This is a genomic window from Paraprevotella xylaniphila YIT 11841, from assembly GCF_900683745.1.
Taxonomy (GTDB): domain Bacteria; phylum Bacteroidota; class Bacteroidia; order Bacteroidales; family Bacteroidaceae; genus Paraprevotella; species Paraprevotella xylaniphila.
The window spans coordinates 1,209,141-1,262,660 of sequence record NZ_LR215980.1 but is presented as its reverse complement, the minus strand read 5'-3'; the positions used below and the strand labels follow the sequence as shown (position 1 = coordinate 1,262,660).

The 53,520-nt window shown below is 42.1% G+C and carries 78 protein-coding genes and 3 tRNA genes (2 of these 81 running past the window's edge); all 81 read left to right on the top strand.

Annotated features, from left to right (window positions below; all coding sequences use genetic code 11):
- On the top strand, positions 1-525 hold the 3' portion of the coding sequence (locus tag E0E47_RS05395; RefSeq protein WP_130893129.1) for a helix-turn-helix domain-containing protein. The gene continues 30 nt to the left of window position 1, outside the view; 525 of the gene's 555 nt are visible here — the last part of the coding sequence; the start codon falls outside the window, past its left edge; the stop codon is at positions 523-525.
- Between the two features lie 5 nt (positions 526-530).
- Positions 531-740 carry a hypothetical protein gene (locus E0E47_RS05390; protein WP_130894327.1) on the top strand — a complete coding sequence of 70 codons (210 nt, stop codon included), beginning with the start codon at positions 531-533 and terminating at the stop codon, positions 738-740.
- An 11-nt stretch (positions 741-751) separates the two neighbouring features.
- Positions 752-1,111, top strand: coding sequence for a hypothetical protein (locus tag E0E47_RS05385; protein ID WP_130893128.1), 360 nt, complete (start codon positions 752-754; stop codon positions 1,109-1,111).
- 336 nt (positions 1,112-1,447) lie between these two features.
- Positions 1,448-1,666 carry a hypothetical protein gene (locus E0E47_RS05380; protein ID WP_130893127.1) on the top strand — a complete coding sequence of 73 codons (219 nt, stop codon included), beginning with the start codon at positions 1,448-1,450 and terminating at the stop codon, positions 1,664-1,666.
- A gap of 17 nt (positions 1,667-1,683) precedes the next feature.
- Positions 1,684-1,926, top strand: coding sequence for a hypothetical protein (locus E0E47_RS05375; protein WP_130893126.1), 243 nt, complete (start codon positions 1,684-1,686; stop codon positions 1,924-1,926).
- 6 nt (positions 1,927-1,932) lie between these two features.
- Positions 1,933-2,232, top strand: coding sequence for a hypothetical protein (locus E0E47_RS05370; protein WP_130893125.1), 300 nt, complete (start codon positions 1,933-1,935; stop codon positions 2,230-2,232).
- 79 nt (positions 2,233-2,311) lie between these two features.
- Positions 2,312-2,869, top strand: a complete 558-nt coding sequence (locus E0E47_RS05365) for an ERF family protein (RefSeq protein ID WP_130893124.1) — start codon at positions 2,312-2,314, stop codon at positions 2,867-2,869.
- On the top strand, positions 2,856-3,764 hold the full coding sequence (locus E0E47_RS05360) for a hypothetical protein (RefSeq protein ID WP_130893123.1): 909 nt from the start codon (positions 2,856-2,858) through the stop codon (positions 3,762-3,764). Before E0E47_RS05365 ends, E0E47_RS05360 begins: the two co-directional genes overlap by 14 nt.
- Before the next feature lie 21 nt (positions 3,765-3,785).
- The gene (locus tag E0E47_RS05355) at positions 3,786-4,097 is read left to right on the top strand and encodes a hypothetical protein (protein WP_040602507.1); all 312 of its coding nucleotides are present in this window, start codon (positions 3,786-3,788) and stop codon (positions 4,095-4,097) included.
- Positions 4,098-4,103: 6 nt separating this feature from the next.
- Entirely contained in the window at positions 4,104-4,541 is a 438-nt protein-coding gene (locus E0E47_RS05350) for a hypothetical protein (protein WP_130893122.1), read from the top strand.
- Positions 4,542-4,543: 2 nt separating this feature from the next.
- Entirely contained in the window at positions 4,544-4,975 is a 432-nt protein-coding gene (locus E0E47_RS05345; protein ID WP_130893121.1) for a hypothetical protein, read from the top strand.
- Positions 4,972-5,709, top strand: a complete 738-nt coding sequence (locus E0E47_RS05340; protein ID WP_130893120.1) for a hypothetical protein — start codon at positions 4,972-4,974, stop codon at positions 5,707-5,709. Before E0E47_RS05345 ends, E0E47_RS05340 begins: the two co-directional genes overlap by 4 nt.
- Before the next feature lie 25 nt (positions 5,710-5,734).
- Positions 5,735-5,808, top strand: a tRNA-OTHER gene (locus E0E47_RS05335).
- Positions 5,809-5,846: 38 nt separating this feature from the next.
- Positions 5,847-5,913: transfer RNA gene (locus E0E47_RS17250), tRNA-OTHER, on the top strand.
- Between the two features lie 19 nt (positions 5,914-5,932).
- Positions 5,933-6,361, top strand: a complete 429-nt coding sequence (locus E0E47_RS05330) for a zinc-finger-containing protein (RefSeq protein WP_008624932.1) — start codon at positions 5,933-5,935, stop codon at positions 6,359-6,361.
- A gap of 31 nt (positions 6,362-6,392) precedes the next feature.
- On the top strand, positions 6,393-6,872 hold the full coding sequence (locus E0E47_RS05325; protein WP_130893119.1) for a recombination protein NinG: 480 nt from the start codon (positions 6,393-6,395) through the stop codon (positions 6,870-6,872).
- Between the two features lie 116 nt (positions 6,873-6,988).
- A complete protein-coding gene (locus E0E47_RS05320; RefSeq protein ID WP_130893118.1) occupies positions 6,989-7,615 on the top strand; it encodes a hypothetical protein in 627 nt (208 codons plus the stop codon).
- Positions 7,616-8,416: 801 nt separating this feature from the next.
- Positions 8,417-8,719, top strand: coding sequence for a hypothetical protein (locus E0E47_RS05315; protein WP_130893117.1), 303 nt, complete (start codon positions 8,417-8,419; stop codon positions 8,717-8,719).
- A 2-nt stretch (positions 8,720-8,721) separates the two neighbouring features.
- Entirely contained in the window at positions 8,722-9,894 is a 1,173-nt protein-coding gene (locus E0E47_RS05310; RefSeq protein ID WP_130893116.1) for a DEAD/DEAH box helicase, read from the top strand.
- 17 nt (positions 9,895-9,911) lie between these two features.
- Positions 9,912-10,784, top strand: a complete 873-nt coding sequence (locus E0E47_RS17515) for a DUF4373 domain-containing protein (RefSeq protein WP_232038340.1) — start codon at positions 9,912-9,914, stop codon at positions 10,782-10,784.
- On the top strand, positions 10,762-11,268 hold the full coding sequence (locus E0E47_RS05300; RefSeq protein ID WP_130894326.1) for a DUF6633 family protein: 507 nt from the start codon (positions 10,762-10,764) through the stop codon (positions 11,266-11,268). The genes E0E47_RS17515 and E0E47_RS05300 overlap by 23 nt, the downstream gene beginning before the upstream one ends.
- On the top strand, positions 11,265-11,456 hold the full coding sequence (locus tag E0E47_RS05295; protein ID WP_130893115.1) for a hypothetical protein: 192 nt from the start codon (positions 11,265-11,267) through the stop codon (positions 11,454-11,456). The genes E0E47_RS05300 and E0E47_RS05295 overlap by 4 nt, the downstream gene beginning before the upstream one ends.
- Position 11,457: 1 nt before the next feature.
- The gene (locus E0E47_RS05290; protein ID WP_130893114.1) at positions 11,458-11,904 is read left to right on the top strand and encodes a hypothetical protein; all 447 of its coding nucleotides are present in this window, start codon (positions 11,458-11,460) and stop codon (positions 11,902-11,904) included.
- A 19-nt stretch (positions 11,905-11,923) separates the two neighbouring features.
- Positions 11,924-12,676, top strand: coding sequence for a DNA-methyltransferase (locus E0E47_RS05285; RefSeq protein WP_130893113.1), 753 nt, complete (start codon positions 11,924-11,926; stop codon positions 12,674-12,676).
- Between the two features lies 1 nt (position 12,677).
- On the top strand, positions 12,678-13,064 hold the full coding sequence (locus E0E47_RS05280; RefSeq protein ID WP_130893112.1) for a hypothetical protein: 387 nt from the start codon (positions 12,678-12,680) through the stop codon (positions 13,062-13,064).
- An 8-nt stretch (positions 13,065-13,072) separates the two neighbouring features.
- Positions 13,073-13,753 carry a polymer-forming cytoskeletal protein gene (locus E0E47_RS05275; protein WP_130893111.1) on the top strand — a complete coding sequence of 227 codons (681 nt, stop codon included), beginning with the start codon at positions 13,073-13,075 and terminating at the stop codon, positions 13,751-13,753.
- Positions 13,746-14,864, top strand: coding sequence for a DNA cytosine methyltransferase (locus E0E47_RS05270; protein WP_130893110.1), 1,119 nt, complete (start codon positions 13,746-13,748; stop codon positions 14,862-14,864). Before E0E47_RS05275 ends, E0E47_RS05270 begins: the two co-directional genes overlap by 8 nt.
- 19 nt (positions 14,865-14,883) lie before the next feature.
- Entirely contained in the window at positions 14,884-15,603 is a 720-nt protein-coding gene (locus E0E47_RS05265) for a DNA methyltransferase (RefSeq protein ID WP_232038339.1), read from the top strand.
- Entirely contained in the window at positions 15,600-16,457 is an 858-nt protein-coding gene (locus E0E47_RS05260) for a phosphoadenosine phosphosulfate reductase family protein (protein WP_130893109.1), read from the top strand. The genes E0E47_RS05265 and E0E47_RS05260 overlap by 4 nt, the downstream gene beginning before the upstream one ends.
- Positions 16,458-16,494: 37 nt before the next feature.
- Entirely contained in the window at positions 16,495-16,662 is a 168-nt protein-coding gene (locus E0E47_RS17245) for a hypothetical protein (RefSeq protein WP_172604657.1), read from the top strand.
- Between the two features lie 85 nt (positions 16,663-16,747).
- Complete coding sequence (locus E0E47_RS05255) at positions 16,748-17,311, top strand: hypothetical protein (protein WP_130893108.1); 564 nt, start codon at positions 16,748-16,750, stop codon at positions 17,309-17,311.
- A 317-nt stretch (positions 17,312-17,628) separates the two neighbouring features.
- Positions 17,629-17,943 carry a hypothetical protein gene (locus tag E0E47_RS05250; RefSeq protein ID WP_130893107.1) on the top strand — a complete coding sequence of 105 codons (315 nt, stop codon included), beginning with the start codon at positions 17,629-17,631 and terminating at the stop codon, positions 17,941-17,943.
- Between the two features lie 140 nt (positions 17,944-18,083).
- Positions 18,084-18,650: a nucleoside triphosphate pyrophosphohydrolase family protein gene (locus E0E47_RS05245; RefSeq protein ID WP_130893106.1), complete on the top strand. Its 567-nt coding sequence runs from the start codon at positions 18,084-18,086 to the stop codon at positions 18,648-18,650.
- Between the two features lie 445 nt (positions 18,651-19,095).
- The gene (locus tag E0E47_RS05240) at positions 19,096-19,278 is read left to right on the top strand and encodes a type II toxin-antitoxin system HicA family toxin (RefSeq protein ID WP_130893105.1); all 183 of its coding nucleotides are present in this window, start codon (positions 19,096-19,098) and stop codon (positions 19,276-19,278) included.
- Between the two features lie 35 nt (positions 19,279-19,313).
- The gene (locus E0E47_RS05235; RefSeq protein ID WP_130893104.1) at positions 19,314-19,718 is read left to right on the top strand and encodes a helix-turn-helix domain-containing protein; all 405 of its coding nucleotides are present in this window, start codon (positions 19,314-19,316) and stop codon (positions 19,716-19,718) included.
- A gap of 122 nt (positions 19,719-19,840) precedes the next feature.
- Positions 19,841-20,257: a hypothetical protein gene (locus E0E47_RS05230; protein WP_130893103.1), complete on the top strand. Its 417-nt coding sequence runs from the start codon at positions 19,841-19,843 to the stop codon at positions 20,255-20,257.
- A 32-nt stretch (positions 20,258-20,289) separates the two neighbouring features.
- Positions 20,290-20,433, top strand: a complete 144-nt coding sequence (locus tag E0E47_RS17240; protein ID WP_172604656.1) for a hypothetical protein — start codon at positions 20,290-20,292, stop codon at positions 20,431-20,433.
- A 247-nt stretch (positions 20,434-20,680) separates the two neighbouring features.
- On the top strand, positions 20,681-20,992 hold the full coding sequence (locus E0E47_RS05225) for a DUF2958 domain-containing protein (RefSeq protein ID WP_130893102.1): 312 nt from the start codon (positions 20,681-20,683) through the stop codon (positions 20,990-20,992).
- 7 nt (positions 20,993-20,999) lie between these two features.
- Entirely contained in the window at positions 21,000-21,650 is a 651-nt protein-coding gene (locus E0E47_RS05220; protein ID WP_130893101.1) for a DUF3560 domain-containing protein, read from the top strand.
- A complete protein-coding gene (locus tag E0E47_RS05215; protein ID WP_130893100.1) occupies positions 21,647-21,832 on the top strand; it encodes a hypothetical protein in 186 nt (61 codons plus the stop codon). The genes E0E47_RS05220 and E0E47_RS05215 overlap by 4 nt, the downstream gene beginning before the upstream one ends.
- Positions 21,819-22,091, top strand: a complete 273-nt coding sequence (locus tag E0E47_RS05210; protein ID WP_130893099.1) for a hypothetical protein — start codon at positions 21,819-21,821, stop codon at positions 22,089-22,091. Before E0E47_RS05215 ends, E0E47_RS05210 begins: the two co-directional genes overlap by 14 nt.
- Positions 22,088-22,525, top strand: coding sequence for a hypothetical protein (locus E0E47_RS05205; RefSeq protein ID WP_130893098.1), 438 nt, complete (start codon positions 22,088-22,090; stop codon positions 22,523-22,525). Before E0E47_RS05210 ends, E0E47_RS05205 begins: the two co-directional genes overlap by 4 nt.
- Positions 22,526-22,537: 12 nt before the next feature.
- Positions 22,538-22,717 (top strand): DpnD/PcfM family protein, encoded by a 180-nt coding sequence (locus E0E47_RS05200; protein ID WP_130893097.1) that lies wholly within the window; start codon positions 22,538-22,540, stop codon positions 22,715-22,717.
- Between the two features lie 209 nt (positions 22,718-22,926).
- Positions 22,927-23,133: a hypothetical protein gene (locus E0E47_RS05190; protein WP_130893095.1), complete on the top strand. Its 207-nt coding sequence runs from the start codon at positions 22,927-22,929 to the stop codon at positions 23,131-23,133.
- 101 nt (positions 23,134-23,234) lie between these two features.
- Entirely contained in the window at positions 23,235-23,444 is a 210-nt protein-coding gene (locus E0E47_RS05185; protein ID WP_130893094.1) for a hypothetical protein, read from the top strand.
- 12 nt (positions 23,445-23,456) lie between these two features.
- Positions 23,457-23,891: a hypothetical protein gene (locus E0E47_RS05180; protein WP_130893093.1), complete on the top strand. Its 435-nt coding sequence runs from the start codon at positions 23,457-23,459 to the stop codon at positions 23,889-23,891.
- 11 nt (positions 23,892-23,902) lie between these two features.
- Positions 23,903-24,187, top strand: a complete 285-nt coding sequence (locus E0E47_RS05175) for a hypothetical protein (RefSeq protein ID WP_130893092.1) — start codon at positions 23,903-23,905, stop codon at positions 24,185-24,187.
- Between the two features lie 161 nt (positions 24,188-24,348).
- Positions 24,349-24,573 (top strand): hypothetical protein, encoded by a 225-nt coding sequence (locus E0E47_RS05170; RefSeq protein ID WP_232038338.1) that lies wholly within the window; start codon positions 24,349-24,351, stop codon positions 24,571-24,573.
- A gap of 106 nt (positions 24,574-24,679) precedes the next feature.
- Positions 24,680-25,081, top strand: a complete 402-nt coding sequence (locus E0E47_RS05165; protein WP_130893091.1) for a DUF488 family protein, N3 subclade — start codon at positions 24,680-24,682, stop codon at positions 25,079-25,081.
- 2 nt (positions 25,082-25,083) lie between these two features.
- Complete coding sequence (locus tag E0E47_RS05160) at positions 25,084-25,542, top strand: YopX family protein (RefSeq protein WP_130893090.1); 459 nt, start codon at positions 25,084-25,086, stop codon at positions 25,540-25,542.
- Between the two features lie 60 nt (positions 25,543-25,602).
- Positions 25,603-25,672 (top strand) — tRNA-OTHER (locus E0E47_RS05155).
- A 37-nt stretch (positions 25,673-25,709) separates the two neighbouring features.
- Positions 25,710-26,609, top strand: coding sequence for a GNAT family N-acetyltransferase (locus E0E47_RS05150; RefSeq protein ID WP_130893089.1), 900 nt, complete (start codon positions 25,710-25,712; stop codon positions 26,607-26,609).
- Positions 26,606-27,475, top strand: a complete 870-nt coding sequence (locus E0E47_RS05145) for a type III PLP-dependent enzyme domain-containing protein (protein ID WP_130893088.1) — start codon at positions 26,606-26,608, stop codon at positions 27,473-27,475. Before E0E47_RS05150 ends, E0E47_RS05145 begins: the two co-directional genes overlap by 4 nt.
- A complete protein-coding gene (locus E0E47_RS05140; RefSeq protein ID WP_130893087.1) occupies positions 27,462-29,540 on the top strand; it encodes a GNAT-like putative antirestriction protein in 2,079 nt (692 codons plus the stop codon). Before E0E47_RS05145 ends, E0E47_RS05140 begins: the two co-directional genes overlap by 14 nt.
- A 3-nt stretch (positions 29,541-29,543) precedes the next feature.
- The gene (locus E0E47_RS05135) at positions 29,544-30,248 is read left to right on the top strand and encodes a ParB/RepB/Spo0J family partition protein (protein WP_130893086.1); all 705 of its coding nucleotides are present in this window, start codon (positions 29,544-29,546) and stop codon (positions 30,246-30,248) included.
- A complete protein-coding gene (locus E0E47_RS05130; RefSeq protein WP_130893085.1) occupies positions 30,232-30,597 on the top strand; it encodes a hypothetical protein in 366 nt (121 codons plus the stop codon). Before E0E47_RS05135 ends, E0E47_RS05130 begins: the two co-directional genes overlap by 17 nt.
- Complete coding sequence (locus E0E47_RS05125) at positions 30,594-32,105, top strand: hypothetical protein (protein WP_130893084.1); 1,512 nt, start codon at positions 30,594-30,596, stop codon at positions 32,103-32,105. Before E0E47_RS05130 ends, E0E47_RS05125 begins: the two co-directional genes overlap by 4 nt.
- A gap of 433 nt (positions 32,106-32,538) precedes the next feature.
- Positions 32,539-32,838, top strand: coding sequence for a hypothetical protein (locus E0E47_RS05120; RefSeq protein ID WP_130893083.1), 300 nt, complete (start codon positions 32,539-32,541; stop codon positions 32,836-32,838).
- 91 nt (positions 32,839-32,929) lie between these two features.
- Positions 32,930-33,277, top strand: coding sequence for a type II toxin-antitoxin system RelE/ParE family toxin (locus E0E47_RS05115; RefSeq protein ID WP_130893082.1), 348 nt, complete (start codon positions 32,930-32,932; stop codon positions 33,275-33,277).
- A gap of 6 nt (positions 33,278-33,283) precedes the next feature.
- The gene (locus E0E47_RS05110) at positions 33,284-33,613 is read left to right on the top strand and encodes a helix-turn-helix domain-containing protein (protein ID WP_130893081.1); all 330 of its coding nucleotides are present in this window, start codon (positions 33,284-33,286) and stop codon (positions 33,611-33,613) included.
- Between the two features lie 151 nt (positions 33,614-33,764).
- The gene (locus tag E0E47_RS05105) at positions 33,765-35,174 is read left to right on the top strand and encodes a phage portal protein (RefSeq protein ID WP_130893080.1); all 1,410 of its coding nucleotides are present in this window, start codon (positions 33,765-33,767) and stop codon (positions 35,172-35,174) included.
- Between the two features lie 23 nt (positions 35,175-35,197).
- Positions 35,198-35,797 carry a collagen-like triple helix repeat-containing protein gene (locus tag E0E47_RS05100; protein WP_130893079.1) on the top strand — a complete coding sequence of 200 codons (600 nt, stop codon included), beginning with the start codon at positions 35,198-35,200 and terminating at the stop codon, positions 35,795-35,797.
- A gap of 16 nt (positions 35,798-35,813) precedes the next feature.
- Complete coding sequence (locus E0E47_RS05095; RefSeq protein ID WP_130893078.1) at positions 35,814-36,518, top strand: DUF2829 domain-containing protein; 705 nt, start codon at positions 35,814-35,816, stop codon at positions 36,516-36,518.
- Between the two features lie 78 nt (positions 36,519-36,596).
- The gene (locus tag E0E47_RS05090; protein WP_130893077.1) at positions 36,597-36,959 is read left to right on the top strand and encodes a hypothetical protein; all 363 of its coding nucleotides are present in this window, start codon (positions 36,597-36,599) and stop codon (positions 36,957-36,959) included.
- 6 nt (positions 36,960-36,965) lie between these two features.
- Positions 36,966-38,570 (top strand): hypothetical protein, encoded by a 1,605-nt coding sequence (locus tag E0E47_RS05085; protein WP_130893076.1) that lies wholly within the window; start codon positions 36,966-36,968, stop codon positions 38,568-38,570.
- A gap of 24 nt (positions 38,571-38,594) precedes the next feature.
- Positions 38,595-38,822 carry a hypothetical protein gene (locus E0E47_RS05080; RefSeq protein ID WP_130893075.1) on the top strand — a complete coding sequence of 76 codons (228 nt, stop codon included), beginning with the start codon at positions 38,595-38,597 and terminating at the stop codon, positions 38,820-38,822.
- Positions 38,809-39,240 carry an HD domain-containing protein gene (locus tag E0E47_RS05075; RefSeq protein WP_130893074.1) on the top strand — a complete coding sequence of 144 codons (432 nt, stop codon included), beginning with the start codon at positions 38,809-38,811 and terminating at the stop codon, positions 39,238-39,240. The genes E0E47_RS05080 and E0E47_RS05075 overlap by 14 nt, the downstream gene beginning before the upstream one ends.
- Before the next feature lie 202 nt (positions 39,241-39,442).
- Positions 39,443-39,727, top strand: coding sequence for a hypothetical protein (locus E0E47_RS05070; RefSeq protein ID WP_130893073.1), 285 nt, complete (start codon positions 39,443-39,445; stop codon positions 39,725-39,727).
- Between the two features lie 42 nt (positions 39,728-39,769).
- Positions 39,770-40,210, top strand: a complete 441-nt coding sequence (locus E0E47_RS05065) for a JAB domain-containing protein (protein WP_130893072.1) — start codon at positions 39,770-39,772, stop codon at positions 40,208-40,210.
- Positions 40,211-40,593: 383 nt separating this feature from the next.
- A complete protein-coding gene (locus E0E47_RS05060) occupies positions 40,594-41,274 on the top strand; it encodes a hypothetical protein (protein WP_232038337.1) in 681 nt (226 codons plus the stop codon).
- Between the two features lie 19 nt (positions 41,275-41,293).
- Positions 41,294-41,689, top strand: coding sequence for a hypothetical protein (locus tag E0E47_RS05055; RefSeq protein WP_130893070.1), 396 nt, complete (start codon positions 41,294-41,296; stop codon positions 41,687-41,689).
- A gap of 15 nt (positions 41,690-41,704) precedes the next feature.
- Positions 41,705-43,072, top strand: a complete 1,368-nt coding sequence (locus E0E47_RS05050) for a major capsid protein (RefSeq protein ID WP_130893069.1) — start codon at positions 41,705-41,707, stop codon at positions 43,070-43,072.
- Between the two features lie 3 nt (positions 43,073-43,075).
- Positions 43,076-43,405 (top strand): hypothetical protein, encoded by a 330-nt coding sequence (locus E0E47_RS05045; RefSeq protein WP_130893068.1) that lies wholly within the window; start codon positions 43,076-43,078, stop codon positions 43,403-43,405.
- Positions 43,406-43,409: 4 nt separating this feature from the next.
- On the top strand, positions 43,410-43,736 hold the full coding sequence (locus E0E47_RS05040) for a hypothetical protein (protein ID WP_130893067.1): 327 nt from the start codon (positions 43,410-43,412) through the stop codon (positions 43,734-43,736).
- Positions 43,727-44,188 (top strand): hypothetical protein, encoded by a 462-nt coding sequence (locus E0E47_RS05035; protein ID WP_130893066.1) that lies wholly within the window; start codon positions 43,727-43,729, stop codon positions 44,186-44,188. The genes E0E47_RS05040 and E0E47_RS05035 overlap by 10 nt, the downstream gene beginning before the upstream one ends.
- Positions 44,185-44,613: a hypothetical protein gene (locus E0E47_RS05030; protein ID WP_130893065.1), complete on the top strand. Its 429-nt coding sequence runs from the start codon at positions 44,185-44,187 to the stop codon at positions 44,611-44,613. The genes E0E47_RS05035 and E0E47_RS05030 overlap by 4 nt, the downstream gene beginning before the upstream one ends.
- Positions 44,614-44,635: 22 nt before the next feature.
- The gene (locus E0E47_RS05025) at positions 44,636-45,124 is read left to right on the top strand and encodes a hypothetical protein (protein ID WP_197730272.1); all 489 of its coding nucleotides are present in this window, start codon (positions 44,636-44,638) and stop codon (positions 45,122-45,124) included.
- Between the two features lie 140 nt (positions 45,125-45,264).
- Complete coding sequence (locus tag E0E47_RS05020; RefSeq protein ID WP_130893064.1) at positions 45,265-45,978, top strand: hypothetical protein; 714 nt, start codon at positions 45,265-45,267, stop codon at positions 45,976-45,978.
- A 61-nt stretch (positions 45,979-46,039) separates the two neighbouring features.
- The gene (locus E0E47_RS05015) at positions 46,040-50,128 is read left to right on the top strand and encodes a tape measure protein (RefSeq protein WP_130893063.1); all 4,089 of its coding nucleotides are present in this window, start codon (positions 46,040-46,042) and stop codon (positions 50,126-50,128) included.
- A gap of 2 nt (positions 50,129-50,130) precedes the next feature.
- A complete protein-coding gene (locus E0E47_RS05010; RefSeq protein ID WP_130893062.1) occupies positions 50,131-50,559 on the top strand; it encodes a hypothetical protein in 429 nt (142 codons plus the stop codon).
- 78 nt (positions 50,560-50,637) lie between these two features.
- Positions 50,638-53,520, top strand: the 5' portion of a protein-coding gene (locus E0E47_RS05005; RefSeq protein WP_130892502.1) for a hypothetical protein. It continues 1,278 nt past the right edge of the window; only the first 2,883 of its 4,161 coding nucleotides appear in the window; its start codon is at positions 50,638-50,640; its stop codon lies off the right edge, out of view.

Genomic DNA, 53,520 nt, shown 5'->3' with positions numbered 1-53,520 from the left:
AATGAGCTTTGGTGTTTGTTTCCTGATGGTCGCAATGAACAGGTTACAGAGAATAACACAGAGTTGGTACATGATATTCTTGTCCGAATCAGGGAATTTTACCCAGAGGCATACAGGGATTTGTCCACATGGTTTCAAAAAAGTTCATTAAATGTACCTTACTTCCAATTCCTGATTGTTGAACAATTCGCCAAATGCAACTTTGGGGAATTAGATACAACAAAGAAAGATATTGACGGAAAGGGAGTATTCAATTTTGAGCATGTGAAATGTCCTCTTCGAGGGCACTGTGTTCATGAAGGGAAAGTGTGCAATCCGCGTTTTAATAGTCACTTGTCGGATGCTGAGTTACGAGTAATGAAACTCATATATGAAGGGTATAATAATGAAGAAATTGCTGATACATTGTACTTGTCTCCACATACAGTGAAAAATCATATTAAATCTGTGTATACCAAACTTAGAATACATGAGAAGTCTGAATTTATAAGATATGCGAATAGTAAAAACCTTTTTAAGGAGTGAATAAAATGTTGAATGAAACAATATTAAGTGTTGTTCTAAATGATAAGACATTTGGGCAACGTGAAGCCGCTGACATTGTGGGAGGAAGAGGACGGTTGTTTAGATTAGTCAAAATCGGAGCTATAAGAGCTAAAAAGATACCAGAAGACCGCCAAAATGGAAGATGGTATTGTAATGCTTTTGACGTAATAAAACATGCTGCATTGAAATGGTAAGTATAAGCTTTATGAGAAAAAACATCAAAAGTCAATTAAGAAGCCTTGCGGCAACGATAGAGGACAAGCTGATAAACAGGTTCAACCACCGTAAGCGCTCATCCTTCATTTATATGAGTGGCAAAACATGCGACCTTGAAGTGTCATACGATGCTTTAACGGGTAAAGTAGAAGCCATGATATACGGTGATGATGCCCGTAAGGCATACCCCAACATCCAAAAGCTGATAGAGGATTCGGTAAGCACCGAAAAGATAGACAACGAAGTATATCTCGAAGAGATGCGGGACGATGAAGAATATGAGGCCGCAATGGACAACCGTATGGCCTTAGACCGCGCCCAAGGTTACGGATACGGGATATATTGGTGATGGGATGAAGCCGGGGTTCGATTCCCCGGCCACCAACAAGACACTGGCGGAAACAGTATAAAGACGGCTTGACCCAAGCATAAATGGTAGCCCGTCCGCGTGGGCTTGAAAGTAACGCGGCGCAATAAGCGGTATGGCAGTGAGATAGAATCGAAACATACACATAGCAGATGCGGGTTACAGTAGCGTAAAAGCAATCGAATGGCGGTGAGGCACGGCGTGAAACCGTGAAGAGCATGAGACAGCAGCGTGATGAAATTAAAATATCCCCTCCCGTAAGATTCGGGGTAACAACCGGTTTAAGCCGTTGAGGGGTAGCAAACTAAAACAAACAATATGAAAACATTAAGAAACATTGGAATCGCCACATTGTTTATAGTGGCATTAGGGTTAGCCGGACACGCAGACCGGACAAACGAGATTGTGAACAACCTGAATCCGCATGTTTATGAACTTATCAAAGTATTGGGGCATGACACGGACAGTGAGATAGCCGAAGAATACATGGCTAACAAAGAGTATTATGACACATTGTCGGATAAAAATTTATGGTAACGGAAAGGAGGTAAAATATGATAAAGGAAATAATGATAGATGAAAATTATACTCATGTTGGCTTATTTTACAGCATGAAAAAAGGGGATGTGTACAAAGTCCCGTTCGAGAAAAAAAGATATAATGGAATCAGGGCAGAAGCAAGCCGAAGAAATAGCACGGGACGGCTTTTGGGTGAACTGAAAACAGCAATGGATGTGAAGTTTAGGGTTTCTGCAACAGAATATCCCGGTTATATATCTATTATATGTATAAAGTAAATTATCATGGACATTCAAGAACTAAATTCTGTCATAGCCGACTTTGTTCAAGTGGGCTATATGCAGGCCGTCAAAGCATACGAGCCACCGCAAGATTTAGTCCGGGCATCTGAAATAAAACTTTGGTTAAAAATGATGCGGATAGACATCAAGCGTTTTAACCGTTTGGTTTCGGAAGGTGTCATTCGGGCGACAAGGAAAGGCGTTGGTCGTAATTCTCCGCTTTACTACTCCAAGGCAGAAGTCAAACAAGCCTTATCCATGGCGAATATAGCCGGGATTGTAGCGAGGGGGACAATGAAATAATTATCACAGGTTCGGATGGCCGTCCGTTTTATTACGGTCGTGACCTGAAGCAATTCCTCAAATCAGAATTGGAAGTAAAATGAAAGAACTAATAGAAATCCAACACAGCCTGAAAGCTCCCAAAGGGCAATGGAACAACTTCGGGAAGTACAAGTACCGGAGTTGCGAAGACATACTGGAGGCATTGAAGCCCTTATTGTATGAACATAAGTGCGAACTTACGATCGCCGACGAAATGGTTCTTGTTGGTACGCGCATATATGTAAAGGCCACCGTCACATTAAAGAATGAGAACGGCGAAACCGTATCGACTACCGCTTATGCTCGTGAAGAAGAAAGCAAGAAAGGCATGGATGGCTCACAGGTGACGGGAGCGGCTTCTTCCTATGCCCGGAAGTACGCCCTGAACGGAATGTTTTGTATCGACGACACGAAAGACTGCGACGACACGAACACCGGCGGTAAGGACGACGGGCTTTCCGACAACCGGGACATGGCTTTCCAAGAGATAGATGCTGCCAAGGACACGGCCGAACTATCCAAAATATTCAACAAATATACCATGCTTCATGATGACAAGGCTTTCATGAAGCGTCTGGGTGAAAGGAAAAAGGAGGTGCCTTATGTACAAGCTTAAAAAATCGGATGTCGTGTTTTATCCGGCCACTCACACCTACATAACGCCGGCCGGCAGGATGCTTGACGGGATAACCGGCATGCTTTCACGGCAACTCTTTCCCGGAAAGTATGACGGGATTGATGAAGAAACGATGCGCAACGCCGCAGAACGCGGCTCATTCATCCATTCGGTTTGTGAGTTGGTGGACAGTCTAGGTGTGGAACATGAAAGTCCAGAGGCAATAGGCTACAAGGAACTGAAAGAGACATACGCCCTGAAGCATGAGGAAAGCGAATACCTTGTATCAGACAACGAACACTTTGCAAGCTGCATCGACAAGGTTTACAGGGATGGCGAATCAACATTTACATTGGCTGACATAAAGACTACTTATAAGCTTGACAAGGAATATGTCAGGTGGCAGCTTTCCGTCTACGCCTACCTTTTTGAACGTCAGAATCCCGGCGCAAAAGTCCTCCACCTTTATGCCATCTGGCTACGCGGAGAACGCCATGAACTCGTGGAAGTTGAACGCATCCCGGATGGTGTGGTGGTGTCATTGATGGAGCACGAGGTGAACGGTGAGCAATTCGCCAACCCCTATGCCCTTTCCTTCACGGATACGAGCCTTCCGGAAAAATATGCCGCCATGGAAGATGCCATAGCCGAAATCGACCGGCAATATAAATATTGGTCAGAAAAGAAAAAGGAACTGGCCGATGGCGTAAAATTCGAGATGCAGAATGCCGGTGTAAGCAAGTGGGTCGGGGACAGAGTGTCTTTTACACGCAAGGAAGACAGCGAAAGGGAAGACTTCGACAAGAAGCGTTTCGCCTCCGACCATCCCGACCTTTACAAGGCTTATCTCATCAAAACCAAGGTTTCCGGAAGCGTGATTTTAAAAGTGAAATAGTAACATAAAAAACATTAGAAAATGAGCAGTTTATATGGAAGTATCTGCCTGAGCGACATACCACGCTCACAGATGAAGAAAATCATGTGCAAGGACGGAAAGGAACGTATATTCCTGAACATCTTTGTGGGGGAAAGGAAAGAACCTGCAACCTTTGGCGACAGGACATATACCCACTTCGTTTCTTGTTCCCCCAAGAAAGAAGAACGGAAGGAGGGGGAAAACTACTTCATCGGTGACTTGCAGACCTACCAGTCGCAACCGAACGCACCAACCCCCGAACAAGTGGCCGCAGCCCCAAGCGTGTCACCTCTTGACGACTTGCCTTTCTGATAATTTATGAGGTACGACGGTTCCAACGAACTCCACGCCGGGCAGGCAAGGGCAAAATTGGAAAAGCTCATCAAGGACAAAAAGATATTTGATTTGATCGAGAAGAAACCACAGAGGAGCATTCAGGCCAACAAATACCTTCATGTCTGCCTTTCATATTTCGGGTGCCAAATCGGTGAAACCATGGAATATGTGAAGCGTAACTATTACAAGATTCTTTGCAACCCTGGTACTTTTATTCGGGAAAGGGAAGACAAATATCTTGGGCATGTGAAGTACCTTAGAAGCTCTTCCGAATTGGACAGTTCTGAATTTGCCCTTACGGTAGACCGTTTCAGAAACTGGTGTGCGTCAAATGCCGGTATCTATATCCCAAGCCCCGATGAGGAAAGGTTGATACAATTAATGGAAATAGAAGTAGAACGTAATAAAGAATTTATTTGATTATGGACAAATTTTTGGGTCAGGACATCCCTGAGAAAGAGCGTTGGCAATTCTTAAAGGACAATGCCGATGCAGTAGAGAGAATTGGTTACACCCACAGGTTTAATCCTGACGAGTTGGCACAAAAGAAAGAATCATTGGCCGAGGTTTCAATCACCATCAACGACATTGAGATTGAGAAGAAAGAGGCAATGGAAGAGTTCAAAGAGCGGTTGAAACCTTTGAACGAGGAGAAACAAGAACTCTTGGAGCATATAAAGAAAGGTTCGGAGTTCGTGGACAATGAAGAATGTGCCAAAATCCTCTACCATGAGGAAAAGATGGCCGGATTCTATAACCGGTTTGGCGAATTGGTTTACAGTCGTCCAATCATGCCACAAGAGATGCAAAAGACAGTATTCAGTATTAACCGTAAAACAGGAACAGAATCATGAGCGAGAACAAAATCAACTTGGTTGTGCCGAAAGATTACAACGGCAGACCTATTGAAGTAGTATTAAGAGAAGGTGAAGCACCCGCAGCACTCGACCCCAAAGAGCCAGAAAGAGTTGTCTTTGAAGGTACTATCGATGCACCTCTACGGTGGTTGGAAAAACGTGTGGAACTTATCAATCAGAAGTCCTCAAATATTACTGTAAGCCGTAATAACATGAGTTTGCTTCTCACGATAGACGAGACCAATTATTACCGTACACAAATCAATGGCGTATTGTGTTTTTCAAAAGAAATGTTGGAGTTCGGAGTAAACACAGGAAAAGAATGGGAGCCTATCAAGCTGTCCCAGTTCTTCAAGATGCACCGGGCTTTCTTCAAGGACAAGGCTGAGAACATGACACTGGTTTCTACTTTGAAAAATTTCAAGGCTAAAGTAAATCAGGACATCGAGCGCAGCAAAGAGGAAAATGGAAGCAAGGTTGACAACTATTCGCAAGTGGTAGATTCCAATCTTCCGAAGTCCTTCAAGCTGAACATTCCTCTTTTCAAAAGCTTTGCCTGTGAAGAAATAGAGGTTGAGATTTATGCAGATGTGGATGGCCGTGATGTTTCATTATCCCTTGTTTCTGCCGGTGCAAATGAGGCCATTGAAGAATACAAGAACAATGTGATTGACGGACAGATAGAAGCAATCAAAGGTGTTGCGCCTGACATCGTAATCATCGAAGTGTAACTGACAGCCCGGAAAGACGGGCATTGGTATCGTGGCGGAATTGGTTAACGCGCCTGTTGGTTAACGGGTAGATTGCAGGTTCGAATCCTGCCGATACCACTATCTGCGCAGATAAGACAAGTTGGAAAGACAACTGGAGGACATTAGTTTAAGTAGGTAAAACAGATGGACGCATCTATGCGAGTTCGACTCTCGTATGTCCTGCGACTTAAATAAATAATCAATGAATGAAATACTGATTGGTAAGATTTGCCCCTATTGTGGCAAGCCCATCGAATATGTAGACAGTTCCGTTATCTACGGACGCTCATACGGCATGATTTATCTCTGCCGAGATTGTAGAGCTTATGTAGGTGTACATAAAGGTACAGACCAAGCATTAGGGCGTTTGGCTAATGCGGAACTAAGGGAAGCCAAGAAAGAAGCCCATTTCTATTTCGACCAAATAGCCAAGACCAATCTTATAAACAAGATTTGGAAGAAGCATATCCCCAACACATCGAACAGAAACAAGGCTTACCTATGGCTATCCAACCAGTTAGGCATACCACGTGAATTATGCCATATAGGAATGTTCGATGTGGAAGATTGCAAACGGGTTGTTGAATTGTGTAAACCATTAGTGGAAGTGAAATTGGCAATGAGTATATAATGTTATAAAACAATGTAAACCAATAATAAAAATGCCATACTACATTAGGAAACTTAAGAAGAAGAAAGAAAAGCCATTGCCGTTATTCGACAAGGCAGGTATCAAAATCAAGAAGAAGCCGGATTACAAAAAGAAGCTTGATACAGTTTTTTCCCAATACATCCGTCTCAAATACGCGCTTCCTGGCGGTATGTGCCAGTGCATCAGCTGTGGGGCGTTCAAACCTTGGAAAAAGATACAGAACGGCCACTACATGTCACGCCGGTATATGTCCACGCGCTTTGATGAGGACAACTGCCGCCCCCAATGTGTGGCGTGCAACATTTACAACCAAGGCAATGCCCAAATGTTCCGGCGCGGCCTTGTCGCCCAAATTGGAGAAAAGAGGGTTGACATGGTGGAATACAAGGCGAAGAACGAAAGCCGTAAATACTCAGAGTTTGAGTACAAGGAACTTATTGAGGAATATTCCCAAAAAGTCCGCGAACTGAAAAAGGAAAAGGGTGTTTGAAAACTGTTTTATCATACTTTTGTTTTTTAAATAAAACTAAATTATAACGCGCAGCACGTGCATCCTGCATGCAAATCGCTTATATTTGTAGACAGAGAGTAAACATAAAAAAAGACATGGAAACCATATTGGAATATCTTCTTGCAAATTGGCCTACTTTTGCCATTGTCATCATAGTAGGTGTGACATGCTTTGTAGCTTCACGTAAGCTTACAAAATGGGAGGACAAACACGACCAAAAACACGATAAGCTAGAAAGCCGGTGCGGAAATCACGAGGCTGAACTTACGGTGCTCAAATCTAATTTAGAAAGCATGAGAGACGATATTCTTACCATAAAGAATATTTTAGTGCTTAAAGACGAGAGCATTTCCAATATTTTTTCACTAAAGAAAAGCCCACGACGTTTGAACGATAACGGGGTGAGGGTGTTTGGCGACATAAATGGGAAAACATTTTTGGAAGCTAACAAAGATTTCTTTTTCTCGAAGATAGACGAACGAAATCCCAAAGCGGCTTTGGATGTGGAAGACGCGGCCTATTGGGTGCTTTTGTCCAATACAGACAATGATATATTCAAGCCTTTAAAGGATTTTGTCTATAAATCACCTACTTATACGCTGAAAGGCCAATCCGGAGAAGACAAGCCTTATAACCTTTCCCTACAGGATGTTTGTTTCATCCTCAGCTTGCCTTTAAGGGATATGTATTTGGAACAGCATAGGGAGTTGAACGTAGAGTAATAAGACAATCCGCCTGAAACTCATTTGATTCACAATTCAGGCATTTGTTTACGCAAGTCCTCCCCACTCGGGGGGGGCATATACGGAGCGGTGGAATTAATTTTTCACCGCTTTTTTTATTGTATGCTCGGCATGAGCTTATTCTAATGGGTGCAAGTCCCTAACGAGCCCTAATAGCGGGAATCGTATAGCCAATAGCAAGGGTGTCTATCGCGAGGTGGAATCTGAAAGAAGCTGGCGGCAAACATCTGACCTAACGCACAGAAACTTCATACAAGGCATTTGACCATGGATGAGATTGCAAGACAAATCAAAGTCCCATAGCTATTCGGAATGGTTGGTGTAAATGAAGTGGGTATAAGATGGAAAGAATAAGCCCTTATCCGAGGAGGTCTCACGGACGCATGGGTGAAGATGAATCATTCGATGTACAATGACGGAGTAAAGCTTGCCGTGAGAAGTCAGCAGAGGTCATAGTACCCAAGGCACGTGTGCCTATAGGGAAGGACTGAATCGTGCAGTGCAATAGTAAATGAATGTTACCCTGTGAGACACCTCGTCAGATGTCCGAAAGGAACTCTCTATCCAAGACGATAGGACGGAATCCGACAATAGGATAGAAGTGACGCTACTCATAGGGATAGCTGAAAACAACTTGCCACACATCGCAAGATGAGAAAGCACGAAACCGCCGTATGCGGAACCGCACGTACGGTGGTGTGGGAGGTCGGTAAATGTGAAAATAGGAGGCAAATGCCTTTTATGATTAGCATTTACCTCCTACCCGATCGGATAAAAAGTATGAAAAAATTTAAAGCAAAAGGCGAGATGAAAAGAGAATATGTGTCATTCCTGGATATTGAAAAAGATTACACCGATGAATCCGACAAATTGTCTAAAGATTGGGAAGTAAAACAAGATGGAAGTTTGCGCCACTTAGGACATCCAATGTATTCTATAGACGAGTCCAGACTGACTGAAAAAGACTGGATAATACACATGGCTAAAAAAGGTTGGGTAGATATGAACACGTTTATTCCTGCCTATTTTCATGCCCTTTACATGAATGGAGTAAAAGAATTAACCATAACAACCCACTATTGACCATGTACAAACTAAGAGATTACCAACAGAAAGCATCTGATGCCGCCGTTTCTTTCTTCAATAACAAGGCGAAGAAAACAAATGCTATCATGGTACTGCCAACAGGGGCGGGTAAATCAATAGTAATTGCGGATATAGCACATAGACTAAATGACTATGTGCTTATTTTTTGTCCATCACGTGAAATTGTCGAACAGAACTACCTGAAGCTCTGCTCGTATGGGGTACTGGATTGTTCCATTTATTCCGCATCGTTCGGACGAAAGGAGGTTTCACGTATCACCTTCGCTACCATAGGAAGCGTGATTAACCATCCTGAATTATTCCAGCACTTCAAAAACATAATCATTGACGAGTGTCATTTGGTCAATCCCAAGGAAGGGATGTACAAATCATTCCTTTCTATGTTGAAGTGCAAAGTGCTTGGCCTGACAGCAACTCCATATAGATTGAGTTCAAGCCGTGATTTCGGAAGTATGCTAAAGTTTATCACGCGCACACGTCCGTGCGTGTTCTCCGAGGTGATTTATCAGGTACAGATTTCCACCCTCTTGGACATGGGGTATTTGGCCAAGCTGAATTATTACCCGATGAATCCTGTCGGTTGGAACGAACGCAACTTGAAAGTGAACACCACCGGGGCCGACTACACGTACAGGTCTGTTGTCATGGAATACGAACGCATCGACTTCTACGGCTACCTCGTGCACATCGTGCAAAGGTTGGTGAACAACACCGTTACAGGCAGCAAGCGTAAAGGCATATTAGTGTTCACACGGTTCTTGAAAGAAGCCGAACGGCTTACGTGGAGCATTCCCGGTACTGCAATCGTTTCAGGTGACACCCCGAAAAAGGAACGTGAGCGTATCCTTGAAGCGTTCAAGGCCGGAGAAATACCCGTGGTGGCCAATGTCGGCGTACTTACGACCGGATTTGACTATCCAGAGCTTGACACAATAGTTATGGCTCGTCCTACGATGTCTTTAGCCTTATGGTATCAGATAGTCGGTCGTGCCATTCGTCCGCATCCGAATAAGGAAGCAGGTTGGATTGTTGACCTCTGTGGAAACATCAAGCGTTTCGGAGAAGTCAAGGATTTACGTCTAGTTGACGGTGGTAACGGCAAATGGGTGGTATATTCAGGTTACAGGCAATTAACCAATGTGAGATTTTAAATCAAAATATTAATGAAATGGCAGGAAGACCGACAAAACAAGGGATAGATTACTTTCCTTTAGATGTGGGTTTCTTCTCAGATGTGAAAGTGAGAAAAATCGCAAGGGCTTGCGGGCCACAATCCACTTCCATACTTATTTGCCTGCTGTGTAATATATACAAAGATAACGGGTATTACATTTTGTGGGACGAAGATTTGCCTTTTGTTATCGCTGACATTGTTGGGGTTTCCGAGGGCGCAGTAAAGGAAGTATTAACCAAGGCAATACAAGTTGGGTTCTTTGACGCGGAAATATTTTCTGTGCATGGAGTGCTGACATCTGCCGGAATACAGAAGCGGTTTTTGCTTGCCACATATCAAAGGAAAGAGACCGAAATCATTCCTGAATATATGATAAATGGAATTAATCATGCAAATAATTCTATTAATTGCACAAAAAATTCAATTAATCATGTGGATAATGGACAAAGTAAAGTAAAAGTAAATAGAAAGAAAAATAAAGAAAACTCTACTAACGTAGAGCAAAAGAAAGCCGAACAGGAAAAAAAACTTGCCGCGGCTAAAGCCGCTACGCTCTCACGTAAGGATTCATTCTATGATTCACTTATCCCCTATGTGGAGAGATACGGTCGTGAAATGGTACGTGACTTCTTCGACTATTGGTCGGAGATGAACAAATCAGAAACCAAGATGAGATTTGAACAACAAACCACATGGGAAGTCGCCAAACGGCTTGCTACGTGGTCAAAACGGGAGAAAATCAATGGAAAACAAAGTTATTCAGTACAGTCCCCAGGAACTTATATCCCCGGAAGGACTTCCAAAGACAACGCAGCAAGCCGTCAGTCTCTTGAAGACCTCGCCGATGCTATATTGGGACAGCATTAACCCAAAGAATGTGCTTGATGTCTTTAATGCCCCACAACTGACCGTATCGGGAATATCCCGTGAGATTGGTACGATGAAGTTGCAAGCACTCATGGTCAAGTGGATGAACAGCTTCCTGCGCTTTTATTCGGTAAACGGGTCTATGGATGCAATACAAGTTGCTGATACAATAAATCTTGTACTTGAGATATACCCGTATTACACGCAATACGATTTCAAGCTTTTTTTCAAAATGGCAAAAATGGGGAAGTTCGGTGAGATATACGGGCGCATGGATGGGGAGGTTATTATTAATTGGCTGAAAAAATACGATGCACATCGTACGATAGTGGCACAGTCAGAAAGCATGAAATATGCTGATAAGTTCAAGGAACGCTATCCGGCGGAAGAAACGGAAGGAGTAACTTATCCAGAATACCTTGCAATCAAACACCGTGCCTCCATGGGCGACAAGGAAGCCATAAAGCAACTCACCACGCCATGAGACTGACGATTTACTGGTCCACGAAAGACGAATCCATACGCGCCCGTATCAGGAAGCGTTTCTGCATCCCTTGTGGCATGACCGTCAACAAGGAGACGAAAGCCGACATAAGGGATGAGGATATGGAATTGCTCCGGGAAACCGAAAGACGGGGATTCATACAAATCAGGTTCAAAAAACCATCTTGACATGAACTATTCAGACAACCAATGGACACCGGCAGAACTGGAGTTCCTTCAGGCGCATTACGGCACCATGCCGACACGCGAGCTTTCCGCATGGCTATACAGGCACACGGTTCAAGGGATATACCAGAAGGCAAGCTCCATCGGGCTTAAACGCCGCGTCCCTCAACCGAAGAAGAAAAAGCCCGTCAGGCCGAAAGCGTCACCAAAGGCCATCGGGGAAGAAGGGCATCCCGGACCGCAAGAAAAGTGGAAGCCCGCCGATTATGGCCCCTACGACCCGTCATGCCATTGCTGCGAATGCACCCATTATTGCGCAGGTGAGTACAAGTGCCGCTGTTGGCATGTGAAAGGCCGCCACGGGGATTACAAGTACGTGCGCCCCAAAGATCCCTCATGCCGTTATTTCATCCCGCTCACCGCGTCCACGTCAAGCGGTGAAAGCTACTGACCACAAACAATTCAAACGAATGAAAGACATCGAACTATTCAACGACAACTTCCAAAACTGGAAGCGTTACCAAATTCCGAAGGCACAGCTAATCATCGCCGACGTGCCGTATAACCTCGCCGCGAACGCCTATGCAAGCAATCCTGCATGGTACGTGGACGGTGACAACAAGAAAGGGGAAAGCGACAAGGCCGGGAAATCGTTCTTCGACACCGACAAGGACTTTCGCCCGGCAGAGTTCATGCACTTCTGTTCACAGTTCCTTGTGAAAGAACCGAAAGAAAAGGGAAAATCCCCCTGCATGATTATCTTTTGCGAGTTTGAAGACCAATTCCGCTACATTGAATTGGGACGGAGGTACGGCCTTTGTAAATACATCAACCTTGTATTCAGGAAAGATTTTTCGGCACAGGTGTTGAAATCCAACATGAAAATAGTGGGCAACTGCGAATACGGGCTTCTCCTGTACCGCAACAAGCTTCCCAAATTCAACAATGACGGGCGCATGATATTCAACTGTTTTGACTGGGTGAGGGACAAAGACACCCCGAAATGCCATCCCACGCAAAAGCCCGTGCCCCTGTTGCGCCGCCTCATAGAGATATTCACCGACCGTGGCGACGTGGTGATAGACCCTTGTGCCGGAAGTGGCAGCACGCTTCTTGCCGCAGCCGAATGCGGGCGCAAGGCTTACGGTTTTGAAATCAAAAAGGATTTTTACAACAAGGCCAACAAATACGTACTATCAAGAATCCAAAAAACATTATTTTGACATGCAACAAGGAACAGACAACTTAAATACACTGACCAACATCGTTTACATACTGACCGATGTGTTGGAAACCAACCTCATGGACATGCAGGAAGCATTCAAGAAGCAAGGTTGCGCCTTGCGCCATGACGTGAAGAGGAACTATAATACGGCCATCCATGCCATCAAGTGCATTAAGCGTGACATAGCCCATTTGAATGGCTCCACGCAGGAAAACTTCGGGCGTGACGCGGACATTACGAATGCACTCCTTCTTACACTGATAGACAGGTGCGGAGATGATGACGAGCTTGCATTCAGGTTCTACAACTACATAAAGTCATTTCCCTCCAAACTTGGGCTTAGGCTTGATGTGGACAATGCCTTTGATTTTTTAGACGAAAAATAGAAATAAAAATGGAAAAGAAATTTGAACTTACAGACAAATTCGTGATAAATGCCTTTGGAATCGGACTGTTCCAAATCAAGTGTACCAAATCCTTCAAATATGCCAATGAGGGTGATTTAGGTGGGTATGTGGAAAAAGAAGATAACCTTTCTCAGTACGGCGACGCTTGGGTGTCCGGCGATGCTCAGGTGTACGGCGATGCTCAGGTGTCCGGCGATGCTTGGGTGTCCGGCGATGCTCAGGTGTACGGCGATGCTCGGGTGTCCGGCGATGCTTGGGTGTCCGGCGATGCTCAGGTGTACGGCGATGCTCGGGTGTACGGCAAAGCTTGGGTGTCCGGCGATGCTCAGGTGTACGGCAAAGCTTGGGTGTCCGGCGATGCTCAGGTGTACGGCGATGCTCAGGTGTCCGGCGATGCTTGGGTGTCCGGCGATGCTCAGGTGTCCGGCGATGCTCGGGTTGAGAACAATCACATGCACTGTGGCTTTGATTGTTTCGGTTCATGCAACCGACATACGCATGCTTATAAGACAAAGGGAAATAAAGTCGAAATAACCTGCGGCTGTTTCCGTGGAAGCCTGGAGGAGTTCGAGAAGAAAGTAGAGGAGACGCATAAAGGCACAATCTACGAGAAGCAATATAAAGCCATCATCAACCTGATTAAGATTAAGTTCGGAATCGATGGATAGAAAGTTGACACACGGCAGCTTGTTCAGCGGGATTGGAGGTTTTGACCTTGCCGCCGGATGGATGGGATGGACAAACGTTTTCCATTGCGAGATAAACGAATTTTGCACACGAATCTTAAACCACCATTTTCCAAATGCAGAGCACTATGCAGACATCACAAAAACCGATTTCACCCCATGGAGGGGGAGAATCGACGTTCTTTCAGGAGGGTTCCCTTGCCAACCTTTCAGCCTTGCCGGACAACGAAAGGGAGTGGGCGATGACCGTTACCTCTGGCCTCAAATGCTACGGTCTATACGGGAGATACAGCCCTCTTGGGTCGTTGGCGAGAACGTTGCTGGCATCCTCACGATGGTACAGCCCGGCGAGGAGGTTGAAGTGGGAAGCCAAACCTCTCTTTTCGGAGAGGCTGACCGAAAAAGAGTATTGCTGCGTCAAGAGTACGTCGTCGAGACCATCTGCCGAGACCTTGGAAGTGAAGGATATTCCGTCCAACCGTTTCTTATTCCGGCTTGTGCCGTCGGAGCACCGCACAGGAGGGACAGGATCTGGTTTGTTGCAAGGCTTGCTGCCAACCCCGATGGCGACCGATGTACGCCATGCGCAGCGAGTGGAAGAATTGAGGAAAGCCGGAGGGAACACCTTCCACAGCAGGAAGAACGGGGAAACGAGGCCGAACGGCTTGACGGACTGGATGGACTTCCATGGACTTCTTCCGACACCCAATGCAACAGAGGGGGAGAAGTGTACAACCAAGTACAACCCCGGCAGCCAAATGGGGAAAGGGCTTACAGCTATGGCGGTAAACGGGATGCTTCCAACGCCCACTGCGAGCGACATTTTTTCCGGGACGCCGAAAGACCGCAAGGACGGAAAGAGCCGGATGGGAGAGTTGAAAAACTTCGTGGCCCGTCAGCATGGACAGGTTTCCCAACTCAATCCCCTGTTCGTAGCGGAGATGATGGGATTTCCGGTAGACTGGACGGTATCACCTTTCCTAAATGGCGGCAGGAATCCATCAAAGCCTACGGAAACGCAGTAGTACCGCAAGTGGTTTACGAAATATTCAAAGCAATACAAGAGACCTATGAATACACACCCGATAAGTGAAGTATATAACATGGACTGCATGGAATACATGAAGTCCGTTCCCGACAAGTCCTTTGAACTGGCCATCGTTGATCCTCCTTATGGGATTAATGCTCCGAATATGAATATGGGTACCAACATGAACCGTAAACATGGAGGTTATAATGGTGAAAGCGTTGCTCAGAGATTGAAGAAGGGACGTTTGAACAGGGGTGCCGGAAAGTTAAAAGGCCGGGCATTAAACATGATGTCATGTGATTGGGACTTTTCGCCACCTCCCAAAGAGTATTTTGACGAATTGTTCAGGGTTAGCCGGAATCAGATAATATGGGGAGGCAATTATTTCCCTTTGCCACCGACACGCGGTATCTTATGTTGGGACAAGATACAGCCTTGGGAAAATTTTTCGCAGATTGAACTGGCATGGACTTCATTTGATTGTCCTTCAGCTATCATACACCTGTCGAATACCGGAGGTGCGAACAAAGAAGCAAAGATACATCCTACACAGAAACCTGTTGCTTTATATCATTGGATATTGAAGAAGTTTGCGAATCCCGGTGATAAGGTACTCGATACCCATTTAGGTAGCGGGAGCAGCCGGATAGCCGCCTACAAGATGGGCTTCGATTTCTACGGGACGGAAATAGACAAAGAGTATTTCGATGCGCAGGAGAAACGATTTCGGGAAGAGTGTTTGGGAGAAATTAGACTGAGAAACGGCAATGTATATGTACAAAAAGAACTGTTTGAATTATGAAATTGGATAAAAATATAGACTACTCCATCAACCTTTTGCGCAAGGCCGAACCCATGGCTTTGCGTTTAGACCCCGAAAATGGGTTTTATCTGGCTTTCTCCGGTGGCAAGGATAGTCAAGCCCTTTACCACATCGCGCAAATGGCCGGTGTGAAGTTCAAGGCGCACATGAACCTTACAAGCGTTGACCCACCGGAAGTTATCCGCTTCGTTAAGAAACAATATCCCGATGTGGAACTGATAAAGCCGAAGATGTCAATTTACGACATGGCATTGAAAAATCATTTAATTCCAACAAGAACGATAAGATGGTGTTGTGCCGAGTTCAAGGAAACATCCGGTGCAGGAAAGGTTACGCTGACAGGCATCCGCAAGCAGGAAAGCACAAGACGCGCTAAACGTAATGAATTTGAGACCGGCAAAAATGGCAAAGCATCGTTCAGCGGAACGTTCGACCAGTGGGAAGAACACGAAGAAACAATGGCAATTTGTGTAGGGGGGAAGGACAAGATATTAATTTCACCAATCATCTACTGGACTGAGCGTGATGTCTGGGAGTTCCTTAACGAGGTGGTGAAGGTTCCGCATTGTTCATTGTACGATGAAGGTTACAGACGGATTGGCTGCATTTTATGCCCGATGTCGAATTACAAACAAAAGATTAAAGATTGCCAACGTTTTCCCCATGCCAAACATAAGTGGATTCAGACCATCCAAAAGTTAATTGATGGTGGATATATCAACCACAACTTCCAAGATGCGGAGTTCGGCTTCAACTGGTGGATAAGCGGAAAGAGCTTCGACAAGTTCTATGCAGATGAAGTATTGCAACAGAAAATTGATTTTGAATTATGAATGATAGTTTAATTGAAGCACTTAAATTGATTTGAAGATGAAAGGAAGACCTAAAGGAATTCATGTATGGAGTGAGGGAAAATACGTTGGAAATATTATATACACCTACAGAGTTCCTCTTATGTCAGAGGAAGAATTGGAAGACACTCTATTGAAAACATTTCCCCAACTTAAAGGAAAAAGGTGGAATATAAGATTTATCTAACAGATGAGTAAAACAAAACTATATTACCTGTTCCTGGCAGTCATGTGGTGGTTGCAGGGATAGGTGGAAAGGAAATAAAATAATTATGAAAGTAATAACAGATGAAGCTTTTCCAGTGAATGAGCATAATCCGCAGTCGCATTCTGACGCAGATGCTGAAATAGTTCATCCGGTGACTCCCATTGTCGCATGTCCCCAAAATGGAGGATTATCTTCCAAAGATGGGGGTTCTCCACAAACAGAGGAAACATACGCGCGGCAATGGCTCTATAATGTAACCTATGGTATTTCGGCTCTTGTAAAAGAGTTCCCCATCTATGTAGAATACCCGGATGGTTTGTTTCCGAAACAAGCTCCATCTCCACGTCCATCAGTCCACCGAGATAGTTGTGGACTGAAGGGGCATAACGCAGAAGATGTTCTTGGCTGCTCGTGGCAAAGTACAGAGCCAGATTTCGGAGATGGTACATGGATGACAGTTCACATACGCATTCCTCAAACCATATTAGGCCGGAAATGTCGCCTGTCAATTCCCCGTCAATCAGATGGTGGCAATATTCATGGGCAAACTGAAACATCCACTGACACCAAAAATTACTCTCACAACGAAGATAGATATGGTGACAGTCTCCCTCACGGCAGCACATAGGCATGTCTAAAAAATGGTTGTACGATATTATACACGGTTTGGACGAATATGGATTTTTTTCCAAAGCTTTCGAGAAGTTCTCATCGACAAGACGGAACAAGCCAAATATAATCCCATTGTCAAAGTTCCCAAATGCAGGATTCGGCTCAAAGACCATGTTCGGGCTAACAGGAATAAATGCTTCCATGAATGAAAAAATTTAAAATTGGACAAACAAAAGTAGCAAATTAAATGGGCATATCCAACTCCATGATAGTTTAAAATTGGACACTTTACGCTATTCAACAGGATATGCCCATTTCTTAAAATTATATGATATGAAACGAGAAGATATTGAAAAAGCAGCAAAAGTATGGGCGAAAGATGAAATCACCAAGTCAAGGATTGAACGTGGAAAAAGGGCATTTAAGGCCGGAGCCAACTGGCGCATCAACAGCGTGTGGCATGATGCAAAAGATGTACCACAGCCATTTAGGGCATTTGTGATTTTACATGATACAGAAAACGATTTTATGATGTTAACCCAACATAGTTTTACTTGCGATAGTGATTATAATGTTATATATCAAGAAAATGATAATATGATAGCTTGGGCATACATCGAGGATTTGATACCTAATACGGAGGAATGAGTATGTTAGAAATCTTAGAATTTATATTTCAGGACTTTTTCCATTGGCTCGGTACGGTAATACTCATTATCTGTATTCCCTTTCCATTTAGCCATAATAGTTTCATTAGTATCAAAAATGAAAATAAGGAGGATTGAAACATGAACTTGAACGAACTGAGAGACCGTGCCTATAAGACAGCCTGCGAACACGGTTGGCACGAAGAAGAATATAGTAACGAACATTACCTCTGCCTCGTCATATCCGAACTGATGGAAGCCTTGGAAGCCGACCGGAAAAGGATGCACGCGTTCAGGAATCCGTTTGAAGATTTCATATCACGTTTCACAAAAGACCCGGAACATGCCTACAAGGTCGCTTTCGACGAATACATCAAAGACACGGTCGAGGACGAACTTGCCGATGCCGTGATACGCCTGCTCGACCTTGCCGGACTGAAAAGAATCGATTTGGAAAACTTCGATTACGAAGAAAGCGATACGTTCGATTATGAAGGGATTCCGTTCACGGAAGCCATGTTCTCCATCACAAGGGAAATCACGGGCGGATGTACGGACGACGATGTGTTGGAAGACAAGGTACATTCCGTCCTGAACGAAATCTTCTCTTTCTGCGCCGCACAGGAAATAGACATCGAGTGGCACGTGGGGCAGAAGATGCGCTACAACGAACTTAGGAGTTTTAAACACGGAAATAAAAAGTATTGAAACAATGAAGAATAGAATCTACATAAGCCTTCCCATCAGCGGACGGGACATTGAAGATGTGGATCGGCCATAAAGTCAGCTGCCGCACAGATAGAAAAACATGGCTTCAAGGCGGTGTCGCCTTTGGAAGTGTCTCCCGACCCCGAATCAAGTTATGCCGTACACATCGGGTGCGGCATCACCGCATTGCTTGAATGAGATGCGGTCCTTGTCCTGTCCGGATGGGTGGAATCCAAAGGATGCGCACTCGAAATGGAAGCCGCACGTATTTATGACAAGAAGATACTTACGAACTATGGAATGTTGGACTATTACGCAAAGGATGTGGAAGATGAACGGCATCCCAAAAGTTAAAAATAGGATAATCATGAAAATAAAGTGTTTTTTCTTTGCGTATATAACGTAAACGATATACATTTGCAATGTAAATCAAAGCATAGGGGCTATGAATTGGAATGAGATGAAGAAGAAGGCGGTTGAAAACGGATTTGAGTTCCTTAAACATGGAAGTCGGCACGACATCTATGTGAATAGGGATACAGGAAAAATCATCCAGATTGAACGCCATTGGTCGCAAGAAGTGCGTCCCGGCTTGATGAACAAGCTGAAAAGAGAAATCGGGTTTTAATGCCCGGTTCCTCTTTCAGGTAAAAATATACGATTATGAGATTGAATGTAACGATTGAAAAGCAAAAGGACGGAACTTACATCGCCTATAACACGAATGACGATGAAGTCGTACTTGTCGGAAATGGGAGTACCGTAAACGGTGCGAAAGATGATTTCTTTAATTCCATGCACGAAACTGTTGATGCTTGCAAGGAAAACGGGATACCAATCCCATGTTCCCTCAATGAAGAACCCGTATTCAAGTTCGACATAGCATCGCTATTTGAATATTACAATATGATTAATGTCAGCGCATTAGCCCGTTATCTCGGAATTAACGAGACACTTATGCGCCAATATAAGAAAGGAGATACTTATATATCAGAAAACCAGCTCAAACGAATAGAGGACGGCATACACGTCCTCGGAGAAGAATTATCCCGTCTGAAACTCGTATAGCCCCTGCTTTGGATTTCAGACACATGAGAGCACCGGATTCCCGTTTCCGGTGCTCTTTTTTATACCCGACACCTACCGTGCCGGGCTTCTTGTTATATATAAACCCGAAAAAAATATTTAATATGAACAAACCCGATGATAATTTAAGATTGCTTTTCGTTTATTACGATTCCTGCAACGACTTGTTGGAAGCCTTCTGTGAGAAGCACGGCTTCGACTATGAGGATGCCCGCAAAAGTTGGGTCGCCGGGTGCGTGGGAGAAACCGTATGTTGCGGAGACTATTTCTTCGACATGGACGTGATAGTCACCGACCTGAAAGAAAACGCCCCCGAAGGGGAACTGCTGCGTTGGTATGGCTACACCCTGGAATGCCATTCCCTCGGCACGAACGGATGCAATTATTCCTCATGGCTCAAAGGATGCCCGCGACTGTCAGAAGATGAAATGGCAGAAATCAGGGCATGTCAAAAGATTGTGGAGGAAGCAAGGGAACAGCTAAATGAATGTGTAACCAAGTATAAGGAAAGGGGATTTTGATGATGGTTAAAAATATGAAAGGAGAATAGACAATGGCGACAGGAAAAAATGAATACCTATGGCACAAGGCATGCCTCGCAGCCATGGCCAACAACCAACTCACCCAAGAATGGGAAGTCAGGCTCTATGCAACCTCGCTCTACAATGCAATGCTGTGGGGAAGAGGGACAAATTGAAAATAAAAAGGGGGCCGACCCGCACGACCAAGCCAACTCTTGCTATTATAATACTCTATCATCCGTTAGAGATGTTTTTTACAAGTGATTATTCAAATAGATATGAATGGAAGTAATAGGATAATAGTTAAGTTGCTGATTATGAGTAAATTAATTGTGTAAATGTTTGGCTGATTCACTAAAAATGAGTATCTTTACATATCAAATAAAAGAAACATATAATACTCGCAATTAAAAGATAAGAGCAATGAAACTGATAACAAAACAAATAGAAAAACAATTAGTGAAATATCCGATTTACAGCCAACAAAATAAAGGTGAGGAAGTAGTGGCAATCTGCAAATTTTTTCAACCAAACGGTTCTTACACATGGTATGTTACCGAGGGCGATAAACAGGAAGGTGGCGATTGGCGATTTTTTGGATTGGTGGAAAACAGCTATGGCAGAGAGTTTGGTTACTTCACATTGAAAGAGCTTGAAAGCATAAGACTCCCGTTTGGTCTTACGATTGAACGGGATATTTATTTTAAACCAACGAAATTGAACGACTTAAATTAAAAGAGCAATGAACACGTATTACAAGTTTGCGCCAAACGTATTTTTGGCAAAGTGTGAAGAAGAACATGAGAAAGGAGAAATAATCCCCGTTACCACAAAGTACGGTAAGGAGAACGAAAGCGTAGTCTTTAACCTGGTCTTTGAACGTGACGGATTCTATTACTATTCAATAGTCCGTGCCGATGGCTTCAATGTTCAGGAATGGGCGAAGCAAAGAGCTGAACGCAGACGTGAATGGGCTGCATCGGCAGAACGCAAGAGTACTGAATTTTATAACAAGTCAAATAAAGATGCTGATTTCCTTTCTCTCGGTGAGCCTATCAAAGTCGGACATCATAGCGAGAAACGGCATCGCAAAATGATTGATGATGCCTGGAATAATATGGGCAAAAGTGTTGAGTTTAGCGACAAAGCTGCCGAACATGAAAGAGTAGCCAAGTATTGGGAAAAACGCGCTAAAACTATCAATCTTTCTATGCCGGAAAGTATAGATTTCTATGAACATGAGTTGGAAGTCGCTAAGGAATACCATGAAGGGCTGAAATCCGGCAAATATCCACGGGAACACTCCTATTCTCTGACCTACGCCAAGAAAGAGGCGAATGAACTGCAAAAGAAATACGAATTGGCTAAAAAGCTATGGGGAGAACAAGTATGAATACATCACTATTAAGCCTAACCGAAAAACAAGAGTATGCGGTAAGGAATATTCTGCAATCGATGGAGAATGCAAAAACGTACTGTTCCTATCTGGATAAAGAGGATTTGCGTTGGGAGCTTGAAGAAATGATAGAGGAGTTTATTCATAATGTGGAGGATAAAATCAATGACAACTACTGATAATGACGAAAAAACAATTCGCAATGGTGTTGGTTGGTGCGTGAGGATATTGGCAGGCATGCGTCTTGGCTATCATGTACAAGGTCTTGCAGAAAAGATTGCATACTCATACTTATATGAGGGTTTTAAGATGTCCTGCAATGACATTGGTTACATAGAATGGCAATCCAACTGGATGAATAGTCAGATTGTCGAAGACAACAGGACAGACGAGGCAAATAAAGTGGCAATACAAATAATGGAAGAGTTAAGGTTATGAGAACAAAGATTACAAAGGACGGTTTTATATGGCTTGTAGTACAAAAGAATACAGCCATTGCATTATTCAAAAATGAGGATGCAGAAGTATATAGACTTTACGCTGATGACAGTGAGGGGCTGATTGAGAACCTCGCAGATTTTTCAGAACACGATGGCGAATTTGGGGTAAAACTCGGATTTGTAAAAGATTTGTGCCAATATCGAACGGATAAGAAAAATAACAGGTTTGGATATGGACTTGCCGCCATTGTTGAAGACGGACAAGAAGAGAACCTTGGACTGGAAGAATGCATTACTATACATGACATTTGCCATAAGGCTTGCTCTGTCCTTACTGATGATGAACTGAAATACTTGTTCAACGTCAAGCCAGGTTTGGTAATTGAAGCTATTAAAGGATACGATAAGATTGATGAAATAATGAATGATTAACACAGGTGAAATATGATGAAGTATAAGTTCAAGATAATCGAAGCCCTCTCAAAAGTCATAGAGGTCGAAGCTGAAGATTATGATGTCGCTTTAGAGAAAGTAGAGGAAATGATAGACTGTGAGGAAGTCGTGCTTACGGCTGATGATTTTGAAGGCAGAGAAATTTATCCTTATGAAGACGAAAACCAATAAAGCAGTGTCGTTGCTTCGGTGCGGTGACTTTAAATCTGCACTGGCGATTTTCTCCAAATTTCGCATAGGTTTCACCAAAGAAGAACGCAGGACGTTGAAGATAGCGCATGAGTGTCTTTCGGGGAATGCTGGATTTTACCAACAGATAGGCATTGATACCAATAGTGAGATTGAGAAAAGCAAGGCATTGCTGTTTGGAAAATATGGGTATGGGAGGTTATCATAAATCTAAAACGGCGTCGCAAATATTTCGTGATGTCATCCAGCCATACGGCAATCTGTACGAGTTCTACAAGTCCTGCAAGGATGCGGACGTGTATATCCGCTGCAAGGATGACAAGGGTCGTGAGACGGTGTTCGCGACCGGTGTCTTTGCCCGGATGCTTGACCGTAAGTTGCTGAGATTCAAAAGTTAAACAAAGTTTAAGCTCTCGGTATTTTAGATGTAAACTATTGATATTCAATATATTATTTGTATCTTTACATATCCAAAATAACAACTTAAATAATAAGAGTAATGAAAACGAACAAAGAAAGTCAGAGAAAAGTATTCATAGAAAACATAGTAAAAGCAGCTGTCGATTTCGGGTTAAACAGCATTCAATGCCAGATTGCTATGAGTATTCCTCAAAGAACCTATTGTTTCAATGAGCTTAATGGTTTCATTGGAGAAATGACAATCGCTCTCCGAAATGCAGGTGTTAAATTGCCGGGTGATAATCTTTGATATACATAAGCAATGAAGATTACAAAAGAAACAATAAGCAAATTGAACGAACTTGGTTACAATATTTGGGCACATGATGATAATTGTAATGAAGTTCCTTTTGAAAAAGGTAATTACATCTATATAGATTATAGGTCGATTAAGGCTCCTAAGCAAAAAGAAGTAACTGTTGAATGGTTGCTTGACAAAATCAGCGAAAAATCATCTTATCGAAACTTATCCAATTATCTACGCAAGTTGTTCAGTTCTACTATGTCTGTTTATCCTGCATCATACGGCATTGGAATAAACTCTTTGTTTGGGTTTAAAAACAATGTAGAAATGGTAGAGAATAAACTAAGAGAACTTGGATTAAAATATAGATGTGAGTTTTCTGATTGTAGATTTGTTTATCGTTTCATAATTAGTACCGATACAGCTAACATGAATATTTTGAAATCACTTTAAAATATAGGATAATGAATAGAATACAGCAAATGACATCCGAACTTAATCAGATACTGCGCTCTGATACCTACCAGTTTGAGATTGATACCGAAGATTACGTTTTCGGTTTCAAGAAGACAATCAAGAAACGCACCAAGAGTTTGGTTAAAGCAATTAAGTTGCAAGCAAAACTGACTAATGATTGCGGTCGGTTCTTATCAGATACGGTTCGTGTTGTGGCAGTACGATTCTACAAGAATGGCGAACTTACCAAAGAATTGAAAGCAGAAGAAATAGCAGCAACGTATAACGGATAAATAGAACAATGAGAACAGCAACATTAAAAGAGTCATATAAAGGCTATCGGAACATCATCCTAATCGAATATTGGCCGAACATATATAAATGGGAAGTCGAGATTTGTGGAAGTGGCAAACATATATTTGTATATGAAGATGAATTTGAGGAGGATTGAGCCATGAAGACATACGAAGACCTGAAAGAAAAAGACAAAGATAGGATGAAGAACCTTAACCGAAAGAACGGGTATGGACTATCAGGCAAAGAACTGGAAGCACTTGCCAAGAAACATCAAAGACACCGTAAAATTGGTGATGAATACACTTGTTTACTCATAGAATATCGGTTAGATGATATAAATTTCCACTCCGAAGCAAGTTTACTGCACGTAGGAGATTATTAAAAAGTCATAGAAATGGCAAAAACGTGGTAGTTTAGCCTATTTTAGCGTAAAAAAATGATTGTTTTTCAAACAAAAATAGTATCTTTACAACGTAAATAAGAAGAAAATGAAGATTTACACATCATATTTCGGGAATGCCCGGAAACTGAATGAAGCAGGAGTAATGATAATCTGTGTCGCTATTGGCAGACCAAGATTTATTCAAGCTCCTCAAATGTTGAATGTTTGTCCTACGAGATATATGATAAGTGGAGCTTGCTCGCATGAAGAATATCTTAAAATGTATGATGACATTCTTGCCAAACAGGATGCGGGAAAGGTTTTAGAACAAATCCAAGCATTAGGCAATGGTAAAGATGTCGCTCTTTGCTGCTACGAAAAGCCGGGAGATTTCTGCCATCGTCATATTTTGGCAAAATGGCTGACTGAAAAGACTGGAATTGAAATCGCAGAATTTGGAGTTGTTGAGAAGAAAGGACCTAAGTATGAACAAGCAAGTTTGTTTTGAATATGAAAAGAATAAGATTCAGAGGAAAAAGCCTTGATAGCGGAAAATGGATGTACGGAGACCTTATAGAAAATCAAGGCGAATATTACATATACCACGCTTGTACCGAAACGACATTATCTGATGAAGGAAACACTATCACGATAGTTGCAACAAAAGTACAAAATGAAACCGTTGGACAATACACAGGGCTACAAGATAGGAACGGTAAAGAGATTTATGAGGGCGATATTGTTGAACAAATTGTCACAAATGGATACGACTACGGTTTAATAAGTGAAGTATGCTTTGATAATGGAGTTTTTGGTATAAAACATAAGTCTTATAAAGACTATGTTGTATCGCGTTTTGTATATTCCTCATATTGGAATGATGGGCATGCACATGGAACAATTTCATATGAATATGAACTAAAAGGAAATATTTACGATAATCCAGATTTATTAGCCAACCATCAATAGAGTTTGATGGGATGCTGTCAGATTTGCCAAGCAAGCGGTGGTTTGGCAGTATTGGCAAATGCGGAAATAGCTCATCGGTAGAGCGTTGGCATTCCAGCCAAAGAGTGGGGTTCGATTCCCTGTTTCCGCTCAAATAAAGTATATGAAGTTATATACAACCCAAGAATATGGACGGAAAAGGACTAATAAGAGCATGTGAAAAATCTGACTGCGGCTGGAAGTGTTGTTCGTTCGGTTCGGACGGGCATATCGTTATTTTGCCCTATGAATTTAACGGGCACGAGCAGGAAATATCTCATTTACGAATTATAGACAATGATTACTTTGGCGGTAAAAAGGTAAAATGTATCGCTAAAGACTGTAAGTCATGTGACAATGGTTACAAACCTATCATGTGTAGAACTTATCCTTTGTGGGTAAAGTCGGTAAAGAAAGGTTTTGTTTTCCGTAGTGGCAAGTGTCCTTTGAAGAATGAGCAACTAACCAAACATAAAGAATTTGTATTAGGCATTTTTGACAATTACAGAAAAGCATTGTTGTCTCAAACAGATGTTGATGCATTCCTCTCCAAAGCATGGATAGACCGATACGAGCCTCTATTTCCTACCCATAGAGGAAGTATTGAATGTAAAATGGAAGTCAAGTCTCTGTCTATGTTTGATATGACCGAGATTGAAACAATGGAACAAGCCTTACTATCTAATCCTGAAATATGCTTTGCATCAGAACCTCAGGATATAGCGAAATGTTTGCAATCCGGTTGCAGTTATGGCTTATGGCTGGACGGCTCTTTTGTAGCTTATTCACTTGCTTATTTTACAGAATACGGTACAGCATACGTTGATAAATGTTTTGTCAGTTCAGATTACAGAGGTAATGGGTTTCAGTATATTCTTCTTAATGCAAATATTGCAAGGTTGGTCTCCAATGGAGTACAAGAAATATTTGCCATGACTTCACCCAAGAATGACGCAAGTATTAAAAGTTTCACCAATGCTGGTTTCTCGCCTAAACGTGCTACAAAATACAAAGGAGTTGAACGTGTCATTTTGAAGTGGGAGTTATGAAAGTAATTATATATACAGACAACATTGTTAAGAACATCAAGAAAGCGGAAACACTTGTAAATGTTCCTGTTTCGCTCATGTTCAAAGATTTTTATGAGGATATTTGGAAGCATCTCCATCATAGAGTTGATAATGATATTTTTTCGCTTCACTTTGAAGATAGTGTGTGTTACTCTATTGGAAAGGCTAGGCGTAATCAAAAAGGCGCAGTGGTTACTACCACGTATGATGTAATGGATTGCGTTGTAGACAGATGCATCAAGAATATCTATATTCCTATCAATGCGTTTGATAATAGAGAAGGGGTAAGTTTGTTTGAAGCAAGACAGATTGCAAAGATGGTTCGTTCTTGCGATGATAACGCCCATGCTTACGGGATGATAACCTCTGGTTGTTTGAATGGAAGCAGACCGGATATGCAACGACTGTGTAAAATATGGGCAACATTGAATGGCGATATTGAATCAATCAGTTTAGGTGGTAGCTTTTGGTTAGGACAGAATGAAAACCTGCCTAAATTCATAAGCGATGTACGCATTGGAGAATATATGCTATTTGGCACAATTCCATACAATGGCAATGAAAACAAATTAGGTGTAAACGGTATTGAATTGTGGACTAAGGTCGTAGGCGTTTATCCGGAACGCAGCCAGATACTTCTTGATTGTGGGTATTCTATGGCTGACATGAATGAGTGTTGCTGCTTTGACAACGGTTTACAATATTCAGATAGCTCAAGCGAATACACTGTAATGGACGTAATCAATGGTCGTTGCTCAGATTATTGCATTGGAGACTTTGTTGTATTTACACCCAGTTATAAATCATTAGTCAAGTTGAGATATGCAGAACATGAATATAGATAAGCCCTGGATTGACTATATCGCCAATCGTACATTTGGCATGGAATTGGAATTTGCTGATGGTGACAAACAACGCATACCACTTCCATCTGGTTACAAGTGGACGGATAACAAGCTAACCATGATGAATAACTCGGACGGTTCGGCAGTCACGCATCATGGTCAGTTTGGTGGTGAGATAAACACCCGGCCATATCATTACTGCGTTGAAGATTTACAGGAACTAAAAGATTTCATCCAAACGATGAGAGATGCCGGGAGTTATCTCATGTGGAATGAGGGGTTTGATGCGCATCTGTATATCAAGGATATGGATTTGGATGTTATTAAACGGATGTTCGCGCTTTCTTACTATACCGCATATCCAATCAAACGGATTTTTGACATTGCCGAATGGTGGGAAACGAAGTATCTTGTACCAAGTCCTCCTTGGGATGTAGTACAAAGAGTTTTGAATGTTGACACAGTTGACAATCTGTTAAAAGTGTTCAGCAACGGTTCGGACAGAGGGCATATAAGGTATTGGCTCAATCTGTGTTCAATCTCTAAAATTGGCACATGTGAGTTCCGCATCTTCAATAGCTCATGGGATTTTGACAAAGTGCTGGAAACAATCAAATTTATGTATTCATTCGTGGAATATGCTTACTTACATGAGGATATGGAAGAATACAAGCAACTTACCACGATTGAAAAATGCCTTGAAGCATTCCATATTGATTATTCTAAAGTTCCGCAAAGGCACAAACCTCTTTTGTGGGCAGCAGAGCATTCGGATAATGTAACAATCGTTGGTCAGATGTTCAAGAAGACCAACCGTATGCTTTCTTACATAAAAAAAGAGGCTTCAAAGTTCGACATCGCCCACATAGTAAACTCCTACTATATGGATATAGAGCAAGTGCTTACCAACCGTGAGATAAAAGTGTACACGAAAGAGTATTTTATCTACCTCATGTACAAAGCAATCAAAGGAGAAGTGAGAGAGTTGTGTTTTAATGAGGAATATAGTTTCATGGACATCCGGTCGGACAATCCAGCAGAGATTGTTGCTTCTATTCATTTGTTCAATGCTATCAAGAAACATAAGAACTCACAAGACATTTACCATAAATCACTATACGATGATTTTATAGCCCGGTTGGATTACTACAAGAAGAAATACACGGAGAGGTATCAAAAACTTGTCGATAATCTTAAACCGAAGAACATTGAAGTTTTGTATTGTGCAGATATATCGGATGCAATACTCAACTGCAATGAAAACGATATCATGATTTACCAGAACGAGTTTCATTCCGGCATGAAAGCTACAAGCAACGCCTTGCAGCGTTTTCTTTTGGATGATTTCGGTTGGCAGGAACGTACCCATACCAAGTATTCGGAGATAGACGAAGGGTTGGTGAATTATATGCTATTATCACAACACGGCTTTATGGGACGCAGGGAGGTTTTCAAAGACCAGCGTACTTATGTTTACTCCAATGTTGGAGATACGGGCGAGAACAGTTTCAATAAGCGTACCATCATCCCGTTGAAATACAAACGGCTGCCGGATGATTACATACTTACCGAGAAAAGTAAGTTACGTTTCATCCGTGCTTCTATGGCGGAAATAGACTACTTGCGGATGATATATCTAAAGAAGGGCATTATACTTGGATCCGCACCGTTCTGTTACCTGTGGTTCTTGGATGATTATGTATTTGGAGCTTGTATGTTTGACTTTCTGAAAGTAAGCAAATATGGCATGGATGCTGTTTGGATGAAATCAGATTTTGTGATAGACCATCCGATACAGAAGTTAAGCAGATTGCTCATTACAGGGGTGCTTTCAACGGAATTTAAAGCAGAGTTGGATATTCGGTACAAACACGAATGTGGGATTATTGCCACGTCTGTGTTTACTGATAAACCCGTAAGTATGAAGTATCGGGGAGTTTTCAAATTACATGAAAGATGCGTGGGAAAACTTCACTATATCCAAGACGCAGGCATTCGTGGAAAATTAGATGAGATTTTAAAGGCATTTGTACAGAAATACGGAAACGAACCGAGAAAGGAGTAAACAATGGAGAAATTCAAAATAGCAGAAGTTCAGCTTTCTGACATTAAACTTATCAAGAAGAATGCTCATTTTATGAGTAATGATACGTTTAACGCACTTGTGAATAATATTCGTAGAGATGGGCAATTATCCTCTGTTCCGTTCTGCGTAAAGCATGAGGATGGAACATATACGGTTGTCAGTGGCAACCATAGGACACAGGCTGCGAAGATGGCAGGACTGACATCTATCCATGTAATGTATATTGACGAGTCTGATACGTCTAATGATTGGTTGTTGGCAACACAGTTGAGCCACAACAGTATTGTCGGACAGGACGATGCAGAGGTCTTAAAGCAACTTCTTGATGAAATAACAGATGTGGCATTAAAGGAATACGCCCATATCAGCAATGAAGTATTAGAAAGCGTGAGGGACATTAACTATACGGTTGAAATGCCTAATAATGAAGTTGTTCCGGTTACTTTAATGTTTGTCGATACCCAGAAAGTGTCGTTTGATAAACTCATGGAGACGCTAGAGTGCTATTCCGAAAAGGAACTTGGAAATCTTACTTTGTTAGACATAGAAACAATGCGCAGATTAAACGAAGTAAGTGCTAAAGTACAAGCCAAGTATAAAATCAAGGCACAGGCATTGAGTGTTTGCAAGATGCTGGAAATTGTTAATAACGTATTGGAGGGAAATAAAGATGGCACAGAAATTTAGGATTCCTGTAAAGAAAAAGAAAGAGATTTTTCTTAATGCGCTTGATGCAAGACTGTTGAATGTAACAAAAGCGTGTGAAGCTGCCGGAATATCTCGTACTCTTGCATATAAGTGGAGAGAAAAGGATGAAGAATTTCGCAAGCAATGGGAGGAAGTGGAAGAATCTTTCAAAGACAAACTCGAAACAGTCATGTTTACGAAGGCCATTACAGAACAGGATAACACTATGCTTATTTGGCTTAGTAAGACCAAGATGAGAGACCGTGGATATACAGAGAAAATAGAGCAAGATATTACGATTAATCCATTTGAAAAACTAATGCAGGAATTGCCGGATGATGAAAAATGAGCAAGGTAGACAAGGCCATACGATACATGAAGGCATGGCGGGAGGACTGGTGCAAGTTCGCACATGACGTTCTCCATGCAAGGCTGGATAAGGAACAACAGGCTATCCTTCACTCTGTCCAGCATAATCCTATGACAGCTGTAGCCAGTGGTACATCAAGGGGAAAGGACTATATCGCAGCTTGTGCAGCCATGTGTTTCATGTACCTTACTCCTCGTTGGAAAGATGGTAAGTTGGTAAAAAATACCAAGATTGCAATGACTGCACCTTCAGGTCGTCAGGTCAAGGATATTATGATACCGGAAGTTTCCCGTTTATTTCGTAATGCAGGTATTTTGCCCGGTCGTTTGTTGTCTTCAGGAATCCGAACTAATTATTATGAATGGTTTTTGACGGGTTTTAAGAGTGGTGACGACAACATGGAGGCGTGGTCTGGATTCCATGCCGTGAACACCATGTTTGTAGTTACTGAAGCGTCCGGTATATCCGAAACCATCTATAATGCGATTGAAGGCAATTTGCAGGGAAACTCCCGGCTACTTATTGTGTTCAATCCCAACATCACTACCGGCTATGCGGCACGTGCGATGAAGTCTGACCGCTTTGCCAAGTTCAGACTTAACTCGTTGAATGCGGAAAACGTAGTCAGCAAGCAGTTGATAATTCCCGGGCAAGTCAACTATGAATGGGTAAAAGATAAGGTAATAAACTGGTGCTCTCCCATTCAACAAGCAGATTTCAATGCGGGGGAAGGAGATTTCAAGTGGGAAGGCTGTTTGTATCGTCCGAACGACCTTTTCCGTGTCAAAGTGCTTGGCATGTTCCCGAAAGTGTCGGAAGACGTACTTATCCCATACGAGTGGATAGAGATAGCCAACGAAAATTGGCATCGTCTCCAGGAAGAAGACTTTACTCCTACAAAATCATGTAGGCTTGGCTCTGACGTTGCAGGTATGGGACGTGATGATAGTGTGGTGTGTCCTCGATATGGCAATTATGTACCTAAATTTGAAGTTCACCAATCGGCTGGCAAGGCTGACCACATGCACGTGGCAGGGATGCACATTTCGTATCTCTCAGATGAGAACGCAAAGGCTTTCATTGATACCATCGGCGAAGGTGCAGGAGTGTATTCCCGTTTGGAGGAACTTGGGTATAAGAATGCCTATTCTTGCAAGTATTCGGAAGGAGCGAGAGGGCTGCATGATATAACAGGTCAATATGAATTTGCCAATATGCGTGCTTATTGTTATTGGTCATTGCGTGACTGGCTAAATCCCAAAAATGGATTTGGTGCGGCTTTGCCTCCTTGTGATAAGCTCATGGAAGAAGCTACCGAAACGCATTGGAAATTCCAAAGCGACGGTCGGATTATTATTGAACCGAAGGAAGAAATCAAGAAACGAATCAAGCGGTCTCCTGACTATATGGACGCATTGGCAAACACATTTTATCCACATGATTTTGACTATATCAGTGATGAAGAATTGCTTCGAGATTTCTTGTAATTCAAAGATTTACTATAACTTTGTATCGAAAGCTGTATTATTGTTTCTTTTAGTATGCAGTTTTCATTGCTCTATGTGCTCTGGCTTGTGAAAGTCGGAGCATTTTTGTGCCTGTCCACATCAATAGTAAGCAAAAGTTAAACTTCTGATTATAAATAATTTAGCGATGTGGATATTTGGCTAATACGCTAAAAATGAGTAACTTTACATATCAAATTAAAGAAACATATAATACTAACAATTAAAAGTCGAGAGTAATGAAAACTTATACTAAAGAACAGTTGTTGGCAAAAGCTGTTAAAATCGGTTGTAATAAATCTGAGGCAAAGAAGTCAATTGAACGTAATTACCATTTATACATTGAATATCATTCAGATTACAGCTTGTCTAAAGCGGTAAGGTACTTGGTTTGCATCTGTTATTAAAACCTTATATGATGAAAGTATATAATCAAAATGGAGAATTGGTAGCGGAAGGCTATTTGGTACCTAATCCTGATTTCATTTCTAAAGGCGAATACAAAGAAACAGAACTGGACAAATATAAACGTAGCGTTGATTTTCTGATAATGAGTTGTGGGAACAGGTATGAAATTATCTTCAATAAACCTGTTGTTCTTAAAGAAACACGTTCTATCAAGCGTATAGGTAGTGACGGACAATATGCGTACCTTGTTACAGAAAAAGCGTTAGATAATCTGAAGCTGCAATATACATACGCTTGTGATTTTTGAACAGTGCTATATAAGGTAAAAATAGATTTTAGACGCGGTTGTATCGCTTTTTAGAAACAAATTACTATCTTTGCACTATAAACTAAAAACGATGAGGAAACATCCAAAAGTTATAATGACTGATGAAGCAGATGCTTTTCTAAAATCTCTTTCAGTTCAGGCTCAAAAAAAGATAGCATACAATGTCATGAAAGTAGAACAAGGTGTAATGGATAATGAAGTTTACAAGAAGTTGGAAGGAAGTAACATCTGGGAACTTCGTACGTTGTTTAACGGGATAAAATACCGACTGTTCACATTTTGGGATACAGACATTGATGCTTTGATAATCGCAACGCATGGGATTATCAAAAAGACCCAGAAGACACCGGATAAGGAGATAGAAAGAGCGGAAGCGATAAGAAAGGAATATTTCAGTAAGAAGGATAAAAATAAGTAGTATAATATGGCACAGATGAATTTACATTCTTTCGATGATTACAAGGACGAACTATTTGGAAAGGTAGGTACGCCTGAACGTGACGCAGTAGAAGCCCAGCTCAAAGAAGAAGTAGAAAATTACTTTGTAGGAGAAGCTATACGGAATGCGCGTCTTGCTCAGAAACTCACTCAAGAGCAATTGGGTGAGAAGATTGGCGTGCAAAGGGCACAAATATCAAAATTTGAAAAAGGCAAGAGTATAACCCTTACATCTATGAGGAAAATTTTTAAAGCACTCGGAATAACTACAGCAACCCTTGATTTAGGAAATGCCGGAAAGATTGCTTTATGGTAGAATTTGACGGATAAAACTTATAATATTATAATAACGCAATTACTTTGATAGTTGCGTTTTCTTTTTTATAAAAACGATTGTTATTCAATCGAAATTTATAACTTTGCAGAAGTTATAACCATCACCGTATGAAGGAGTACGATACTAGTCTATGGACGAAATCACCGCTATATTAGACAGCAATAGGTCTGCTGATAACATCATCAACGATTTGAAAGAAAAGTCTGTTGATGTTCCATCTTGGGATTGTCTGATTAAATCCTACGAACCCACTTTACATGATATTATAACAGACCATGTGGAGCGTAAGGACAAATACGACAAAGACGGCAATCTGATAGGTAAAGCCGCACGCATCTATGTCGGTTTGGAGAAACTTCTCACCAAGCGCATGACGGAATTTATGTTCGCCATCCCAGTCAAGCGCATTTACCATAACATTGAAGGCAATGAAACGCGGCAACAGATAGCCAAGGCCATTGAAGCCATTTACAAGTATGCACGCGTTGATAGCGAGAACATCCGGCGCGGCACGGCTTATTTCGCCTCTTGCGAGGTGTTCACCATCTGGTACGTGGTGAAGAAGCCCAACACGTTGTACGGATTTCCTAGCCAGTATAAGCTGAAGTGCAAGACCTATTCACCGATGGATGGCGTGAAACTCTATCCGTTATTCAACGAATTAGACGATATGCTGGCTATGTCCTTTGAGTATAAGAAAAAAGTCAAGGACAAGGAAGTGACGATATTCGAGACTTACACGGCCGAGCGGTATTACAAGTGGAAGCAGGAGGGCGAAGGGTGGACATCGGTTGCCAATTCCGAGGAAATAAAACTGCTAAAAATTCCCGGAGTATACGCTTTCCGACCTGTTCCTATCTACTGGGGATTGACCCGCATCCGTGAAGAACTGGAATACACCCTGTCGCGCAACTCCGACGTGATAGCCTACAACGCGGCACCGGTATTGAAAATCGCAGGTGAAATAAAAGGAAACGAAATGAAAGGCGAAAGCCGTAGGGTGTACCGTGTGGAGAACAATGGCGATGTTTCATACGTCTCTTGGTCGCAATCCATCGAAGCACTGAAATACCACGTGGACACCCTGCTGAAGTTCTACTGGATGCAGGCACAAATGCCCGACGTGTCGTTCGACAACATGATGTCCTTGGGCAACATCGGATACGATGCCCGGCAGATGCTGCTAACGGACGCACATCTGAAAGTGGGCGACGAGAGCGGCACTTGGATCGAGTTCTTCGATAGGGAAGCAAGCGTGGTGAAAGAGTATGTGAAACACATGAACAAAGCATGGGCTCGTGAGGTGGACAACGTAGAAGTGGAAAACGTCATCACGCCCTTCATTCAGCAGGACGAGGATGCGGTGGCTGACCGCTTGCTCAAGCTGAACGGGGGCAAGCCCATCATGTCGCAACTAGAGTCCATCGGGCAGGCCGGATATTCTAACGATGCGCAATCGACATTGGAACAGATACAGAAAGAAGAAGTCGCCACATCACAAAACAGGATAAGCAACTTGTTTGAAACAGGGGCACAATAACATCTAATCAAATTATCATCAATATGGAAAGTATTTTATTCAGCGAAAAGGGCGGCTTGTACGTGGCCGACTTCGCATCAAAAGGGAAGTGTGTGATTCAGGTGGACAACGGCACGGCGGACGACTTGGCATTTTACCGTCACATGCCCGGCATGGAGCCGAGTTCTTACGACCGGTTGGAGTTCGATTGCCGAAAACGGGTGTTTGATTTGGACGTGCCCGCCGGAATGATGATACGCATCATCAGCAAGACGCAGGTCAAAGCTGCTAAAATGGTAATCGTACAGTCGGAAGGCGGAAATGGCGGACAGGCTATTGCTGGAGCTACGGCAAGCGTGGATGGCAATACTGGTGTGCCGAGTATTGAGGTGTCATTGCAAGAAGGCAATCTCAACTTCGAGTTTAAGAACCTCAAAGGTGAGAAAGGTGAAAACGGCAAAAATGGGCAAGATGGTGTGCCTGGAGCCGCAGGCAAGGACGGTGCTGACGGCGCGAAAGGAGCAACGGGCGCAAAAATCACCTCCATCGAGCTGAATATTACCGGAACTACCATTTCAGGTACGGCACATTTGGACGATGAAAGCACCGCGGCTATTACTGGTACATATACTTCCGGAGAATGATTAAATCTTTATAGATATGAAAAAGTACATTGGAACAAAACAGGTTGAAGCCGAACCTATGAAATTAGGCGACTTCGTACAAAAAACTGGTAGAAACCCCTATGGTAATGACATTGAAAACCATGAAGAGACTGAGTTTGGTTATCATGTTCGTTATGAAGATGGCTATGAAAGTTGGTCTCCTAAAGATGTGTTTGAAAACGCTTACAAACTAGCAGATACGCCGCTTGACCGTATGCTTATCGAGGGAAACGAGTTGTCTAGCCGGCTTTCAGGATTGAAGAACTTTGTCCTTAGTAGTAAATTTGAAGAACTTGATGATGATACAAGAGCCATGCTTTTGGCGCAAACAGGGATTATGAAAGATTACCAACATCTTCTTAATATCCGTTACACAAAAATGGAAAACGGAAATGGTGGATGTAACAATTTACCGTTTGGTATAGCTATATCCTTGTTATGCGCAGGATTTGCACTTCGCAGAAATGGATGGAACGGCAAAGGTTTATTTGTAGTCAAGCAAGTTCCTGCACGCATCAACAGCGATATTATCCCGAAGATGCAATCACTTTCACAATCAGCGAAAGACCTTATTATGAAAGGCAGGAAATTCATTTGCTACACAGACCAGTGCCTTATCTACAATGAGAATACAGGACGTGCCGATTCATGGGTTCCGTCTATTAGTGATGTGTTTGCCGAAGATTGGGAGATTGTGTAATAACTTGTCTGACAAGTTGTAGAATAAGTAAAGGTAGCGTAAGTTCAGACTTGCGCTACTGGCTTAAATATCCGTTTTATGAAAGTTCAAGTTGAAAATATGACATTCGCTGAAAGCGAATATCATCGTGGCAATAAGATTTGGAATGCTCAAACTCTCTATGATTTTGCAAAGATAAAAGAATATCCTATACTTGATATGCCTTTGTGGAATATTGATTTAACGGCAGAACCATTTGAGTGTAATCAACTTCATAGTTTTATCTTTCAGTGTAAACGAGTGCTCGATTGCTCACTTGATTACCCTATCATATTAGATAATGTCGGGCAAATAGCAGATGGTTATCACCGCTTATGTAAAGCTATTCTTGAAGGAAAAGAAACAATCAAAGCTATTCGATTATTGGAGATGCCTGCACCAGATAGAATTGAGAACGAATAATATACAATGGCGAAACCTAAAACTCCCAATCAAAAGCGAAAATACAGCGAACTGAATACTCGGCTTGCCAAGTATATTACGCTCGTGGAATCCATCTATGAAGATTTGAATTTGGAGGCCGCTCGAATAATCGGAATTACTGATTATTCGAGCGATAATGAAAAACTGTTCAAATGGTCGGACTATCCACAAACGAAAAAACGTATCAAGGATTTACAAAAACGGTTTGTCGAAGACATTAATACGATCATTTATAGCGGAACGTCCGAAGAATGGAAGAACAGCAACGAGGCGCAAGACTTGTTGGCAAACAAAGTCTTGCAGGCATACGATGCTACGATTGACAAAGAAAAGTACAAGGTCTTCTACCAAACTAACAGTAACGCACTGCAAGCATTTCAGAACCGTACAGACAAAGGCTTCACTATTTCGGATAAACTGTGGAATCAGTCTGCTTTGTACAAGCAAGAACTTGAAGATGCTATATCGTGCGCCATTCAGAAAGGAACAAGTGCGGTTACATTGAGTAAGCGAATATCCAAATACCTGCTTGACTTTCCAAGATTACAAAAGGATTACAAGGAAAGATTTGGCAAAGCAAGTAAAGCTGTGGATTGTGAATACCGCTCTTTGCGTTTGGCTGCTTCCGAAGTCAACATGGCCTACCGCACGGCAGAGAACGAACGTTGGAAACAGTTTGATTTTGTGGTAGGGTATGAAATCAAGTTAAGCAACACCCACCCTGAACACGATATTTGCGACATGCTTGCAGGTAAATATCCAAAAGATTTTGTATGGACTGGTTGGCATCCGCTTGATAGATGTTATAAGATACCAATTCTAAAGACGGAGGAAGAGTTTTGGGAATGGGATGGGCGTAGTGAAACTGACACTACAAGCGTGAATAAGGTGAAAGACGTACCGGACGGATTTAAAAAGTGGGTGCTTGACAATCAGGAAAGAATTAAAGAAGCAAAGAAACGAAACACTTTACCGTACTTTTTGCGTGACAACAAATCCGTCTATCAGAAAGTGACAGTTGAAGGTTCTGTTTCGGAAGTCGTAAAGCGTGCATCATCAGTAGGTAATGAGGTGCAGGCTTTTGCTGAACGAATAGCATTCAAGAATAAAGGTTTCGTAACTCCCGTAAATTTCAAGAGTGCTGCATCCATCACAAGAAAGGTCACAACTGAAAATATAACCCCATACGATATAAAGGATGCTGTAAGGACTACTATCATAGTACCCAAAGGTCAGATAGAAAATGTTCTAGCTGAGCTATCCGACATGAATGTGTTCTTAAGGCTTAAAAGGCAAAGACCGGAATCTTTTATGGGATATAGCGGAAACATTGTAAATATTAAAACTTCGGATGGGCTTACAGCAGAAATACAGGTCAATACAGAACGAATGATTTATGCGAAAGAAAAACCAGAGGATGCCAAACGCATTCTTGGCGAGAAACGCTGGAAAGAGATACAGGAGCAAACCGGCATGGAAGGAGGGCTTGGACATAAATATTACGAAGAATGGCGCGTTCTTGATAAGGCAAGCAATGAGGCGCAAAAAATAGCTCAAAAATCAATTGAATATTATAGGCATTTCCAATAAAAATAACTATCTTTACATATAAATATGAACCAAAAGATTCTACAAAAAAGACTACAGGTCGGAGAAATCATTTATTTATTAGATGATTTTGAAGAAGCGGTAGTGCGGCTTGTATATGAAGATGATAGAACAAAATCATTCCTTAAACATAGAGGTCGCAAAGAGATTGAATTACCACAATCAAATGAAACAATTTGCAACGTAATTCTTGGTGGTAAAGAAATATCCAAATACGAATATGACAGTTACTAATCCTTTATTAGAAAAAGCTCTCCAGATAGCAGCTAAAGCTCATGAAGGGCAAGTAGACAAAGCTAGAGCAGCCTATATTTTTCATCCTATTCGTGTGTCCAACCGTTGTAAGACCGATGATGAGCGTATTGTTGCTTTGTTGCACGATACGATAGAAGATACAAACATCACACCTGAATATTTGCTTTCAGAAGGATTCCCTCGTAATATTGTAGATGCGATACTGTCTGTCACCCGTAATGAAGAAGAAAGCTATGAAGATTTTGTTAAACGTTCATACCTCAGTCCTATTGGCCGCCAAGTGAAAATACACGACTTGGAAGATAACATGGATATTACTCGGCTGGAGCAAATCACGGAGAAGGATTTGGCGAGATTGAATAAATACCTCAAAGCATATAGGTATTTGATAGGATAAAATTTCTGTTTATTTTTAGATGTTAGAGTGGCTTTTAAGTCGCTCTTTTTTTGTATCTGTTTACGCTCAAAGTGAGCAAAAGTTAAACTTCTGATTATGAGTAAATTACTTGTGTAGATATTTTGTTAACTCGCTGAAAATGAGTATCTTTATATATCAAATAAAAGAAACATATAATACTAATAATTAAAAGACAAGAGCAATGAAAGCAACAAACCTTTTCAATTATAAAAAAGAAGATTTTGAGACTGTTGAATCGTTCTCAAAAAGGGTATATGAAACAGCAAAGAGGTACAGACGTTCTTTACATTTTACACCGCAAGAAAGCTATAATGTATTGATGATATTGGCAAGATATTATAAAGAAAGCACATCCGATATTCTTTCTGCTATAAGAGATATAGAATGGAATCATCCATCTAAGAAATATCGTATACAATGGGTGAAATGCTTGGCGGAACATTACTTAGTGATAGATAAAAGATAAGTTTAACCGGTAGGGCAAAAGCCCTACACAATATAAAGAGCAATGAAAAAGAAAGCCGTAGAATACAGCATAACAGCAAAGAAACAAGATTTTGAAATAATCAAAGTACGTTCTTCAGAAGATGCGTTTAATTTTTCCAGAAAGTTCTATCACGAAGATGTATTAATCTATGAAAGTGCTTTTATTATTTTATTGAATCAGGCCAATAACATAACAGGGTATGCTAAAATATCACAAGGTGGAATAAGCCAAACTTTAGTAGATAGAAGGATTATAGCCAAATACGCTATTGATGCGCTTTCTTCGGCTGTAATCTTCGTACACAATCACCCATCAGGAAACATAAAACCAAGCCAAGAGGATATAAAGCTTTCTGATGAAATAAAGAAAGGACTTGACCTCTTTGGTATAAAATTACTTGATAGCATTATAATCAGTGATGATAAATACTACTCGATGTTAGACGAAGGGATATTAATATAAACGGCCACAATGACAAGACAATAATAGTGCGTTTGGGCTTCGGCCAACGTTTCTTGAAGTGTACCTGATAGATTTCAGTCTATCAGGTATCGCTGTAATGGGTGATTAAGAACAAAATACTACTCTTTCGTAAAAAAATATATATTATATGTTTGTTTTTCAATCATTTTTATTATCTTTGTCATAAGAAATGCGTATGAAGATGTACGCCACAGAACTTGTCGTTGTGATATATTGCAAATGCAAGCAAAATCACATTTAAACCTTCCATTGTTTGAGGTTAGTTCTACACGGATAGTCTGTTGGCATACGTTGCTGCGCAGGCTATTCGTGTTTTTAACTAAATGTATTGTACAATGGACAGAAAACAAAAAGTTCTATTGATGTTGAAACCGAAAGTGAAGGCGTTCGGGTTCAATAAAAAGGAGCTGATGGGTATCGCCGCTAAAATTGCCGATAACCTGACCTCCGCAGAAGATGCCTTAGATGAGGATGTAAACGCAGAAGTCGAAGAACGAATTGATGCGGTTCTCCCATTCCTGCAAGTCAGCCAGTCCTATGCCAATCGTCTTGCTGAAGACGCACGCAGAAAGAATGATGACGATGAAACCGATGACGAAGATGATAATAACGAACCACAAAAAAATAATCGTCAACCGGGTTCAAACAAAAACAATTCCCAAAACAACGAAAAGAATGATGATGCTCCGGCATGGGCAAAAGGGTTGCTCGACAAAGTGGACAGCCTCACCAACGAGATTTCTGTATTGAAAGGCGAGAAGGTCGCTACGTCAAGAAAATCCAAACTCAATGAGTTGCTCAAAAATTCGGGTTCTTTCGGCAGTCGTATCCTTAAGAGTTTCGACCGCATGAAGTTTGAAACCGATGAGGAGTTTGAGGAGTTCTATTCCGAAGTGGAGGAAGACCTGAAGAATTACAACCAAGAACGTGCGGATGCGGGTTTGGCTACATTGGCAAACCCTCCTGCTGCCGGTGGTAAGGGTTCAGGAAAACAAGATGAGCCATTTAGCGATGCTGAAATAGACGCTTTGGCTGATTTGTAAAACTAAAAATGAATTTAACATGAGCGTAGTAGATGTAGGAACAATTGAATCGTTTGGGTTTGGTAATGACCCGATAGTCATTCGCAAATACATTGCTGGGATTCAAGGCGGCAAAGTATTGGATGTAAGTGATTTTAAAGGAGAATATATACGTGCCGGACACGTAATTATTCACGATACGGAAAATGACACATATAAGCCTATGCCCGTAAATTCTGTCGGGGATACTTATGAAAGTTTGCCGGGTAGTCATGAATACGTAGGTGTATGTGGTGCTACTAAATCTGTGAAAGAACCCTTCGTGTCGATTATGCACACCGGAGTTGTGAATGATATGGCAAGCCCTTATCCGCTTGATACCATCAAAGCTGCCTTGAAAGCGGCTGTTCCAACCCTTGTTTTTGAACATGATTAAAAAAGGAGGTAACTTATGAATGAATCATTATTTGCAAAATATGTCGCCAAGTTCTTCCCGAAGTTGCAGCGGCTTATTGAAAAGGTGAACGGTAAGAGAAACGGGAAGCTCACTTATCTGCATAAAGGTGAGAATGCTATGCTTCGTACAGAGTTTTCACCGGACAACAAATGGGAAAGTACGTCTGTGAACACGACTTATGTCGCAGCGGATTTTGTTGCGGTGGATTCGGAACTTCCAATCAAGTCTCGTGACAGTATCGCTTCCGCCAACGGGAAGCTTCCCAAAATCGGAATGTCAAAAATCTTAAAGGAATCCGACATCAATAACATCAATGTCATGGAAGCTCAGGGAGGTAACGCCCAGAACATAGCCAAGAAGCTGTCGGACGATCCTGTCGCATGTTCTGTCGGAATTGACGAGCGCAATGAGTATAACTTCTTGTTTGCTTTGTCCAACGGGTATGTTGCAATCAAAGACGAAGACACTCCGGACGCATTACTGCGTTTGAACTTCAATTATTTCCCTAAGAACACGTTTGGAGCGACAGTCAAAAATGAAATTTCTCTTGAAGACATCAAGCGTGTGATTGCAAAGGCGGATGCGGACGGCAACACGATTATCGAAATCTGCATTGCCAAGTCAATGTTTGATAAACTCCGTCAGACTCAGGGTGCAAAAGAATTAGTTGCAAACTACAATGGACAGTCATTTACGGCTGAAACGATTTTGCCCACTCCGACGGCCTCTAAATTTAACGAGGCTTTTGCCGATGACAATAACGGTATCGCCTTTAAAGTGATAGACCGATCTGTTATTTTTGAGCAGGATGGCAAAAAGCGTTCCGTGAAACCTTGGAATGCCAACCGCCTTGTATTCATTTGCAACGAGGTTGTCGGTACGTTGGTCTACGGTCGTCTGGCCGAGCAGTCCAATCCGGTGAAGAATGTAATCTATCAGTTGGTGGACACGTTCAAACTGATTTCCAAGTATTCGCTTGTGAATCCGTTGCGTGAGATTACTTCCGGTCAGGCTTTTGTCGCTCCCATTATTGAGGATGTAGACCAGATTTACATCCTTGATGTTTCAGAAGCGCAAGTAGTGGATACAACAGAGGATGTAGACCAGATTTACATCCTTGATGTTTCAGAAGCGCAAGTAGTGGATACAACAGCGGAAGGTTCTGATTCAAGCGATGTGAAAATCACCATTTGGGGGCAGGCTTACAAGAAACCGGAGTTTGTCAAGGAGTTCAATAAAATCACCGGCAAAAACCTCGCTACAAACATTGCAGACGATAAGTTGATTGCTGCCGTGAATAAATTGAATGATTCTGACGAAGCGATTCTTAAAGCCGCAGTAGAAACTCATAAATCAGCATAAGTTATGAAGACAATCCAACAAGCACTGAAAGATGCAATACATTACGATATTTCTGTCGGATTTATTGAAAATGCTTTGATTTACCGTTCTCTTGATGGTGAAGAAGAGTGTACATCTGAGGTTATGCACTCAGAATCGTATCGCGGTGCTTTTGCGGATTGTCTTTGGTCTTTGGTTCAAGCTGTCAATTTCTCCGAAGCGGACAAATCGGTCGGTAGTTTATCCGATAAGCAACTGATTGCTATTCTGAATGAAGCCAATTCCATTTACCAATCCATTGGTGAGCCAGTGAAGGAGTTGGAAGCAAAACCAACGGTCTATATTGGAGGATAAGCGTATGTCTGTAGTGGATTTTAAACCGCATAAGTTACAATATCTCGTGGCAACACCCGGATATGACGATGAGAACGGCAATTACCACGAGGGAGAAAGCCATTGGGAAGGTAATATTCCATGCGATGCAGTCCCTAACGGCAAAGCTGAAGAGAGGACTTTTGAAGACGGTGTGGTACGTAAATATTCATACACCATATATCTTCCTTCCAATAGCAAGTCGTTCGCTATTGGCGATAGGGTCAGGATTAGCTTGCTCGGAGGAATTGAGCGGGAATTTGAAGTAAAAGGTTTTCATCACTACCAAAAACAGTGCAAATTATGGGTATAAGAATGACTACCAGACTTGAGAAAGTGAATAAGGCTCTCCTGAAAGAAGCCGAACGTGTAGAACGTCTTACTGTTCGTGCGTTGGCTCGTTTGGGAGAACAATGCGTCACCAAAGTACGTGACCGTTCAGGAAAAGATAGTTGGTACGACCGAACGGGCAATCTTCGCAGTTCTGTCGGTTATGTTATTGCCAAAAATGGTAGCATAATTCAATACTCAGACTTTAATCAAGTGAAGCAAGGTTCAGAAGGTGTCAAAGAAGGCAAGGAATTGGCGGAAGAACTTGTAAAAAGGTATTCCAATGATTATGTGCTTGTTGTGGTAGCTGGAATGAATTATGCTGAACTTGTGGAAGCGATGGACAACAAGGATGTACTTGCATCAACGGACTTGTGGGCAAGAGACCAGGTGTCGAAGATGCTTGAAAAACTAAAAAGACAGATTGCTAAATGATGAAGTCGGATGTTGAAATAAAAGACTTTGTGTATCACAAAATCAAAGGGGCGGAACTTGAACGTGCCGTAACTGGGAAATTAAGCAAAAAGGGTAGACCGAATAAATCGGACAAGGAGGATATAGTCATATCAGTCCTTTCCAATGAAGGATGCGGTCAAACTCAACGGGCTTATGTGAATGTCAACATCTATGTCCGTGACAAATGGAATGCCGAAACAAAGGCATGGGAAGAAGCTACCGAACGTGTCGGTGAATTGTGCGACTTATCCAAGTTCCTTTTTTCTATACGTAAGGATGATTTTCACACAGTGCCTTCGGAATGCAGCCAAAAGACTAATCCGACAGGCGTTTCCTTCGAGGATGGGCATACCGAACATTTCATCAATAACAAACTGTATATTGAGATTAATAATGATGTTTAACTATATTAAGTGATATAGAACTATGGCTGTAATCGGATGGGGAAAACCCCGAATTTTTATCAAAGATTTGGATACTCCTTCTTCAAAATGGAAGGAAGTACCTGTTCCTGTCGAGAACTCAACACAGTTGACGGCTACAAAAGGTGAAAAGCAGGAAGCGAAAGTGGAAGGCGGTGAAAACGAAGATGTTCGTTACACCAAGAACACTTATGCGTTGGCTTATCAAATTCGTGTGGCGAAGGGCAAGACTATGCCGTTTGAGCAGAATGACGGAATCATTGCCAATAACTATGCGGTCGCTGTACAACCGGAAGATGAGACCGTTCCCGGTATTATGATTGACAAATCTACCGTATCGGCGGAAGATAGTTTCACTTCACAAGATGGCGGTATGATTACTTATACCCATGATGCTTTGAAGCCGGAAAGTGGCAATCAGGTAAAATGGGGAGTAATTAAAGTTACGGGAAGTGATGATACTCTTACCGTCACTATTGAAGAAAGTAAGTAAGTTTTCGATAGGACAACAGCCGAACGTGGGGGCTTTTGTACCCACGTGTTTTGCGCATTTGGTGTCATGGTAGCATATGAACAATCCTGTTTAAGGTTAAGGTTCGATTCCTTAGATGCGCTCTAATTCATATTAGCTTTATGGAAAATAAAGACATTGAAATGAATATCGCAGACACGATTATGGAGAAACCTATCAGTTTCACTATTGACGGTCGGCGTTTTTTGTTGTATCAACCCACGTTAGGCAAGAATTATCTAATCTCACGATTAGTAGAAGGATTAGAAATAAAGAAAGATATTCTGGCTACCAACCCCTACATGGAAGCCCTGCGATTATGCGAGAACAAGAAAGCTATAGTTTGCCGCATATTAGCGTATCATAGCCTAAAACGTAAAGAAGATATTCAGAATGAAGACAAAGTATTAGAAAGACAAAATTTCTTTTTTAAGCGGCTGAATAAGGATGAATTGGCACAGTTATTAGTCCTTACCTTTACATGGAATGACATTGAGGGGTATATCAAATATTTAGGTTTAGACAAGGAACGTGCCGTGCGCAAACGTGTTTCAGAACTAAAAAATAAAAAAGGAAACGGAAGTATTTCATTTGGAGGCAAAAGTATCTATGGCTCATTGATAGACTTTGCGTGTCAGCGTTACGGATGGTCGGTCAATTATGTTGTATGGGAAGTCAGTTATATGAATTTACAGATGCTTATGGCTGATTCCATAAATACCGTCTATTTAAGTGAGGATGAACGTAAAGAACTTAGGATGTTTGATAATAATGAAATTATTAATGGGGATGACCCACGAAATACCGATAAAATAAGGGCGATTTTTAGTGATTGATATTAAAATATAGAACAGAATTGTGTGATGATACACAATACATAATAAATCGAAAAGGCCAATGGCAGGATTGCATTTTGATATAACTGGAGACAATTCCAATTTCATGCGCAAGTTGAGAGAAACAGAGCAAGGGGTAAAGGACACGTCTAAGCAGATTGAGCGGAGTGGCATGAGCATAGAGGACATGTTCAGTCGCATGACTAAAGCGGCAACTGCATTTGGCGCAGGCTTTACCGCCAAAGAATTGGTAAGCAATATTGTAAAAGTACGTGGTGAGTTCCAACAGTTAGAAGTGGCTTTTAATACCATGCTTGGGAGCAAAGAGAAATCTGATGCCCTAATGGCTCAAATGGTGGAAACAGCCGCGACTACTCCTTTTGATTTACAAAGTGTGGCAAACGGAGCCAAGCAATTGCTCGCATACGGCGTTTCCGCCGAAGACATTAATAAAACTCTTATTCGGCTTGGCGATATTGCTGCGGGGCTTTCTATTCCATTGAATGATTTGGTGTATCTCTATGGGACTACAATGTCTCAAGGGCGTTTGTATACACAGGATTTTAATCAGTTCACAGGGCGTGGTATTCCTATGATTGCTGAATTGGCAAAACAGTTTGGTGTAGCTGAAAGCGAGGTCAGAGGGTTGGTTGAAGCAGGTAGGGTTGGTTTCCCCGAAGTGCAGAAAGTTATCGAAAGCCTTACTGATGAAGGAGGAAAATTCGGTGGCTTGATGGAAGCCCAAAGCAAAACTATTTCGGGGCAAATATCCAATATCGGTGACAGCATTTCAATGATGTTCAACGAAATCGGACAAGCCAACGAAGGTGTAATTAATGATGTTCTTGGTACCGCCTCATCTTTGGTCGAAAATTACGAGCAGGTGGGAAAAGTATTGCTTAGTCTTGTGGCTACTTATGGTACATACAAAGTAGCCGTAATGACTGTTACCGCTTTGCAAAGTTTACAGGCTTCTGGTATTGCAGCTCTCACTGTCGCAGAACGTGCTCATTATGGTTGGTTAGTATTAACTGCAAAGGCACAAAGAATTTTAAATGCAACAATGCTTGCCAATCCTTATGTGCTTGTAGCTACTTCTGTGACAGCATTAGGCATTGCTTTGTTAAATTCAGCAAATAATACGGACAAATGCCAAAAAGGAATTGATGCTTACAACAGGTCAGTTGAAGAATCTGCGAAGAAAACAGCAGAACATAAGGCTGAAATAGAGGCTCTTTTATCCGTTGCGCAAGACGAACAATCTTCCACAGATGACAGGAGGAAAGCCTTAATCCGATTAGAACAGCAATATCCTGATATATTCAAACAGTATAAGACGGAAGCAGATATGCTTCGCGATATTTTAAATATCAAAAAGTTAATTAATGAAGAAGACAAGCATCGAAAGCAGGTTGCGGATGAAGAGGAACTTCAACGGCTTAATGCTGAAATTGACAAACTTAACGAAGCTATAAAGTTTGCCTCAAAATCTGGTGCAGGGCTATCTGTACAATCACTAGCCAATGAAAGAAGCAATCTCGTTAAGCAGCGTGATTTGAAACAGGAAGAAGTCAACAAAAAGGAATATGATGAAATACTGTCAGATTTATCAGGTTATTCAAATGGGCAGCTTGAAGGTGAAATCAAAGTTAGGGAACGCTTGCTCAAACGATTAGAGAATGCACAGAAAATGGGAAAGAACCTTCGGGCAGGTAAGGTCGTTGGCGGCATATTACCCGGAATCAAGTCAAGCAATCAGTTGCAGTCCGAAAAGCAAGCGATGGAAAGGGTGTTAAATTCCCGTAATCAAGGGCAGACCACTTATCAACAAGATTTTGTAGCCGCCAAGGCCGATTGGGAAAAAGCCAAGAAAGGCTATGAAGCTATTTTAAAAGACCAAAAGGCAACTTCTAAGCAAGTGAAGGAAGCCCGTGAGAAAATGGAAGCCACAGAAAAGGCTTACAAAGACCTTGTTGGCGTAACGGGCAGTAAGCCACAAACAACCAAACAAGAAAATACTATTTCTCAACAGCAAAACCACATTTCCGAACTCGAAAGGAAGAATACCACAGACCGCATCCGCCAACAGGAAGATTTGGAGAATAAAGTGGCCCAATCTCGGATAGATGCCATGGATGAAGGTTTTGAGAAAGAGAAAGCCCAAATGGAACTCAACCATAAAAAAGAGTTGCAGGAGATTGGCCACCAACGTCAGGATTACGTCAATGCCATCATACAAATGGAAAAGGATGCCTTTGATGCCAAGGAGAAGTTGAAAGCGTCCAATGACAAGAACTATAAGACAAAAGCATTTGATTCTTCTTCCGTAAGTGTTGATACATCCGCGTTCGACATGATGGGAAAAGAGGCAAGGGAGAGGCAGAAAAAGGAAATAGCGGATTTTTACAAGGATTCCCTTTCTGAATATCAGGACTATGTCACGAAGTACAATGCCACGAGGGAAAAGTTTGCCAAGGAAAGGGAAAGATATAAGAATGCCGGTGCTTCCGGTGCCCAGTTGAAAGAAATAGATTATCAGGAAGAGGAAACGTTAAAAGCCATTGACAATGAGTTTGCCGCCCGTGAGGAAAGTTTTAATTCATGGGCTGACAACGTAATTGACTTGTCACTTGAAAAACTCCGTGAATTGCTTAATCAGGCATATCAGGAGATGATGAACATGGAAATCAGTGACCCGGACAATCCTGATTTGGCGGGCAAGAGGGCGAAAGTGGACACGCTAAGAAATGCCCTTGAAAAGAAAAAGATAGAAGAAGAGGTATCTCCCGGAAAGTCCACAAAGGATTGGGACAAGCTGTATAAAGTTCTTACCGATGTGAACGATGTATTCGAGGAGATAGGAGATACTGTAGGGGGAACATTCGGTGAAATCATCTCTTTGGCCGGAGGCATCGCGTCATCTTCATTACAAGCGGTGGGTGCCATAAAGGCGATAAATGCGGAAATGTCGGCTTTGGATAAAGCATCCACAGTACTGGCCGCCATAAGTGCCGGAATGAAAATTATATCAGGGATAGGTGGCTTCTTCAAGGAAAAGTTTGGTGCCGACTACTCGGAATATGAAGCCTTGAAATCCCAATATGATACCCTGATAGACATTTGGGACCAACTCATAGACAAGAAAATGGAGTATATTGACATTGATTACGGCATCGAGGCGCAGAAAGCCGCCGACGAAGCTGCAAGGCTTGTCAATGTACAGATAGAGCGTCAACGGCAACTCATCAAACAGTTGGCTTCAAGCGGAAGTAGTGCCGGTTCCCATTCTCTTGGATACCGTATAAATGACCGTCTTACCGCAGAAGATTACGAACGCATATCCGGCCTCGTTGGAGAGAAGATAACGGCTGAATACCAATTGTGGGACTTGTCTTCCGAACAGATGGAGAAGCTATTGACGGATGAAAGGCTTGTGTCCGTATTGGGTGAGGTGAACGGCGAGTTCATCGACTACATCCAGAACATAGCGGATTATGGGGAGCAGTTGGAAGAAATCGCCCAAAAGGAAAAAGAGGCATTGACCGGAATCGGCCTTGACGAGTTCAAAAGCGGATATGTGGATTTGCTGTCCGACTTGGATTCAACAAACGAAGACTTTGCCGACAATTTCGAGAAATATTTGCAGAATGCCATATTTTCTTCGCTTATAGCCAACAAGTATAAGGACGAAATAGAAAGCCTATATAACCAATGGGCGGCAGATTCAGAAAGTGGTGGCAAGCTTACTCCGGAGGAAGCAGAAAGGCTACGGCAAGAACAAAAAGAACTTACAGAACAAATGCTTGCCGACCGGGAACAGCTCATGAACGATTTCGGGTGGAAAACGTCAGGCGTGGCTTCCGACCGGCAGGCCAGTAGCGCGGTCAAGGTACAGGCATCCCAAGAAAGCGTGGATGAGACCAACGGAAGGCTCACGGCCATTCAGGAAATACAAAGTCAGATATTAAATAGCTTGTCACTGTTGTCAAATTTAAATTCAAATGTGGTTTCAATAAATAATTTGTTGTCAGAAATACGTAATTTGTCATTGTCTTCAAATGGGTACTTGTTTGATATACAAAAATGTAGCAAAAGCATGCTGATACAGTTTAGTGAAAAGTTAGATTCTATTATAAAATCATTAAGTTAGCCATGAAAGGTGAATTGTTTATAAATGGGAAAGATGCATATTTAGAATGGGGGATAGGTTTGGAAAATGGAGCTTTATTAACGTTGATGACTCCTCCTCCAAACAAAGATTTAATTGAAAATAAGTCAAGATTAGAACATGGAAAAAGAATGGTGATTTCTAATGTTAAAGTTGATGAGCGTACAATAACATTAGAAATTCACATGGTTGCCAAAAATAAAACTGATTTATTTTCTAAATATAATGGTTTCTGCGAAGAACTTGCAAAAGGAGTATTAGAAATAGGTACGATTTATCAACCTGATATAATTTATAGAATGCAATATTTATCTTGTGAAAAACTAAGTGGTATCGTGGATGGTATTATTAAATTTGGTTTAAGGGTATGTGAATATAATCCATCAAATAGGACTATTAATAATTCTCAATAGAAGTGATTGGATTTCAAATATTATTTGTATATTTGGCAATAAATATACTGTGTGAAGATGCACGGCCCTTTTGGTAATATGATAGAAATAAAGGATAACAACGAGGTATTAGTTTTGTCCACACCGATAGGTGTAGGAAGCAAGCGAAAATTTGAGTTGATGAAAGATGACTATATCACGCTCAAATTTTCCTTGCTTTATCCCGTCCGGTTCAAACTCGGCTGTCATACAGAGTGCGAGTTTGGCCGCTTTGAAATCATAGAAGACCAGAAGCCATCTTTCAACAATTCCACGGGCGGTTATGACTATGAGTTGAAGATGGAAGCCTCTTACATGAAGTGGAAGAACAAGGTTTTCAAGTACACCCCTGAAACGGGAGGCAATGAGGCGGCATGGGATTTGACGGCGCAACTTTCATACCATCTTGACATCTTCCTGCGCAACCTGAAAGCATGGGGATTCCAATTTAACGGTGAGGACTATGAATATGAGATAGACAATGACGTGAACGTGGATGCCTTGGTCATGCACTATTCCAACACCAACCTCATAGATGCGCTTACCTCCCTTGCGGAAGCCGCAAACTGCGAATGGTGGATTGAGGGCAAGAAAATCCGTTTCGGACGTTGTGAGAATGGGGAAGCTGTGGAAATAAGCCTTGGCGAAGAGGCAGAAACCATGAGCCTGTCCAAGAGCAGCGGTGAATATTTCACGCGCATATACGCATTCGGCTCCACGCAGAACATATCATCCCGGTACCGGAAGAAACTGGAGTTCACGGTAAAGAAGGAACCAGGTGTTTCCTTGAATGTCAATGGAGAAAATTATGCACCACTTGATTTGGATAAAGATTTGGTGGTTGGATATTTTAGAGATTCTGTAAGGAGCAGACATTCCCTTCCTGTCATTATAGAACAAGGGCAAAACATGAAGGTTGGTGTAGGAACAACACTAAGCAATGTATTTCAATTTGATTTGTATAACAGTGCAAATATTGATTCTACTAACAGATTGATTTATGGTACTGAATATAATTGCGTTCTTTCAGGTCTTCAATTTACATTCAGGCATACATCAATACCTTACAGGTTTAAAAAATTCCGTTGTTTTTTATACACGGATAAATCGTCCGACCACATATTAGACTACGAGGAAAATGTTGACGGTTTTGCGGAAAAGACTTTCAATATTCCAGATTCTCAATTAATCGTTCCAAATGGTTGTTCACGAATAATCATCAATATACAGTTTGATTGTGAAAATGGAGACGTAGAAGGTTATTGTTTCCTTGGTATAAAAGGTACTGAGACGTTTGTATCTGTTGGTGAAAGAGCTTCATCATATTTGCAATTTACAGATAACAGCCATAAATATGAGGCTGTTTTCAATCCATCATACAAGGTTTCTGAGGGTAACGCGAACGAGATTCTTTTCAACAAGCTTTGTATTCGTGGTGACATTTCTGAATTTGAGCCTTCGTCACAGGGGAGGAAAGTGGAAATTGGAAATCTCGTAAGGATGAAAATCCCCATTGGTTATTTCAATTCCGACGTTGACGGCCTTACGGTAAACGGGGTTGTACAACGCAGGCTGATGCTTCCTGAAGGCACACCGTATATAGACGTATACCCCGACATGTCACCAGACGAAGTGATAGAGGGCATCGTGACTTTCGATTACGTCTATCCACGCAAGGTGCTTTCCATATCTTCTGTTGGGGAAGAAATGATTGATGTCACGGAAGGCGAGGAAAAGAAACCCACAGGAATGAAAGTACCGGTGTATACCATCAAGACCACCGGGCTTGTGGGGTTCGACAATTCCTATGTGATTTCAGAGAAACTTACGATCACCTTCCAAACCGGAAAGCTTGCCGGACTTACATTCGGCCTTACGTTCCTTCCGGAAAAGAGTGACAATACGTCCACATGCTTTGAAATAGTGGCCAACGAGGACTACGGGGGCCGTTTGCCGGATACGGTAATAAAACCAGAGGCCGGGAATGAATTTGTCATGGCCGGATACGACACGGAATATGTTTTTGAGAACCTTGTCCCAGAAGCGGAAGAGGAACTGAAATCTGAAGCAGAGAAGTATGCCGAGAAAATCAGGAACAACATCGGCACCGTGTCGGCCAAACTCATGTCAGACTGGTCAAAGGCACGTAATGAGGCACAGGAAACACCTTGTCCTTTCGATGTAGGCCAGAAGGTAACGGTCAACAACCCCTCATTCTTCCCAAGCCCCCGTACCATGCGTGTGCTTGGCTATGAACTTGCACTTGACATTCCATGGGATTCTCCGGTGTATACCATCGGTGAAAGTGCCTCCTATTCCCGTCTTGGCGCACTTGAAGACAAGATAGATTCCATCAAACTGAACGGAAGCAGTTACTTTCCTGGAAAGGTAAGCTCTTCAACATCAGGTACAAATGTGTATTTGATAAAGAAGGACGATGAAACCGAGCCGTCGGATACAAACGCCTATTCTTCGCTAAGGACAGACAAGGAGATAAAAGAAGGGATAGAAAAGAACAACAAAGAACTGGCCAAGAAGTTCCTTTCAAAGTTAAACGATGATACCGCTTCGGGCATCATTACTTTCCTCCAAGGGCTGATAATCGGTAGTTTTTCATCCGGCGAATCCGGCGGCCAGATCTCTTCCGACGGGGCTGCGGAACTGGCCTCGCTGCTGCTTCGTGGCGACCTTTCGAGCGACAACTTTGTCACTGGGCTTCTCGGGAGCGGCTACGGATTGCTGAAAAAGAACGCGGCGGGACGCTCGTACTTTGAAGTGGACGAGTTGTACGTGCGCATGAAGGCTTATTTCGACTCGTTGGAGATAAAGCATGCTTACCATACCGGGGGCACCAACGTGCTGTCTCCTGCGGGGATGGTGTGTTCCAGGGTAATGGAAATAACGGACAATATCGTCATCGACGCGGCGGGAGAAAAAGTGTAT

Excerpts from the sequence above, each read along its gene's own strand:
- E0E47_RS05390 (WP_130894327.1), top strand. The coding sequence starts at position 531 with ATGTTGAATGAAACAATATTAAGTGTTGTTCTAAATGATAAGACATTT.
- E0E47_RS05385 (WP_130893128.1), top strand. The coding sequence starts at position 752 with ATGAGAAAAAACATCAAAAGTCAATTAAGAAGCCTTGCGGCAACGATA.
- E0E47_RS05380 (WP_130893127.1), top strand. The coding sequence starts at position 1,448 with ATGAAAACATTAAGAAACATTGGAATCGCCACATTGTTTATAGTGGCA.
- E0E47_RS05375 (WP_130893126.1), top strand. The coding sequence starts at position 1,684 with ATGATAAAGGAAATAATGATAGATGAAAATTATACTCATGTTGGCTTA.
- E0E47_RS05370 (WP_130893125.1), top strand. The coding sequence starts at position 1,933 with ATGGACATTCAAGAACTAAATTCTGTCATAGCCGACTTTGTTCAAGTG.
- E0E47_RS05365 (WP_130893124.1), top strand. The coding sequence starts at position 2,312 with ATGAAAGAACTAATAGAAATCCAACACAGCCTGAAAGCTCCCAAAGGG.
- E0E47_RS05360 (WP_130893123.1), top strand. The coding sequence starts at position 2,856 with ATGTACAAGCTTAAAAAATCGGATGTCGTGTTTTATCCGGCCACTCAC.
- E0E47_RS05355 (WP_040602507.1), top strand. The coding sequence starts at position 3,786 with ATGAGCAGTTTATATGGAAGTATCTGCCTGAGCGACATACCACGCTCA.
- E0E47_RS05350 (WP_130893122.1), top strand. The coding sequence starts at position 4,104 with ATGAGGTACGACGGTTCCAACGAACTCCACGCCGGGCAGGCAAGGGCA.
- E0E47_RS05345 (WP_130893121.1), top strand. The coding sequence starts at position 4,544 with ATGGACAAATTTTTGGGTCAGGACATCCCTGAGAAAGAGCGTTGGCAA.
- E0E47_RS05340 (WP_130893120.1), top strand. The coding sequence starts at position 4,972 with ATGAGCGAGAACAAAATCAACTTGGTTGTGCCGAAAGATTACAACGGC.
- E0E47_RS05330 (WP_008624932.1), top strand. The coding sequence starts at position 5,933 with ATGAATGAAATACTGATTGGTAAGATTTGCCCCTATTGTGGCAAGCCC.
- E0E47_RS05325 (WP_130893119.1), top strand. The coding sequence starts at position 6,393 with ATGCCATACTACATTAGGAAACTTAAGAAGAAGAAAGAAAAGCCATTG.
- E0E47_RS05320 (WP_130893118.1), top strand. The coding sequence starts at position 6,989 with ATGGAAACCATATTGGAATATCTTCTTGCAAATTGGCCTACTTTTGCC.
- E0E47_RS05315 (WP_130893117.1), top strand. The coding sequence starts at position 8,417 with ATGAAAAAATTTAAAGCAAAAGGCGAGATGAAAAGAGAATATGTGTCA.
- E0E47_RS05310 (WP_130893116.1), top strand. The coding sequence starts at position 8,722 with ATGTACAAACTAAGAGATTACCAACAGAAAGCATCTGATGCCGCCGTT.
- E0E47_RS17515 (WP_232038340.1), top strand. The coding sequence starts at position 9,912 with ATGGCAGGAAGACCGACAAAACAAGGGATAGATTACTTTCCTTTAGAT.
- E0E47_RS05300 (WP_130894326.1), top strand. The coding sequence starts at position 10,762 with ATGCTATATTGGGACAGCATTAACCCAAAGAATGTGCTTGATGTCTTT.
- E0E47_RS05295 (WP_130893115.1), top strand. The coding sequence starts at position 11,265 with ATGAGACTGACGATTTACTGGTCCACGAAAGACGAATCCATACGCGCC.
- E0E47_RS05290 (WP_130893114.1), top strand. The coding sequence starts at position 11,458 with ATGAACTATTCAGACAACCAATGGACACCGGCAGAACTGGAGTTCCTT.
- E0E47_RS05285 (WP_130893113.1), top strand. The coding sequence starts at position 11,924 with ATGAAAGACATCGAACTATTCAACGACAACTTCCAAAACTGGAAGCGT.
- E0E47_RS05280 (WP_130893112.1), top strand. The coding sequence starts at position 12,678 with ATGCAACAAGGAACAGACAACTTAAATACACTGACCAACATCGTTTAC.
- E0E47_RS05275 (WP_130893111.1), top strand. The coding sequence starts at position 13,073 with ATGGAAAAGAAATTTGAACTTACAGACAAATTCGTGATAAATGCCTTT.
- E0E47_RS05270 (WP_130893110.1), top strand. The coding sequence starts at position 13,746 with ATGGATAGAAAGTTGACACACGGCAGCTTGTTCAGCGGGATTGGAGGT.
- E0E47_RS05265 (WP_232038339.1), top strand. The coding sequence starts at position 14,884 with ATGGAATACATGAAGTCCGTTCCCGACAAGTCCTTTGAACTGGCCATC.
- E0E47_RS05260 (WP_130893109.1), top strand. The coding sequence starts at position 15,600 with ATGAAATTGGATAAAAATATAGACTACTCCATCAACCTTTTGCGCAAG.
- E0E47_RS17245 (WP_172604657.1), top strand. The coding sequence starts at position 16,495 with ATGAAAGGAAGACCTAAAGGAATTCATGTATGGAGTGAGGGAAAATAC.
- E0E47_RS05255 (WP_130893108.1), top strand. The coding sequence starts at position 16,748 with ATGAAAGTAATAACAGATGAAGCTTTTCCAGTGAATGAGCATAATCCG.
- E0E47_RS05250 (WP_130893107.1), top strand. The coding sequence starts at position 17,629 with ATGAAACGAGAAGATATTGAAAAAGCAGCAAAAGTATGGGCGAAAGAT.
- E0E47_RS05245 (WP_130893106.1), top strand. The coding sequence starts at position 18,084 with ATGAACTTGAACGAACTGAGAGACCGTGCCTATAAGACAGCCTGCGAA.
- E0E47_RS05240 (WP_130893105.1), top strand. The coding sequence starts at position 19,096 with ATGAATTGGAATGAGATGAAGAAGAAGGCGGTTGAAAACGGATTTGAG.
- E0E47_RS05235 (WP_130893104.1), top strand. The coding sequence starts at position 19,314 with ATGAGATTGAATGTAACGATTGAAAAGCAAAAGGACGGAACTTACATC.
- E0E47_RS05230 (WP_130893103.1), top strand. The coding sequence starts at position 19,841 with ATGAACAAACCCGATGATAATTTAAGATTGCTTTTCGTTTATTACGAT.
- E0E47_RS17240 (WP_172604656.1), top strand. The coding sequence starts at position 20,290 with ATGGCGACAGGAAAAAATGAATACCTATGGCACAAGGCATGCCTCGCA.
- E0E47_RS05225 (WP_130893102.1), top strand. The coding sequence starts at position 20,681 with ATGAAACTGATAACAAAACAAATAGAAAAACAATTAGTGAAATATCCG.
- E0E47_RS05220 (WP_130893101.1), top strand. The coding sequence starts at position 21,000 with ATGAACACGTATTACAAGTTTGCGCCAAACGTATTTTTGGCAAAGTGT.
- E0E47_RS05215 (WP_130893100.1), top strand. The coding sequence starts at position 21,647 with ATGAATACATCACTATTAAGCCTAACCGAAAAACAAGAGTATGCGGTA.
- E0E47_RS05210 (WP_130893099.1), top strand. The coding sequence starts at position 21,819 with ATGACAACTACTGATAATGACGAAAAAACAATTCGCAATGGTGTTGGT.
- E0E47_RS05205 (WP_130893098.1), top strand. The coding sequence starts at position 22,088 with ATGAGAACAAAGATTACAAAGGACGGTTTTATATGGCTTGTAGTACAA.
- E0E47_RS05200 (WP_130893097.1), top strand. The coding sequence starts at position 22,538 with ATGATGAAGTATAAGTTCAAGATAATCGAAGCCCTCTCAAAAGTCATA.
- E0E47_RS05190 (WP_130893095.1), top strand. The coding sequence starts at position 22,927 with ATGGGAGGTTATCATAAATCTAAAACGGCGTCGCAAATATTTCGTGAT.
- E0E47_RS05185 (WP_130893094.1), top strand. The coding sequence starts at position 23,235 with ATGAAAACGAACAAAGAAAGTCAGAGAAAAGTATTCATAGAAAACATA.
- E0E47_RS05180 (WP_130893093.1), top strand. The coding sequence starts at position 23,457 with ATGAAGATTACAAAAGAAACAATAAGCAAATTGAACGAACTTGGTTAC.
- E0E47_RS05175 (WP_130893092.1), top strand. The coding sequence starts at position 23,903 with ATGAATAGAATACAGCAAATGACATCCGAACTTAATCAGATACTGCGC.
- E0E47_RS05170 (WP_232038338.1), top strand. The coding sequence starts at position 24,349 with ATGAAGACATACGAAGACCTGAAAGAAAAAGACAAAGATAGGATGAAG.
- E0E47_RS05165 (WP_130893091.1), top strand. The coding sequence starts at position 24,680 with ATGAAGATTTACACATCATATTTCGGGAATGCCCGGAAACTGAATGAA.
- E0E47_RS05160 (WP_130893090.1), top strand. The coding sequence starts at position 25,084 with ATGAAAAGAATAAGATTCAGAGGAAAAAGCCTTGATAGCGGAAAATGG.
- E0E47_RS05150 (WP_130893089.1), top strand. The coding sequence starts at position 25,710 with ATGGACGGAAAAGGACTAATAAGAGCATGTGAAAAATCTGACTGCGGC.
- E0E47_RS05145 (WP_130893088.1), top strand. The coding sequence starts at position 26,606 with ATGAAAGTAATTATATATACAGACAACATTGTTAAGAACATCAAGAAA.
- E0E47_RS05140 (WP_130893087.1), top strand. The coding sequence starts at position 27,462 with ATGAATATAGATAAGCCCTGGATTGACTATATCGCCAATCGTACATTT.
- E0E47_RS05135 (WP_130893086.1), top strand. The coding sequence starts at position 29,544 with ATGGAGAAATTCAAAATAGCAGAAGTTCAGCTTTCTGACATTAAACTT.
- E0E47_RS05130 (WP_130893085.1), top strand. The coding sequence starts at position 30,232 with ATGGCACAGAAATTTAGGATTCCTGTAAAGAAAAAGAAAGAGATTTTT.
- E0E47_RS05125 (WP_130893084.1), top strand. The coding sequence starts at position 30,594 with ATGAGCAAGGTAGACAAGGCCATACGATACATGAAGGCATGGCGGGAG.
- E0E47_RS05120 (WP_130893083.1), top strand. The coding sequence starts at position 32,539 with ATGATGAAAGTATATAATCAAAATGGAGAATTGGTAGCGGAAGGCTAT.
- E0E47_RS05115 (WP_130893082.1), top strand. The coding sequence starts at position 32,930 with ATGAGGAAACATCCAAAAGTTATAATGACTGATGAAGCAGATGCTTTT.
- E0E47_RS05110 (WP_130893081.1), top strand. The coding sequence starts at position 33,284 with ATGGCACAGATGAATTTACATTCTTTCGATGATTACAAGGACGAACTA.
- E0E47_RS05105 (WP_130893080.1), top strand. The coding sequence starts at position 33,765 with ATGGACGAAATCACCGCTATATTAGACAGCAATAGGTCTGCTGATAAC.
- E0E47_RS05100 (WP_130893079.1), top strand. The coding sequence starts at position 35,198 with ATGGAAAGTATTTTATTCAGCGAAAAGGGCGGCTTGTACGTGGCCGAC.
- E0E47_RS05095 (WP_130893078.1), top strand. The coding sequence starts at position 35,814 with ATGAAAAAGTACATTGGAACAAAACAGGTTGAAGCCGAACCTATGAAA.
- E0E47_RS05090 (WP_130893077.1), top strand. The coding sequence starts at position 36,597 with ATGAAAGTTCAAGTTGAAAATATGACATTCGCTGAAAGCGAATATCAT.
- E0E47_RS05085 (WP_130893076.1), top strand. The coding sequence starts at position 36,966 with ATGGCGAAACCTAAAACTCCCAATCAAAAGCGAAAATACAGCGAACTG.
- E0E47_RS05080 (WP_130893075.1), top strand. The coding sequence starts at position 38,595 with ATGAACCAAAAGATTCTACAAAAAAGACTACAGGTCGGAGAAATCATT.
- E0E47_RS05075 (WP_130893074.1), top strand. The coding sequence starts at position 38,809 with ATGACAGTTACTAATCCTTTATTAGAAAAAGCTCTCCAGATAGCAGCT.
- E0E47_RS05070 (WP_130893073.1), top strand. The coding sequence starts at position 39,443 with ATGAAAGCAACAAACCTTTTCAATTATAAAAAAGAAGATTTTGAGACT.
- E0E47_RS05065 (WP_130893072.1), top strand. The coding sequence starts at position 39,770 with ATGAAAAAGAAAGCCGTAGAATACAGCATAACAGCAAAGAAACAAGAT.
- E0E47_RS05060 (WP_232038337.1), top strand. The coding sequence starts at position 40,594 with ATGTTGAAACCGAAAGTGAAGGCGTTCGGGTTCAATAAAAAGGAGCTG.
- E0E47_RS05055 (WP_130893070.1), top strand. The coding sequence starts at position 41,294 with ATGAGCGTAGTAGATGTAGGAACAATTGAATCGTTTGGGTTTGGTAAT.
- E0E47_RS05050 (WP_130893069.1), top strand. The coding sequence starts at position 41,705 with ATGAATGAATCATTATTTGCAAAATATGTCGCCAAGTTCTTCCCGAAG.
- E0E47_RS05045 (WP_130893068.1), top strand. The coding sequence starts at position 43,076 with ATGAAGACAATCCAACAAGCACTGAAAGATGCAATACATTACGATATT.
- E0E47_RS05040 (WP_130893067.1), top strand. The coding sequence starts at position 43,410 with ATGTCTGTAGTGGATTTTAAACCGCATAAGTTACAATATCTCGTGGCA.
- E0E47_RS05035 (WP_130893066.1), top strand. The coding sequence starts at position 43,727 with ATGGGTATAAGAATGACTACCAGACTTGAGAAAGTGAATAAGGCTCTC.
- E0E47_RS05030 (WP_130893065.1), top strand. The coding sequence starts at position 44,185 with ATGATGAAGTCGGATGTTGAAATAAAAGACTTTGTGTATCACAAAATC.
- E0E47_RS05025 (WP_197730272.1), top strand. The coding sequence starts at position 44,636 with ATGGCTGTAATCGGATGGGGAAAACCCCGAATTTTTATCAAAGATTTG.
- E0E47_RS05020 (WP_130893064.1), top strand. The coding sequence starts at position 45,265 with ATGGAAAATAAAGACATTGAAATGAATATCGCAGACACGATTATGGAG.
- E0E47_RS05015 (WP_130893063.1), top strand. The coding sequence starts at position 46,040 with ATGGCAGGATTGCATTTTGATATAACTGGAGACAATTCCAATTTCATG.
- E0E47_RS05010 (WP_130893062.1), top strand. The coding sequence starts at position 50,131 with ATGAAAGGTGAATTGTTTATAAATGGGAAAGATGCATATTTAGAATGG.